This window comes from Mucilaginibacter lappiensis (assembly GCF_900155965.1).
In the GTDB taxonomy this organism is placed as follows: domain Bacteria; phylum Bacteroidota; class Bacteroidia; order Sphingobacteriales; family Sphingobacteriaceae; genus Mucilaginibacter; species Mucilaginibacter lappiensis.
Window position 1 is genome coordinate 632,813 of sequence record NZ_FTMG01000002.1, and the last position, 57,671, is coordinate 690,483.

At 41.3% G+C, this 57,671-nt stretch carries 44 protein-coding genes (2 of these 44 running past the window's edge); 33 read left to right on the top strand and 11 right to left on the bottom strand.

The features are described 5' to 3' along the window. The 3 genes from BW976_RS06860 to BW976_RS06870 all read left to right on the top strand — a co-directional run. A protein-coding gene (locus tag BW976_RS06860; protein WP_076371712.1) for a sensor histidine kinase crosses the window boundary here: on the top strand, positions 1–1,754 show its 3' portion. Its footprint begins 55 nt before the window's first position; only the last 1,754 of its 1,809 coding nucleotides appear in the window; its start codon lies beyond the left edge, outside the window; it ends in the stop codon at positions 1,752–1,754. Between the two features lie 155 nt (positions 1,755–1,909). Further along, positions 1,910–2,602: a response regulator transcription factor gene (locus BW976_RS06865; RefSeq protein WP_076371714.1), complete on the top strand. Its 693-nt coding sequence runs from the start codon at positions 1,910–1,912 to the stop codon at positions 2,600–2,602. Between the two features lie 614 nt (positions 2,603–3,216). After that, positions 3,217–4,779 (top strand): M20/M25/M40 family metallo-hydrolase, encoded by a 1,563-nt coding sequence (locus BW976_RS06870; protein WP_076371716.1) that lies wholly within the window; start codon positions 3,217–3,219, stop codon positions 4,777–4,779. A gap of 79 nt (positions 4,780–4,858) precedes the next feature. Here the strand turns inward: BW976_RS06870 and BW976_RS06875 are convergent, their stop codons facing one another. Further along, entirely contained in the window at positions 4,859–6,262 is a 1,404-nt protein-coding gene (locus BW976_RS06875) for an MBL fold metallo-hydrolase RNA specificity domain-containing protein (RefSeq protein WP_076371718.1), read from the bottom strand. A 166-nt stretch (positions 6,263–6,428) separates the two neighbouring features. Between BW976_RS06875 and BW976_RS06880 the strand changes: the two genes are divergently transcribed. Both BW976_RS06880 and BW976_RS06885 read left to right on the top strand, forming a co-directional pair. Further along, the gene (locus BW976_RS06880; protein ID WP_076371720.1) at positions 6,429–6,800 is read left to right on the top strand and encodes a BlaI/MecI/CopY family transcriptional regulator; all 372 of its coding nucleotides are present in this window, start codon (positions 6,429–6,431) and stop codon (positions 6,798–6,800) included. Between the two features lie 2 nt (positions 6,801–6,802). Further along, positions 6,803–8,809 carry a M56 family metallopeptidase gene (locus BW976_RS06885; protein WP_076371722.1) on the top strand — a complete coding sequence of 669 codons (2,007 nt, stop codon included), beginning with the start codon at positions 6,803–6,805 and terminating at the stop codon, positions 8,807–8,809. Between the two features lie 66 nt (positions 8,810–8,875). Here the strand turns inward: BW976_RS06885 and BW976_RS29265 are convergent, their stop codons facing one another. After that, on the bottom strand, positions 8,876–9,013 hold the full coding sequence (locus BW976_RS29265) for a hypothetical protein (RefSeq protein ID WP_175614058.1): 138 nt from the start codon (positions 9,011–9,013) through the stop codon (positions 8,876–8,878). A gap of 312 nt (positions 9,014–9,325) precedes the next feature. On the opposite strand from BW976_RS29265, the gene BW976_RS06890 reads away from it, so the two are divergent. Further along, positions 9,326–9,736 (top strand): SPW repeat domain-containing protein, encoded by a 411-nt coding sequence (locus BW976_RS06890; protein ID WP_076371724.1) that lies wholly within the window; start codon positions 9,326–9,328, stop codon positions 9,734–9,736. Between the two features lie 334 nt (positions 9,737–10,070). Here the strand turns inward: BW976_RS06890 and BW976_RS06895 are convergent, their stop codons facing one another. Then, positions 10,071–11,357: a BamA/TamA family outer membrane protein gene (locus BW976_RS06895; RefSeq protein ID WP_139332222.1), complete on the bottom strand. Its 1,287-nt coding sequence runs from the start codon at positions 11,355–11,357 to the stop codon at positions 10,071–10,073. 622 nt (positions 11,358–11,979) lie between these two features. Between BW976_RS06895 and BW976_RS06900 the strand changes: the two genes are divergently transcribed. The 10 genes from BW976_RS06900 to BW976_RS06945 all read left to right on the top strand — a co-directional run bounded on the left by BW976_RS06900 (position 11,980) and on the right by BW976_RS06945 (position 20,985). Next, entirely contained in the window at positions 11,980–12,918 is a 939-nt protein-coding gene (locus BW976_RS06900; RefSeq protein ID WP_076371728.1) for a pentapeptide repeat-containing protein, read from the top strand. 11 nt (positions 12,919–12,929) lie between these two features. Beyond that, positions 12,930–13,688, top strand: a complete 759-nt coding sequence (locus tag BW976_RS06905; protein ID WP_076371730.1) for an ABC transporter ATP-binding protein — start codon at positions 12,930–12,932, stop codon at positions 13,686–13,688. A gap of 1 nt (position 13,689) precedes the next feature. Further along, positions 13,690–14,463 carry an ABC transporter permease gene (locus BW976_RS06910; RefSeq protein WP_076371732.1) on the top strand — a complete coding sequence of 258 codons (774 nt, stop codon included), beginning with the start codon at positions 13,690–13,692 and terminating at the stop codon, positions 14,461–14,463. 845 nt (positions 14,464–15,308) lie between these two features. Continuing rightward, positions 15,309–15,746 carry a 50S ribosomal protein L13 gene (rplM, locus tag BW976_RS06915; protein WP_076371735.1) on the top strand — a complete coding sequence of 146 codons (438 nt, stop codon included), beginning with the start codon at positions 15,309–15,311 and terminating at the stop codon, positions 15,744–15,746. 26 nt (positions 15,747–15,772) lie between these two features. After that, a complete protein-coding gene (gene rpsI, locus BW976_RS06920) occupies positions 15,773–16,159 on the top strand; it encodes a 30S ribosomal protein S9 (RefSeq protein ID WP_076371737.1) in 387 nt (128 codons plus the stop codon). A gap of 18 nt (positions 16,160–16,177) precedes the next feature. Continuing rightward, positions 16,178–17,038 carry a 30S ribosomal protein S2 gene (gene rpsB, locus BW976_RS06925; protein ID WP_076371739.1) on the top strand — a complete coding sequence of 287 codons (861 nt, stop codon included), beginning with the start codon at positions 16,178–16,180 and terminating at the stop codon, positions 17,036–17,038. Positions 17,039–17,262: 224 nt separating this feature from the next. Beyond that, positions 17,263–18,114, top strand: a complete 852-nt coding sequence (tsf, locus tag BW976_RS06930; protein WP_076371741.1) for a translation elongation factor Ts — start codon at positions 17,263–17,265, stop codon at positions 18,112–18,114. A 189-nt stretch (positions 18,115–18,303) separates the two neighbouring features. Further along, positions 18,304–19,413 carry an N-acetylglucosamine-6-phosphate deacetylase gene (gene nagA, locus BW976_RS06935; protein ID WP_076371923.1) on the top strand — a complete coding sequence of 370 codons (1,110 nt, stop codon included), beginning with the start codon at positions 18,304–18,306 and terminating at the stop codon, positions 19,411–19,413. Positions 19,414–19,665: 252 nt separating this feature from the next. Continuing rightward, positions 19,666–20,370: a UMP kinase gene (pyrH, locus tag BW976_RS06940; RefSeq protein ID WP_076371743.1), complete on the top strand. Its 705-nt coding sequence runs from the start codon at positions 19,666–19,668 to the stop codon at positions 20,368–20,370. Positions 20,371–20,475: 105 nt separating this feature from the next. Next, entirely contained in the window at positions 20,476–20,985 is a 510-nt protein-coding gene (locus tag BW976_RS06945) for a lipocalin family protein (protein ID WP_076371745.1), read from the top strand. A 65-nt stretch (positions 20,986–21,050) separates the two neighbouring features. On the opposite strand, the gene BW976_RS06950 is transcribed toward BW976_RS06945, so the two are convergent. Then, on the bottom strand, positions 21,051–23,552 hold the full coding sequence (locus BW976_RS06950; protein ID WP_084192090.1) for a M1 family metallopeptidase: 2,502 nt from the start codon (positions 23,550–23,552) through the stop codon (positions 21,051–21,053). Positions 23,553–23,853: 301 nt separating this feature from the next. Between BW976_RS06950 and BW976_RS06955 the strand changes: the two genes are divergently transcribed. The 8 genes from BW976_RS06955 (at position 23,854) to BW976_RS06990 (ending at position 42,583) form a co-directional block, all read left to right on the top strand. Next, positions 23,854–26,226, top strand: coding sequence for an ABC transporter permease (locus BW976_RS06955; protein WP_076371747.1), 2,373 nt, complete (start codon positions 23,854–23,856; stop codon positions 26,224–26,226). 174 nt (positions 26,227–26,400) lie between these two features. Continuing rightward, entirely contained in the window at positions 26,401–28,704 is a 2,304-nt protein-coding gene (locus BW976_RS06960; RefSeq protein WP_217696211.1) for an ABC transporter permease, read from the top strand. 90 nt (positions 28,705–28,794) lie between these two features. Then, positions 28,795–31,191 (top strand): ABC transporter permease, encoded by a 2,397-nt coding sequence (locus BW976_RS06965; RefSeq protein ID WP_076371751.1) that lies wholly within the window; start codon positions 28,795–28,797, stop codon positions 31,189–31,191. An 88-nt stretch (positions 31,192–31,279) separates the two neighbouring features. Next, entirely contained in the window at positions 31,280–33,661 is a 2,382-nt protein-coding gene (locus BW976_RS06970) for an ABC transporter permease (RefSeq protein WP_076371753.1), read from the top strand. Positions 33,662–33,783: 122 nt separating this feature from the next. Then, positions 33,784–36,156 (top strand): ABC transporter permease, encoded by a 2,373-nt coding sequence (locus BW976_RS06975; protein ID WP_076371755.1) that lies wholly within the window; start codon positions 33,784–33,786, stop codon positions 36,154–36,156. An 81-nt stretch (positions 36,157–36,237) separates the two neighbouring features. After that, on the top strand, positions 36,238–38,613 hold the full coding sequence (locus BW976_RS06980) for an ABC transporter permease (RefSeq protein WP_076371757.1): 2,376 nt from the start codon (positions 36,238–36,240) through the stop codon (positions 38,611–38,613). Positions 38,614–38,660: 47 nt separating this feature from the next. Continuing rightward, complete coding sequence (locus BW976_RS06985) at positions 38,661–41,042, top strand: ABC transporter permease (protein ID WP_076371759.1); 2,382 nt, start codon at positions 38,661–38,663, stop codon at positions 41,040–41,042. Between the two features lie 8 nt (positions 41,043–41,050). Then, a complete protein-coding gene (locus BW976_RS06990) occupies positions 41,051–42,583 on the top strand; it encodes an alpha/beta hydrolase-fold protein (RefSeq protein WP_076371761.1) in 1,533 nt (510 codons plus the stop codon). Positions 42,584–42,640: 57 nt separating this feature from the next. Here BW976_RS06990 and BW976_RS06995 read toward each other — a convergent pair whose 3' ends face one another. Continuing rightward, positions 42,641–43,051: a BrxA/BrxB family bacilliredoxin gene (locus tag BW976_RS06995; protein WP_076371763.1), complete on the bottom strand. Its 411-nt coding sequence runs from the start codon at positions 43,049–43,051 to the stop codon at positions 42,641–42,643. A 213-nt stretch (positions 43,052–43,264) separates the two neighbouring features. Between BW976_RS06995 and BW976_RS07000 the strand changes: the two genes are divergently transcribed. The 3 genes from BW976_RS07000 to ahcY all read left to right on the top strand — a co-directional run bounded on the left by BW976_RS07000 (position 43,265) and on the right by ahcY (position 46,142). Continuing rightward, entirely contained in the window at positions 43,265–44,128 is an 864-nt protein-coding gene (locus BW976_RS07000) for a M23 family metallopeptidase (protein ID WP_175614059.1), read from the top strand. 121 nt (positions 44,129–44,249) lie between these two features. Further along, positions 44,250–44,630: a bactofilin family protein gene (locus tag BW976_RS07005; RefSeq protein ID WP_076371767.1), complete on the top strand. Its 381-nt coding sequence runs from the start codon at positions 44,250–44,252 to the stop codon at positions 44,628–44,630. A gap of 195 nt (positions 44,631–44,825) precedes the next feature. Further along, positions 44,826–46,142: an adenosylhomocysteinase gene (gene ahcY, locus BW976_RS07010; protein ID WP_076371769.1), complete on the top strand. Its 1,317-nt coding sequence runs from the start codon at positions 44,826–44,828 to the stop codon at positions 46,140–46,142. Between the two features lie 138 nt (positions 46,143–46,280). Here the strand turns inward: ahcY and BW976_RS07015 are convergent, their stop codons facing one another. Continuing rightward, on the bottom strand, positions 46,281–46,886 hold the full coding sequence (locus BW976_RS07015) for a hypothetical protein (protein WP_076371771.1): 606 nt from the start codon (positions 46,884–46,886) through the stop codon (positions 46,281–46,283). A 125-nt stretch (positions 46,887–47,011) separates the two neighbouring features. Here BW976_RS07015 and BW976_RS07020 point away from each other — a divergent pair, with 125 nt between their 5' ends. Next, positions 47,012–47,569, top strand: coding sequence for an REP-associated tyrosine transposase (locus BW976_RS07020; protein ID WP_076371773.1), 558 nt, complete (start codon positions 47,012–47,014; stop codon positions 47,567–47,569). A gap of 200 nt (positions 47,570–47,769) precedes the next feature. Further along, positions 47,770–48,765: a serine hydrolase domain-containing protein gene (locus BW976_RS07025; RefSeq protein WP_076371775.1), complete on the top strand. Its 996-nt coding sequence runs from the start codon at positions 47,770–47,772 to the stop codon at positions 48,763–48,765. Between the two features lie 12 nt (positions 48,766–48,777). On the opposite strand, the gene BW976_RS07030 is transcribed toward BW976_RS07025, so the two are convergent. Further along, positions 48,778–50,505, bottom strand: coding sequence for an amidohydrolase family protein (locus BW976_RS07030; protein ID WP_076371777.1), 1,728 nt, complete (start codon positions 50,503–50,505; stop codon positions 48,778–48,780). Positions 50,506–50,952: 447 nt separating this feature from the next. Continuing rightward, positions 50,953–51,816, bottom strand: a complete 864-nt coding sequence (locus tag BW976_RS07035; protein ID WP_084192092.1) for a DUF5694 domain-containing protein — start codon at positions 51,814–51,816, stop codon at positions 50,953–50,955. 171 nt (positions 51,817–51,987) lie between these two features. Here BW976_RS07035 and BW976_RS07040 point away from each other — a divergent pair, with 171 nt between their 5' ends. Beyond that, positions 51,988–52,587 carry a hypothetical protein gene (locus BW976_RS07040; RefSeq protein WP_076371779.1) on the top strand — a complete coding sequence of 200 codons (600 nt, stop codon included), beginning with the start codon at positions 51,988–51,990 and terminating at the stop codon, positions 52,585–52,587. 108 nt (positions 52,588–52,695) lie between these two features. Next, the gene (locus BW976_RS07045; protein ID WP_076371781.1) at positions 52,696–53,241 is read left to right on the top strand and encodes a hypothetical protein; all 546 of its coding nucleotides are present in this window, start codon (positions 52,696–52,698) and stop codon (positions 53,239–53,241) included. 47 nt (positions 53,242–53,288) lie between these two features. On the opposite strand, the gene BW976_RS07050 is transcribed toward BW976_RS07045, so the two are convergent. After that, positions 53,289–54,287, bottom strand: a complete 999-nt coding sequence (locus BW976_RS07050; protein WP_076371783.1) for a polysaccharide deacetylase family protein — start codon at positions 54,285–54,287, stop codon at positions 53,289–53,291. Further along, a complete protein-coding gene (locus tag BW976_RS07055) occupies positions 54,268–54,789 on the bottom strand; it encodes a hypothetical protein (protein ID WP_076371785.1) in 522 nt (173 codons plus the stop codon). The genes BW976_RS07050 and BW976_RS07055 overlap by 20 nt, the downstream gene beginning before the upstream one ends. Before the next feature lie 70 nt (positions 54,790–54,859). Here BW976_RS07055 and BW976_RS07060 point away from each other — a divergent pair, with 70 nt between their 5' ends. Beyond that, complete coding sequence (locus tag BW976_RS07060; RefSeq protein WP_076371787.1) at positions 54,860–55,594, top strand: pyridoxine 5'-phosphate synthase; 735 nt, start codon at positions 54,860–54,862, stop codon at positions 55,592–55,594. 159 nt (positions 55,595–55,753) lie between these two features. Here the strand turns inward: BW976_RS07060 and BW976_RS07065 are convergent, their stop codons facing one another. Further along, positions 55,754–56,167: a hypothetical protein gene (locus BW976_RS07065; RefSeq protein WP_139332223.1), complete on the bottom strand. Its 414-nt coding sequence runs from the start codon at positions 56,165–56,167 to the stop codon at positions 55,754–55,756. Positions 56,168–57,005: 838 nt separating this feature from the next. Between BW976_RS07065 and gcvP the strand changes: the two genes are divergently transcribed. After that, positions 57,006–57,671, top strand: partial view of an aminomethyl-transferring glycine dehydrogenase gene (gene gcvP / locus BW976_RS07070; protein WP_139332224.1) — the beginning only. Its footprint extends 2,226 nt past the window's final position; the window shows 666 of its 2,892 coding nt (coding positions 1–666); it begins with the start codon at positions 57,006–57,008; its stop codon lies off the right edge, out of view.

The window sequence follows — 57,671 nt, forward strand, 5'->3', positions numbered from 1 at the left end:
GTGTAATGGCCATGCAATTATACTTTTTACGGCAATCGTACCAGATGCAGTCGGAGTTGTTTGATCGCTCTGTAAACGAGGCGCTTAATAACGTGGTATCCAAAGTGAGTAAGCAGGATGCCATGAACTTTTTAAGTAACAAGGCGCAGCGAAAGGTGAGCAACCTGGATGACGCCAATGCCGGAATAAAGGTGGTAAAAAACGATGCCAATAAATTGTACCTGCCCAAAAGAAAAAAACAAACCCTGCGGGAAAAGAAAATAGCCGTTTTACGCGATAGTTTGGAACGGATGATCATGCATAAAAAAATGGATGATGAACTGGCCAATCTGCTGCAGCAGGAAGGTACGGTAGATTTTCAGGTTAAGGTAGAGGAGTATACTGATGAGCTGGGTGTGGTACATGGCCGGTTTACGCCACAAATAGTGCGTACCCGTATCAGTGGTGCTATACGCACCAAAAAACTGCATAAATACGATACTTTGAGGTATGTGTATATCGACCCTCAGTTTGGGAAACAACTCATTTCTGTACCGCAAATAAATCCGTTATGGCAACGTGAGCAGCTCCGGAAACAAAAGGAACGTCAAGTAGCGCAAATCAAGAAAATGCTGGAAACGGATTCGCTGCAGAACATAAACGTTGGTAAAACTACCGTAATAGAGAATCTTGCTGAGGAATATCGTAAAACAGGTGAGCCGCTAAATAAACGTATAAATCCGTTTTGGATTGATTCTTTATTGCGTTTTGAACTGCATAATAAAGGTATTTCCCTGCCTTTTAGCTATGAAGTAACAACCGCCAATAGCGATTCACTCATATTTTCGAGTGCTATTGATAACGATGGAAACAAACCCGTATTTATAGCCGCAAATACCTATCAAACCCCCATATTTGGTAAAGATGTGATCAATGACCCGGGTAAGATCAGGTTATCATTCCCACAGAAAAATTCACTCATATTACGTAATATGACAGCCACCATGGGTACTACTGGTGGCTTATTGATGGTATTGATATTTTGTTTTGGTTATACCATCTTCTCGATCCTCAAACAAAAAAAGGTATCGGAAATGAAGATCGACTTTATCAATAATATGACCCACGAATTTAAAACTCCGGTATCAACCATCATGATTGCCAGCGAAGCTTTAAAAGATGCCGAGATCACCGAGGATAAAAGCAGGGTATCCCGTTTGGCTAATATTATTTTTGAAGAAAACGCCCGTTTAGGTAGTCATATTGAACGGGTACTTAACATAGCCCGCATTGAAAAGAATGATTTTAAGCTGGATAAAAAGCCGCTGGATGTGAACGATATGGTAACCGTGGTAATTGATAGTATGGCGCTCAAACTACATAAATTTAACGCCAAAACCACGCTTGATCTCACTGATGAAAATACAACCATCATAGCTGATGAACTGCACTTTTCGAACGTGTTGTACAACCTGGTTGATAATGCTATAAAATACAGCGCAGATACACCAGATATCACCATAACAACGTTGGTTAAAAACGGGCAGGTGCTTATTCAGGTTGCCGATAAAGGTATAGGTATGAGCCGTGATCAGCAAACACGAATATTTGAACAATTTTATCGAATACCTACCGGCAACTTACATGATGTTAAAGGATTTGGATTGGGCTTAAGCTATGTGAATACCATTGTAAAAAGGCTTAACGGAACGATAAGTGTAAGATCTGAAAAAGACAAAGGTTCGGAATTTGAGCTTAAGTTTCCGCAAGTATAAAAGAGGTGTTGTCCGGAAGTCCGATAAATCGGGAAGTCTGGAAAGCAAAAAGATAACAATATAGATTTTGGATTCCTTGTGATCATCAGGCTTTCAAATAAAGGATAATCTTCCGGACTTTCCGATTTATCGGACTTCCGGACTAAAAAAAACAAATGAAAAAAATACTACTGGTTGAAGATGATGCCAATCTGGGCGCGCTACTACAGGATTACCTGCAGTTAAAAGGTAAATTTGATGTTGTTTTATGTAAAGACGGCGAAGAAGGCTTGCGTGCCTTTACCAAACAGGTATATGACTTGTTGATATTGGATGTGATGATGCCTAAAAAAGATGGCTTTACGCTGGGTAAAGAGATCAGGAAAATAAACCCTCATGTACCTATTATTTTTGCAACAGCAAAAAGTATGATCGAAGACAAGATGCAGGCGTTTAACCTAGGTGGTGACGATTACATCACCAAACCTTTCCGTATCGAGGAGTTATTGCTGCGTATTAATGCCATGCTTAAAAGAACCGAGAATACGGAAAAGAAGGAGGAAGAAAAGCAAACCTCATTTAAAATTGGCAAATACGCATTTGATTTTACCCTGCAAACAATCTCTATTGGCGATAATCACCAAAAATTATCAACGAAAGAGGCCGAGCTGCTTCGCTTGCTGTGTATGCGTAAAAATGAAGTACTTACCCGCGAAGAAGCGTTACTGAACATCTGGCACGATGATAATTACTTTAACGGGCGCAGTATGGATGTGTTTTTAAGCAAGATCCGCAAGTATTTAAAAGACGATCCTAGTGTAGAGATCATCAACGTACATGGCAGGGGATATAAGCTGTTGATCAATTAATTAGCAGAATCTGTTTAAGTTTGATTCAGCTTGTTTATGTATCATGTAAAAATCATTGCCGTTGACTTTAGTCAACGGCAATGATGACTGAAAATAACGGGCTTTAGCCAAAATGCCGCTTGAATAATTGGGCTGAAGCCCACCTTAATAGTTTCTTTTACCGTCGACTAAAGTCAACGGCAATGAATAATCTTCATTTATATCCCCTCGGGGGCTCTCACAGGGGGGCTGCGTTTTGTATTGACGACGTTAACCTTAGTCTCCTTAGGGTCTCTCGCAGAGGACCCTGAGGTAGAGGGTTGGTTCAGCCCACTCAGGACTCTTTCAGGTGACCTAAAAGTGGGTTTACATCTAAACCCATTAAATGAGGGTAAATTAAAGTTAATTATTTGATTATAAGATAATTAAATTAATGTTAACCGTAAAAAGTGTAAACCATGTAAACCCACTTTTTAATAAAATGGCCTGCCTGTTTGGGAATTATGCTTACCCTCATCTTTTGAATACAATGCCTAAAGCGCTTACTTGTAACAAATTTGTTAAGAGCGGATTGCTGCTGTTTCTGATGATTAATAAATAGATTTGTTATCGACTGATCACATAATTTATTACTCATGAAATTAAAACTACTTTTTTCATGCCTCATTTCCGCAGGCATTACCCTGCCTTTATTTGCGCAGGAAACCGTTGACCCAGCCATTGTTCAAAAAATCCGGGAGGAGGGCTTAAACCACTCCAAAGTAATGGAAACCGCTTTTTACCTTACTGATGTTTCCGGACCCCGTTTAGCTGGTTCACCCGGGTTAAAGCGTGCGCAGAATTGGGCTGTTAATCAACTCAAAACTTGGGGCTTAGCCAATGCCAAACTGGAAGCCTGGGGTAAATTTGGCAAAGGTTGGGAAGTTCAAAAAGATTATGCCGCAATCACGGTGCCTTACTATCATGCTATAATCGCTATCCCCAAAGCCTGGACACCTGGTACCGGTGGTTTGATCAAAGGGGATGTTGTAGTGGTGAAAGCTGATTCGGCCGCCGAATTAGATCAATACAAAGGTAAGCTGCAAGGTAAAGTGGTGATATTTGATACCAAGCCGCTGGTTGAACGTAGTTTTAAAGTAGACGCTGCCCGTTACACAGATGAAGAACTTGCCGAAATGGCCAATGCCACTATGCAACCCGCAACTGGGCGCAGGCAACCTGATGCAAACTCTCCGCAATTTGCGGCTATGCGTAAACTGCGTGCTTTTCAAACTACTTTAAGAGCATTTATACATGATGAAAAAGCGGCACTGATATTAAGCCAGGCTCGCGGAACCGATGGTACCGTATTTACCACCAATGGTGCCTCCTATGCGGATACTGCCAAAGCAGTAGCACCCGAATTGGAAACCAGCAGTGAAGACTATCAACGAATTTTGCGTTTGGCAAAGGCAGGCCAAAAGGTGGAGCTGGAGGCTGATATCAAAACTCAGTTTTTAACTGACGATCTGCAGGGTTATGATGTAGTGGCCGAAATTCCGGGTACGGATAAAAAATTAAAAGAACAGGTAATTATGATAGGTGGCCACCTGGATTCATGGCACGCCGCTACGGGTGCTACTGATAACGCGGCAGGTAGCGCGGTAATGATGGAGGCCATGCGTATTTTAAAAGCCATCAACTTTAAGCCAAAGCGCACTATACGTATAGCTTTATGGAGTTCGGAAGAGCAAGGCTTGTTCGGCTCTCGCGGATATGTATTGAACCATTTTGGCGACCCTAAAACCATGCAGCTGAAACCAGAGCAAGCTAAATTATCAGCCTATTATAACCTTGATAATGGTACCGGCAAAATACGCGGCATTTATTTACAAGGCGATTCGGCTGCTGGCCCTATATTCAAAGCCTGGCTGGAGCCTTTTAAAGATTTGGGCGCTACAACGGTTACTATCCGCAACACCGGTGGCACCGACCACCAGTCGTTTGATGCGGTTGGTATCCCGGGCTTTCAATTTATACAAGATGCTATTGATTACGGTTCGCGTACACACCACAGCAACCAGGATACTTATGACCGATTAGTAGAAGATGATCTGAAACAGGCAGCCACTATCGTCGCCTCTTTTGTGTACAATACATCAGAACGTGCCGAAATGATACCAAGAAAAGCATTACCTAAAGTGCAGCCTGCTAATTAAAAAGAAAAATTTTGTCATTCTGAGCGTAGCGAATAGATTCTTCACTACGCTCAGAATGACAAAATTTAAAATATTAATACTATTCTAATTCTACCTTGAGGTGTTGGTAAGGTATTTCTACCTGCTTAAACCCAGCCTCTTTGAGTTTAACGCTAAAGTGCTGCTGAACCTCATACTCACCATGAACCAGGAATATTTTTTTAACTTTTTCGGCATCCTGGCAGGCCAGAAAATGTAATAGGTCTTCATAATCGCCATGGGCACTCATGGATTTGATTGATTTCACTTCGGCTTTCACTTCGTAAAGCTCGCCATAAATATGTACCTCATGATCGCCGTTCAGTAAATGGCCGCCTAATGAATTCGGTTCGCAGTAACCTACCATTAAAATAGTATTTTTATCACTGTTGATATTGTTTTTAATATGATGCTTTACCCGGCCTGCTTCGGCCATTCCTGATGAGGAGATAATAACACAAGGCCGCTGATCGTTGTTTAACGCTTTTGATTCTTCTGTCGATTGTATGAACCGCAAGCCTTTAAACCCAAAAGGATTAGCATCTGTTTTTAGAACCTCTTTTACCTCTTTATTATATACTTCCGGGTGATTCATTAATACCTCGGTAGCCTTTTGCGATAGCGGGCTATCTACATAATAGTTTATATCCGGCAATACACCTCTTAATTCCAATGCATTTAAGGCATACAATAACTCCTGCGTGCGGCCAACGCTGAACGCCGGGATGATCACTTTTCCTTTTTTAATCTCACAAGTTTGTTTGATAATATCCAGCAATGCATCTTCAATAGGCCCCTGCTCTTTATGGAGCGAGTCGCCATAAGTCGATTCCAGCAAAATGTAATCAGCCTGTTCAAATGTTTCAGGGTCATTCAACAGCAGATCGTCATACCGGCCTACATCGCCGCTAAACGTAATATGGGTAGTTTTACCGTCTTCCAGTATGGATAAATGTACCGTGGCGCTACCTAAAATATGCCCGGCATCTGTAAAAATTAATTTTACCCGGGGCGTTATTTGATATTCTTCGTGATATTCAACAATTTTAAATAGGCGGAGTGCCGCCATCGCTTGCTCGTCTGTATACAACGGTTCCAATAATGGCTGCCCCTTACGAGCGCGCTGTTTGTTACTATAAGCAACATCCTGCATCTGTATATGTGCTGAATCGAGTAACAGAATTCTTGCGAGATCCATGGTGGCTGATGTGCAAAAGATAGGGCCGCTAAAACCCTCGGCTACCAGGCGTGGTATCAATCCGCAATGATCAATATGCGCATGTGATAATATCAGATAATCCACTTTCTTGGGGTTGAAGCCAAAATGTTCATTAAGGTCCTCAGAGTGTTCGCCCATGCCCTGGAACATGCCGCAATCCAATAAAATACTTGTTTCGTCCTTAAGCCGGATCAAATGCTTGCTGCCGGTAACGGTACGGGCGGCGCCATGAAAAGTTATATTCATTTATAATAGGTATGAAAGTAATAACGAAGATGCACAATAAAGCCGATAAAAAATAAAAACTAAAACTTTAGTTGTTATTTTCATTTATAGTATCTAACTTAGATTAACCAATTGGATAATTTGATGCAGTGTTGGTTAATGCATCAAGAAAATTTACTCACGTACTATGGAAATTAAAGAATTAACGCGCGCCGAAGAACAAATTATGCAGGTATTATGGCAATTGGAAAAAGGTTATGTAAAAGATGTGATCGATCAGCTACCTGAACCAAAACCCGCTTATAATACGGTATCAACCATTATCAGGATATTGGAAACAAAAGGCTTTGTAGGGCATGAGGCATTTGGTAAAAGCCATCAATATCACCCTATAGTAAGCAAAGATCAATACCAGAACTTTGCAGCCGATAAGTTATTGAGTGGTTACTTCGATAACTCGGTGAACCGGATGTTGTCCTTTTTTGTAAAGAAGGAAAAAATAGACCTGAAAGAGGCTGATGCCATTATGAAACTGATTGAAAAACTTAAAGACCAATAGTTATGAGCTGGTGGCAATACTTATTACTGGTAAATATTTACCTGGTACTGTTTTATGTATTTTATGTTTTATTGCTGCGGAAAGAGACATTTTTTCAGCTTAACCGCATCTACCTGGTAACGGCCGCGTTATTATCGTTCTTTATACCTATGATCCAGGCCGATTGGGTGCAAAACTTGTTTATTACACAGCAGGTAAAATATACTATTTATAGCAGCCCGGTAATGATTTATAGTCTTAAGCCCGTTGTTGCCAGCCACATCAGTATTGGTCAGGTACTGGCCTTTTTGTATGGCGCTGGTATGTTGTTTTTATCGGTAAGGCTCATCTGGCAGCTTATCAAATTAAAAAGGGTAATCAACCAACCGCAGGCAACTGCCGCTTACTCTTTTTTTGGTACAGTACGACTGGATGAAGCCAATGCTAATAATACCATAATTGAGGCTCATGAGCAGGTTCATGCGAAGCAATGGCACTCGGCTGATGTAATGCTGGTTGAGCTGGTTATGATCATTAACTGGTTTAATCCGGTGGTATATATGTACCGTTTTGCTATCAAACATATTCATGAATACATTGCCGACAGGCAGGCTGTACAAGCTGGCACCAACAAAGCCGAATACGCCCTATTACTGCTGAGTCAAACATTTGAATCACCAGCGCATCAGCTGGTTAATCCATTTTTTAATCACAGTTTATTAAAACAGCGTATCATCATGTTACAAAAAAATAAATCACAGCGTATATCACTCATCAAATACGGTCTCTCCGCCCCTCTGTTCATATTGATGCTTATTTTATCATCAGCAACTATTAACAATAGCAAGCCGGTTACCGTGATCAATAAAAGCGCTCATCAATTATTTACCACACCTGCCACATCAGCACTTTTAGGTGATGTCCTTCGTGAAGACAAATCTTTGGAAAAAAAGCAAGACTCCAGGATAATTCATGAAAATAAAATAGATACCGTCAGGAAAAAAGGTGATGTGTATACAGCTGTAGAAAAAGTACCGGAATTTCCGGGAGGACTTGAGAAATTTGGTCTGTTTTTAGGTAAAGGGATCAAGTACCCCAAAGTCGATCGCGATAATGGCACACAGGGAAGGGTTATTGTGACCTTCGTGGTAGAAAAAGACGGAGCTTTATCCGGCTTAAAAGTGACAAGAGGTGTTAGTAAAACGATAGATGCTGAAGCTATCAGGGTGTTGAAAGCCTCGCCTAAATGGACTCCTGGTATTGAAGGGGGTAAAAAGGTAAGGGTACAATATTCCGTTCCCATTAGTTTTACCTTAGCCCCGGATGATAATAAACCAAAAACCGACGAAACAGGGCAGGTTTTTACCTCTGTTGAACATGTGCCTGAATTTCCGGGTGGCCTGGAAGCCTTTGGTCAATTTTTAGGCAGTAACGTAAAATATCCCAAAGCCGACAGGGAAAAAGGTGTGCAAGGGCGGGTTATAGCCACTTTTATTGTAGAAGCGGATGGCTCATTATCAAACATTGTAGTAACGCGGGGAATAAGTAAAGCCATCGACGAAGAAGCAATTCGGGTACTTGACCTTTCTCCTAAATGGAAACCTGGTATACAAAACGGCAGGCCCGTGAGGGTTCAGTATTCGGTACCTATCAGCTTTACCTTGGCTAATGATGATAAATCAGGTAAGCCAGAGCCACGTAAAATGGGCATGGTTGGAGCAAGGAATGAGAAATTTAGCATTAGTATGGGAACTGGTGATGTTGATACCGTTAAATCAACAACTAATGATGTTAAGAAAATAATGTTTGGTATTGATCGCAGATTAAGCCCTCAGCCATTGTATGTGTTAGATGGCAAAGTGATCGATAAATCAGATATGGAGTACATCATGCCCAACTCTATCGAAAGCTTAGCGGTGTTGAAAGGAGCTACGGCTATGACGCTTTACGGCAGTAAGGGAGCTAATGGGGTTATTTTAATTACTTCCAAAGGAAAGAGAATTAAAATACTTGAGCCTAAAAACAATTAATAAAACCTTAATCTTATCCTTAAAAACCTTTCATGTATACTATGAAAGGTTTTTTGTTTACTGACGTTATTTTTTCTTTTTCGCGGCTTCTCCAATAGGTTTTACCACATCTTTTTTACCCGATTGATAATCTGAAGGGGCTTTTTTGCTGCCTTCGGCCGCGGGTTTCTTTTTTTCCTTAACGGCTTGCCTGTCCTTGCTCATAGTTTTATGTTTTAAATGTTAATGATAACAGGATGATGATATTTGCACCTGTTACTAAGTATATATTGCCTGCAATATTTTCCGGGCCAATTCAGTTGATGCCCGGTTTAGAGAAGAAAAAGGTTGCTTTAATTTAAAAACGCTATATCTTTGACCGTTTTTATAGCAACCGATTAAAGGTAGCGTATTTAATTTAATAGTAGCTTTTATATTATGCACATTTTAATACCAAATGCCTGTATAATTGTTTAGCTTTGAAACAATTTTTGATACACATATATTTATACAGATAAATTATACAATTCGCTTAAAATGAAAAGTTTTATTTCACCAACACTTTATGCTGCTTTTAACTACGTGATCGCTATAGTACTGATTGCTTCACCATGGTTATTTGGTTTTCAAGGTCATAAAATAGGCGCGGCTTTATTTTTGCCTATGATCATTGGATGGTTTCAGCTGATAATGGCGATTTTTAGCAACCATCAGTTTGGTTTCCTTAAACAGTTTCCTTTACAAATGCATTTCTTTTTGGATGTGCTTTCAGGTTCATTCCTGTTTTGTTCACCATGGATATATGATTACGCTCACGTAACATTTTGGCCACAGGTTATTATGGGCGGCTTATTGGTTATCTTTGGTGCTTTTACCAAAGGCTCAAGGTTTTCAACTCCACCGGTTCACCATCATGATGGTGGCTTGGCTACACTACGCGAGGAGTAAGCAAAATTTAAAATATAAAACAAAAGAGGCTGTATCATAAATAATGATCAGCCTCTTTTTTTATTTGATCAATATAGTCTTGGGTTGGATTGACCTCATTAACAAAAGTGGGTTTACATGGTTTACACAATTTACGGTTAATATTGGTTTATACATTTGATAATCAAATAGTTGTGTATTTTTATTCAAAAAAAGTGTAAACCCACTTTTGTATAAATATTATCGGCTAAATTTCAATACATAGGTGACATAACCAAGGGTGGTCAATTTGATTGATGATACAATCTCTTTTGTTTTACCTGATTCGGGTGCCAAAAACGAGCGTCTTTAATTGTTAAAATACCTCATTAAGCCCCAGGAAAAAACCGCTTGACCCATAGCTGCCCCTGCCATAATCGATACAAAGATTGGATCGGGTATATTTGTTAAACAATAATCGCAAGCCCACACCAGCACCGGGTTCCCAATGGCTCAACAGTTTAATGTCCCGATGATTATCGGCCGATTCGATGTTGACAAAAGTAACGCCACTAAGCAGTTTATTATCAGTGATGGGAAAGCGATACTCCGCCTCATTATATACAAATGAGTAACCTTTAAAACGCCCTGTGATAAAAGCTCGACCGATACGGCCATAAGCATCGCTGCCTGTACCTGGCAGATCAAGATAGGGTAAGGAGCCGCTAAGCAGGTAACTGGCCCAATGCCAAAAGGCCAAAACCTTTTCCGGGTTGCTGTCAGACAGGCTCCAGTATTTCCGGAATTCAACTTTTAGTTGCAAGGCTTTGCGGTCGCTTCCCAGCCAGGTTTCATTCTCCTTTAAAATAACATCGGCATAAATGCCTTTAAACGGGCGGTTAGGCTGGTCGCGGTTATTAAACTGAAAATTTATTAGCACGCCATTGGCCGCGTATGCATTCGGCGAATAGCCATTTTTTATGCTATACCTGAAATTATGGGTAGCTGTTATTGGTATGTTTTTACGGTCATCATCAATATGGCTGTAAAAGTTAAAACTAAGACCGGCGCCAGCATAAATATGATTGGCCAGTTTACGATATATACGCTCATTAATTTTAATATATACATACCTAACCGGATACTCGTCTGGATTGTTCTCATAATGCTGGCCGCCCACATGAAAATCGCCTTCACCAAAGCTGCGGCGCCCGGTACCCAGGCCGTTATCTTTAGCTATAGTTTTGCCAATTTGCACACCACCCTGAAGGTTCCATATGTTTTCGGACGAAAACGCGTTGTGCTTAAACTCAAACGTAGAGAGCTTATTGGTAGAGATATACGCTCCCGCGTTAATTACCGACATGGTGGTATTTTCGGGATTGCCAAAATACTTACCCCCTGAAGTGATAGCCCCTATGGCAAAACCAACGCTGGGATTATAGGCTGCCGATGGCAATACCGACCAGGTAGAGGGCTTCTTTTTTTTGCCGGTATCTACATTGGAGCTTTTGCCGCTGAAAAATGAACTCAAGAAACCATTGGCATCCCTTTGCTTTTCCAGGGAATCGGCGGTGATGGTACCTGTTTGTGCCAACAGGATGTTCGCGCTCAGGATCATCAGGCATAAGGCAAACGCGTAGCGACAAATCAACGGGGTCAATTAGATTTAATTATTTAGAGTTCAGCTAATATAGAATTATATAAGTAGGATTAAAATACTACCCCGGATAATTGATTGTTAAATTTTTAATGACAACCGGAGCGCCAAAACTTTTTAAACCTTTGATTTTAACATTTTTCGGCGCAAAAACAACGTAAAAACAGTTCAAAAACGTTCGAAAAACATCGATTTTAACACTTTTTAACAAATTTTAACGCAGTTTTAAGTGGTTTTTAAAACTTTAAAAAGTATTAATTTTCTGATTGTCAAATAACTATATTGAAATTGGGCGGTTTGGGGCCTTGGTTTGGTTTTAACAAAACAGCCCGGTTAGCTTGTAGGACGCTAACCGGGCTGGTAATGATATAAATGTACGAAAATTTTGGGAGAATAGCCAACCTTATACCAAACTTGTTTCGGCATCTCATAAAGTAAGGTGTTTGGTGTGATTTTGTTCAATTTGTAAGCCGAAACATTTGAATGCGTTATATACTACCGTTGGTTGTTGAAAAGCAACCATAAGTAGCGGGTTTACAACTAATATGATCGGGCTTTGTGCAAAATCTGGCTAAGATGCTGATTACCTTTGCTATGTCGAAAGACTAAAACAAAAGATTAGTATATGGACACAAAAATGATCGGTAACAAAATTGCCGGGGCACGGAAAAAAATCAACATGTCGCAAGCCGGACTTGCCGCGCATGTATTTGTAAGTCCGCAAGCGGTTGGTAAATGGGAACGGGGAGAGTCGCTGCCAGACATTATAACTTTAAATCAACTGGCAAAAATCCTGGGCGTTGATCTTAACTATTTTTCAGAAAATCAGCAGCCCCCAGAAGATGTAACGCTTTATAAGGTAACGGCTAACGGTGAAGTGGATCAAACAAGACAAGAGTTAACTGACCCATCCGCCCCTGGAGAACTACAATTGCTGACGAATTTTAGTGGGAGCGATTTGGTAAAGAGTGACTTTGCGGGTGTTAAAGCGCATAACAGCAAATTTAACGGGAGCGCGCTACGTGGTTCTGACTTTGCAAGAGCTGATTTGACCGGCAGCTCATTTAGCGGCAGTGATATTCGTGAGGCCAATTTTGAAGAGGCGAATCTGACGGATTGCACACTATCTGTAAACGACCTTACAGAGGCACACTTTAATAAAACTATCCTGGTGCGGACAGAATTCAGCAGGTCGGCATTAACCGGTGCAAAATTTAGCAATGCTAAACTGATTGATGTAAAGCTAACCAAAACAGACCTCAGGCAAACGCTATTTGAAAATTGTGTTTTTGACGGTGTAGATTTTAATTACTCGGATTTAAGCGGGCTGTGCCTTGATAAACAGGTTTTTACCGGCGTTAAATTCCACAATTCCGCGTTGACCGACGTTAGTTTTAATGGCGCGACACTAAAAAGCGTGTCGTTTCGGTCGCCATATGCGCTCACCAACAGATATTACCGTGCCATAAAAACCATCCGTTTCGACGATGCAATGATGGATAAGTTAACCTATGCGACACTCAAAGGGCTGGGGGCTGATCTGTCGAAAGTTACATTTATTTAAAAGAGAATTATATGCAGAATGCAATTCAAGTGAAAGGGCTGCAAAAGTCCTATAGGCAGCTCTATGTCCTAAAAAATGTAGATTTTGAGGTGGAAAAGGGCAATATTTTTGCCCTGCTGGGTACCAACGGTGCAGGGAAAACCACCATTGTTAAGATCCTTACCACGCTGCTGAAGAAAGACGGGGGACAGGTTACCGTAAATGGATTTGATGTAGCTTCAAAGCCCAGCAACGTGCGGCAATCGATCAGTCTGACCGGGCAATTTGCTGCCGTGGATGAAGTTTTGACCGGCCGGGAAAACCTGGTCATGATTGCCCGGTTACGACATCTAAGCCATCCGCGCGAGGTGACTGACGATTTGCTGCAACGTTTCGGGTTAAGCGATGCGGCTGATCGTAGAGCTTCCACCTATTCTGGAGGTATGCGCCGCAGGCTCGATATCGCCATGAGTCTTATAGGAAAGCCGCAGATTATTTTCCTGGATGAGCCAACCACCGGTCTTGACCCTGAGGGACGTATTGAAGTCTGGAAAATTATTAAGGAACTGGCCGGCAGTGGTACAACGGTATTCCTGACAACGCAGTATTTGGAGGAGGCCGAACAACTGGCCGACCGGATTGCCATTCTTCACGAGGGTGAGATTATTGTAAGTGGCACCCTTGCCGAACTGAAAAAGCTTTTCCCACCGGCAAAGGTTGAATACGTTGAAAAACAACCGACGCTGGAGGATATATTTCTTAAAATCATTAATAAAAAGGAGGATAAATAAAATGGAAACGATTAAGATGAGGAACTACTTTTTCATGGACATGGGTGTTATGCTCATCCGTTCCATGCGTCATGTTTTCCGCAGCCTGGACACCATCATCACGGTTACCATTATGCCTATCGCCATGATGCTTTTGTTTGTTTACGTATTAGGTGGCGCTATTAAAACCGGTACGGATAAATATGTGAATTACCTGTTGCCCGGCATATTGCTGGTTGCCATTGCAAACAGTGCAGGCTATGTGTCTTACCGCTTGTTTTTAGATAAACAACGGGGCATATTCGAGCGCTTCCACTCCATGCCGATCGCGCGGTCGGCCCCACTGTGGGGGCACATGCTCACCTCGCTTGTATCCAATGCGATCTCGCTTGTGGTGATCATTTTCGTGGCGTTTTTAATGGGATTTCGCTCATCAGCAGGTATGCTGTCATGGCTTGCTATAGCCGGAATACTGGCACTGTTTACACTAACGCTCACCTGGATCGCGGCGATTGCCGGGTTAGCGGCAAAATCGGTGGATGGTGCGGGAGTAATAGCCTACCCCATTCATTTCCTGCCATTAATCAGTTCGGCATTTGTACCTACCAAATCGATGCCAGCAGGTGTTAAAGCCTTTGCCGAGCATCAGCCGGTGACACCAATAGTTGAAACTATCCGTGCACTGCTTTATAATAAGCCGGTAGGCAACCAGATATGGGTGGCCCTGGCATGGTGCATTACAATTATGTTTTGCGCTTATCTCTGTGCTATGCGTGTGTATAGAAAACGGTTGTAAAGATTGTTTTTACTGATAGGGCCACAGGGAATATCCTTAGAAAGAATTTTTTAACATGTGATCCTAAATACGGCGACGTAGTCAGGACTTCATCTGCGCGCCTCCTTTTCACGCGTCATCGCGAGGAACGAAGCAATCTCTTTAAATTTGTCATCCTGAGGAACGAAGGATCTATTCTTCGATTTGCGAGGCGTATACCCGCTCTTGGCCGCGGGAGGGCCTTTACGTTTTTCGTTGTTGTTTATTTTTTAAGGTACTCAAGAAGGCTTCGCCGCATGTGGCGACAAAAGTACCCAAAAAGGCTTTTAGCAAATGCCCTGCAAATCAGCCCGAATCACGGGCTGCTAAACCTCACCCCCACTTTGTTCGCTCAATTCCAACGCTTCGGCAAGGTTTGCTAATGCCCCCCTGCCACAACACAGGTCACCAAATTCTGTCTTCTTTGGCCCGAAGCTGCTGCTGACGGGGAAAAAGAATTCTTGTGTTTGGTCAATAATTCACTAAATCACTAATTCAATAATTATAGCCCGGGCCGCAGGCAACGCCATTAATTCTGATTTTGGAGTTCGGATGTTCGATTTCGGATTCTTTTTGCGGATTAGGATTTTTTGAAAAAAAATGCTCTCTGGTACCCATATAGTCTTCAAAAAAAGATTAATCATGCTAATCTTTAAATCCTAAAAACGGCGTAGCCCTCAACGGAGTTAATCAAGGTTCAGACAGTGCTTCATTTTTCATAGCAATATTTTCCTCAAAACCATTTGTAAATAACATAAATAGCTGTATCTTTGCAGTCCCGAAAATGCGGGGTATAATAAACGTTTAAACAATTTAATTTAAAGCAAGTGAATACGTTAAGTTACAAAACTGTCTCAGCCAACAAAAAAACCGTTAACAAACAATGGGTTGTTGTTGACGCACAAGGCGAGATTTTGGGGCGCTTGTCTACGAAGATCGCCATGATCATCCGTGGAAAAACCAAGCCAGATTTCACCCCGAACGTAGACTGCGGTGATAATGTAATAGTTATCAATGCAGACAAGGTAAAGTTGACCGGAAACAAATTCAGCGCAAAGCAATATGTTTCTTACACTGGTTATCCAGGTGGTCAGCGTTTCATTTCTCCTAAGGAGTTAATGGCAAAACATCCAACACGCGTAATTGAAAAAGCGGTGCGTGGTATGTTACCTAAAAGTCGTTTGGGTAAAGCATTATTTGGTAATCTGTATGTATATGCAGGTTCTGAGCATCCTCATGCAGCACAAAACCCAACAACCATTTAACTTTTTATTTTTAAAGGAGAAAAAAAATGCCAACAACTAACACTTCAGGCAGAAGAAAAACAGCCGTTGCCCGCATCTACCTTTCAGAAGGAAATGGTGCGATCATCGTAAACGGTAAAGATTACAAAGAGTACTTCCCAACATTGCCATTACAATACATCGTTACTCAGAGCACTGAGGTTTCTGGTTCAACCGGAAAATTTGATGTTAAAGTAAATGTTGCAGGTGGTGGTATTAAAGGACAGGCAGAAGCCGTTCGTTTAGCTATTGCGAAAGCCATTGTTGAACTTGATCCTGAAAAGAAACCTTCACTACGCGCTAAAGGTATTATGACACGTGATGACCGTATGGTTGAGCGTAAAAAACCAGGTCGTAAGAAAGCACGTAAGAGATTCCAATTCAGTAAACGTTAATCAAAGGAGGACAACAAAATGGCAAGAACAACATATCAGGATTTACTGGATGCAGGTGTACACTTTGGTCACCTTACCCGTAAATGGGATCCGAAAATGTCACAGTACATTTTCATGGAGCGCAACGGTATCCACATTATCGATTTAAATAAAACCTTAACTAAGGTTGAAGAAGCTGCTGCAGCTATAAAACAAATTGTAAAATCAGGCCGTAAGGTATTATTCGTAGCTACAAAGAAACAAGCGAAAGATATTGTTGCCGATTATGCAAAAAGCGTAAACATGCCATACATCACCGAGCGTTGGTTAGGTGGTATGTTAACTAACTTTGCAACCGTACGTAAGTCGATCAAAAAGATGTCAAACATCGATAAATTGACTAAAGACGGTACTTACAGCAACCTTTCTAAAAAAGAACGTCTGATGATTCAGCGTGAGCGTATCAAATTAGAAACCCTTTTAGGTGGTATCTCTGATTTGAACCGTTTACCTGCAGCATTATTCCTGATCGACGTTAAGAAAGAGCACATTGCGGTTTCTGAAGCATTAAAGTTGAACATCCCTACATTTGCTATGGTTGATACCAACTCTGATCCTTCAAACATCGATTTCCCGATCCCTGCGAATGACGATGCTACCAAATCAATTTCATTGATCACCAGCATTATCATCAAAGCTATCGAAGAAGGTTTAGATGAGCGCAAACGCGAAAAAGAAGACGAAGCAGAAAAAGAAGCAGCTGTTGCTAAAGCAAAAGCTGATGCTCCTGAAGTAGCTGACAGAGCTGAAGGTGGTAAAAGGACCCGCAAAACTGCTGAAGTAGCAGACGTTGTGGCCGATACTGAAGCCGAAGCTCCTGCTGCCGAAACAGAAGAGTAATATTTAAGTCGTAAGTACGGAGTCGCGAGTCTGAAGTATTTAGACTTTGGACTTCATACTTACGACTTTTTAACTTTTATGGGCCGCGGGATTATAAGTTCATTCTTTTAATTACAACATACGGCCCATAGTTTTAATATTAAAAATAGTTGCAGGTTATACAGGCCAACTAATTTTGAGCCTAAACTCACAACCGATAACATAAAACTTAAAATTCAAAAAACATGTCTACAGTACAAATATCTGCAGCCGACGTAAATAAACTGCGCCAGCAAACTGGTGCCGGTATGATGGATTGCAAAAAAGCATTAACCGAAACTAACGGTGATTTTGAAGCAGCTATCGATTTTTTAAGAAAAAAGGGTGCTAAAGTTGCAGCAAGCCGTCAGGACAGAGAATCAAACGAAGGTGTTGTTATTTCACGCACTTCTGCTGATGGTAAAACTGGTGTGATCATTGAACTTAACTGCGAAACTGATTTCGTGGCTAAAAATGCTGAGTTTATTGCTTTTGCAAATGAAATTGCAAATAAAGCAGTTGAAAACCAGCCAAAAACTATCGAAGAGCTTTATGCACTTTCTATCGATGTTGATGCTGCTACCACTACTATCGGTGAAGCTGTTATCGACAAAACCGGTAAAATCGGTGAAAAGATTGGTGTATCTAAATATGAAGTGATCACCGGCGAAAAAATTATCGCTTACATCCACGGCAACTACCGTTTAGGTGTATTGGTTGCTTTAAATGCTAACCCGGCTGGTGCTGACGAAGCAGGTAGAGACGTAGCGATGCAAATTGCTGCCATGAACCCAATTGCAGTTGATAAAGACGGTGTAGATGCTACTACTGTTGAGCGCGAATTAGAGATCGCTAAAGATCAGATCCGTGCAGAAGGCAAACCAGAAGAAATGGTTGAAAAAATCTCTTTAGGTAAGCTGAACAAATTCTACAAAGACTCAACCCTGTTAAACCAGGAGTTTGTAAAAGATTCTTCGAAAAGCGTTGCTCAATTCCTGAGCACTGTTGAAAAGGGGCTTACAGTAACCGCCTTTAAGCGAGTAGCTTTAGGAGCTTAAATATTTTATCCCCCTCGTTTTAACGAGGGGGATTTTTTTTGTCAGCCCCACCCAACCATCCCCGGTAGGGAGGGCTTTATTGTAAAAGGGGATTAACAAACAACAGAAGTCTCCCCTTCCGGGGGAGATTATTCACGGTGTCTGTTTTCATGGGTATTCATGAAGGCTGCGCCATTTAAAGGGGGCTTTATGATAACAGCGCTTCACAATCTTAAATTGATTTCTGACGGTCAGATCACCGAAAGCAAAGCCGTTTTAATTTCCGGTGATCAGATCATTGATGTAATTGCCGATACGGCTATCCCGCAGGATGCTGTAAAAAAGGATCTGCAGGGTTACTACCTTGCGCCCGGTTTTATTGATCTACAGATATACGGCAGCGGTGGACAACTATTTGCCGGTAAACCAACCGTTGAAGCGCTTGCCCAATTGGAAAATGACCTACTAAACCAGGGAACCGTTGGCGTGTTTGCAACCATAGGCACCAATACCAATGCTATTGTGGAAGCCGGAATTGATGCCGCCAAAATATACCGGGCACAAAGTAAGGGTGCTTTTTGGGGCCTGCACCTGGAAGGGCCATACCTAAACCCAGCCAAACGCGGGGCGCATCCCGAAAAATTTATCAAAAAAGCTACCCTGGCGGAAGTAAAGAGTTGGATGGAGCGTGCGGATGGTGTGATAAAAATGATCACCATAGCACCCGAGCTGCAAGATCAGGAAGTGATTGATTACCTGTTTAACCAGGGTGTTATTATTTCATCAGGGCACAGCAATGCTACTTATACCGAAGGGAAATCGTTTTTAAACAAGCCAGTACAGGCGGTAACCCACCTGTTTAACGCTATGCCGCAAATGCACCACCGCGAACCGGGTTATATCCCCGCTATTTTTGAAGAGCGGCCATATACCAGCGTGGTAGCCGATGGCATCCACGTTGATTTTGCCATGATCCGTTTGGCCAAACGCGAACTGGGCGATAAGCTTTATTTAATTACCGATGCTGTTACCTCTACCAAAGAAGGGGCCTATCAGCATGAATTAAGAGGCGATAGGTATACGATGCCCGATGGTACCTTGTCTGGCTCTACTTTAACTATGCTTAAAGCAGTTGAAAACTGCGTAAAAAAGGTAGGTATTGATTTGGCCGAAGCAGTAAACATGGCGTCTTTGTATCCGGCGCAATTAGCCAAACAGACCAAAAAAGGTAGAATTGAGAAAAACTTTGATGCTGATCTGGTTGTTTTTAATGCTGATTTTGAGGTAAAGAGCACCATATTGAAGGGGGAATTTTTATAACACTAATTAGTTCTAATTTTTGCGAATTTCACAAATTAGGAAAGCAATTCGTGGAATTCGTTTTAATTGGCGTGAATTAGTGCCCATTTTTTTAACAAAGACAACATAAAATTTTAACACTGGCTTTTATTCGTTATTTTTGCCGAACTACCCATTATATGAACAGAGCTTTATCAATTCACATGATATCAACGCAAGCAAGTTCTGTCTATTTCTATTACATCTATTTCTATTCATAACAAACCACACCAGATGAAGTACAAAAGAATCTTACTCAAACTTTCGGGCGAATCGCTGATGGGCGCAAGGCAATACGGTATTGATAACACCCAGGTATTGCAATATGCTCATGACATTAAAAACGTATATGATGCAGGTATTGAAATTGCGATTGTTGTTGGTGGCGGTAATATTTTCAGGGGATTAAGTGCCGAGAAATCGGGTATGGAACGTGCCCAGGCCGATTATATGGGGATGTTGGCCACAGTAATTAACTGTATGGCGCTGCAAAATGCACTGGAAAGCATTGGCGTGGAAACACGTCTGCAATCGGCCATTAAAATGGAGCAGATCTGCGAGCCTTATATCCGCCGCCGTGCCATGCACCATTTAGAGGTGGGCAAAATTGTGATATTTGGTGCTGGTACCGGTAACCCATATTTTACTACTGATACAGCAGCTTCACTACGTGCTATTGAAATTAAAGCCGATGTGGTACTGAAAGGTACGCGCGTTGACGGTATTTATACTGCCGATCCGGAGAAGGATCCCGAGGCTGTACGTTACGACGAAATATCGTTCCAGGAGGTTTATGACAAAGGTCTGAACGTGATGGATATGACCGCGATAACTCTTTGCCGTGAGAATAAACTACCGATTATTGTATTTGATATGAACCAATCCGGTAACTTCATGAAAATAGCCCAGGGAGAAGCCGTAGGTACCCTGGTACACTAATTATTCCTGCAGGTTTTAATTTAACGCGCAGTTTATATTGTTCGTAAAAAACTCAGAACCCTGTTATTCCGTAATTGGTGAATAACAGGGTTTTATTTTTTTAGCATGAAAGCAGTATACTCGGTAGTTGTTTTATTATTTACCTTATTGTGGAGTACAGCCAATAAGCCGGTAAATAAGGTTGATCTGGACCGGTTTTCGGGCAAATGGTATTCTTTATACTCGATACCTACGATGTTTGATAAAGGCACGCGGGAAACCACCACTACCTATACCCTCAATAAAGATGGTTACTATAATGTGGTAACCATTGCCAAAAAAGGTGATGATAATGATTTGCACACCTATAAATCAAAACTTTTTCCGGACAAAAACAGGAACAACGCAGAAATGAAGGCCCAGTTCATATGGCCTATCAAGGTGGATTATTGGGTAATTGAGCTGGCGGATGATTACTCGTGGACCGTGGTTGGTCACCCTGATCATAAGTTTCTTTTTATCATGAGCCGCAAACCCACTATTCCCCAAACTGAATATAATGAGATCGTAGCCCGTTGTAAAGCCATGGGTTACCCGGTCGAAAAATTGGTTTCGCAACAACACAAAGCCAATTAACTATTGATGCCCAAATGAAAAAGGCCGCCATAAAATAGCGGCCTTTGCTGTAAATTGCAGTAAAATTATTTAACGTCGGCACCAAATTCCTTAGCTACATTCTCTGCGGCGGTGGCTGAGGCAGTATCATTTAACTGGGTACGTTGTGTTTTGATGGTTTGCATTAAAGTACCTACAAATTTGTCGGCTCCATACATTTTGTATTTGATACCAAAATCTTTAAGCTCGGCTATACCCTGTTGGGCATATTCTGGTTTTTCGATCCTTCCGGTCATATCGGCAAATGCCCTGACGCCATTGAACTTATTTTGTGCACCACCATTTTTAAAGGTATCATATATGTACGGCCACTCGGCTGTTCCGCCTTTTGTGGCATACAAATTAAATATAGAGGTTGTTAAAGCGCCTTTATTGTCCTTTTCGAAGGCTTTGGCTTGCTTTAATGCCTCGGGAGCATCTATCTGTCCAATCGCTTCCAAAGCCGCTCCCTGCACCGCGTATGATTCACTGTTGAGGGCTTGTTTAAACAATGTTAAATTGCCCGAAGCCTTAAATTTACCTAAAGCAGTAATGGCCGCAGCTTTGGCTAATGTATTATCATCGGTTTGAGCCAGTGAGGCCAATATAGGCTGTGCCGCGGTGCGGATATCCTCATTGGTAAGGTTTAACGCCTTGATGGCTTTGATACGCAGGCCATAGTATTTATCTTTTAAAGCAGCAATGATGATTTTTTGATTGGCTTTTTCTTTTTGATTGGCAGCAGCAGCTTCAATAGCCTCGTACCTGTCCATATACAATGGTGCATTAAAGTACTGGAACGAGAACTCCTCTATGCTTTTATTATCGGTTTTTTTAGCCAGTAAAATTTTATCACCGTCCACATTTACCAGATCGGGTTTGGTAGCTACGTGGAAAGTTAAAGTATCGGCCTTATCATTCATCCAAACTTTATGGCGCTCTTTTTTACCACCTGCATATATATCAATAGCAAAAGGCAATTTAAAGGTTTGGCCATCCTGGTTTTGCTGCAGGTAAATAGTTTGGGTTTTGGTAGCATCATCCCATTTATAGCTGATGTTTAAAATGGGGTGACCTGCACCATAATACCATTGGTTAAAGTACCAGTTCAGATCTAAACCACTGGCTTCTTCCAGCGCCAGGCGTAATTGCTGGGCTTCGCCATTTTTGAAAGCATTTGTTTTCAGATAGATACCCAGTCCTTTAAAAAACGCGGCATCGCCTAAATAGTTACGCAGCATATTTAAAATACGACCGCCTTTTTGATAGGTAACTACGTCAAAAACATCTTCCTTATCGTCATAATAAAAACGTACCAGGTTTTTAACTTTGGCATCAGGCGTTCTTAAGTAGTTAAGCAAAGCGTCATGATTATGCTCGTCGCCCACATCCTTGCCGTATTTATGCTCGGCCCAAAGAGTTTCGCTAAAGTCGGCAAATGACTCATTTACGGTAAGGTTGCTCCAGCTCTCGGCGGTTACATAATCGCCAAACCACTGGTGAAACAGCTCATGCACAATAGTGCTGCGGCCATTGTTGTAATAGGCATCAATCAGCTCGCGGTGAGTGCCTTGTACATATTCACCGTGTAAAGTGGCGGTAGTATTTTCCATAGCGCCGCTTACATAATCGCGCACTACAATCTGCGCGTATTTGTTCCATGGATAATCAACACCCAAAGTTTTAGAATAAAACTCGATCACCTCTGGTGTAAATCCGAATATCTCTTTAGCGTAAGGAGCGTATTTAGGTTCCAGGTAATAGTTTACCTCTTTATCGCGCCATTTGTCTTTGTAAATCTTGAAATCGCCAACGGCCATCATGAACAGATATGGCGAGTGCGGCAGGTCCATTTTCCAGTAATCGGTACGGGTACCATCGGCATTGGTTTTTTGCGATACCAGTTTTCCGTTGGATAGCGTAACGTACTTAGAAGGAACCGTCATGGTGATCTCTTCGGTAGTTTTTTGGCTTGGCTTGTCAATGGTTGGGAACCAGGCCGATGAGCTTTCGGTTTCGCCTTGTGTCCAAACCTGTGTTGGTTTATCCTTTTCGGTACCATCAGGGTTGATAAAATATAGACCCTTAGCATCATTTATAGCGGCACTGCCTTTTGATTTTAGTTCATTTGGCTTAGCGGTGTAGTCAATATAGATGGTATAGCTTTCGTTGTTATGGTAAACTTTATCCAGTTGTATAGCTACCGACAGGCTATCCTTGTAGGTGAATTTCAAAGGTATGTTCTTACCGTTTTTTACCACCGATATATTTTTAAGATCCATGCCTTTGGCATCAAGCCGTAAGGTGTCGGTTGGGTAAAAATGGGGTTTTAAAGTAACCCACTCTTTGCCGTACAGGTAACGTTTCTTATAATCAAAACGCACATCGAGTTTGGTGTGTATCAGATCGTTAATCTTGGTGGGTACAGCACGGTAAATTTTCATTTCCGGATCGTCCGGTTTCGGCGCTTGTTGCGCGTACGATGAGGTAAGGGCTGCCGTTAACGCACACGATAACAACAGCGTTGAAATTGGTTTCAGATCAGTCATATAACAATATTAGTATTTTGTCTTCAAATAAAGTATAAAATAAGGGAGTAATTATCAATTGACGGGCCCTTGGTTTAAGCAGATTAACTTTAAGTAGCTATGACGTTTTAGGTATACTATATGTTACGATAGATAAAATTTATTTTAATATGTACCGTATAAAAGCGAACACCGCCTGTACGGATTCGAACAGTATGTGGTGATTTTATTATGTAATTTATTGATTTTAAGCTGTTTAAATAAGTGGCACAATATTTTAGCCTATATCTTCTGCGACTTTAATGTCTAATAAATTTTTAGTATGATCAAAAACTATTTAAAAATAGCATGGCGTAATTTAATAAAGAACAAGGCGCATACTTTTATAAATATGGCAGGCCTGTCGGTTGGTTTGGCTTGCAGCCTGCTTATTATGCTATGGGTTCAAAATGAGTTGAGCGTTGATGCGTTTCACAAAAATGGTGATCGTTTGTACTCGATATATGAACGGCAGTATTTTGATAATAAAATACAAGGGCAATATAATACGCCGGGTTTATTAGCCGAGGAGTTAAAAAAACAAATTCCTGAAATTGAATATGCTACAGGTAACTCCTACGGAGGCGAAAGTACCTTCCAGGCTGGAGATAAAATATTGAAAATGACCGGTACCGATGTAGGAGATGACTACCTTAAAATGTTCAGCTTCTCATTATTACAGGGTACTGCGCAAACCGCTTTAAATTCGCCGGTAAGTATGGCCATTTCCCGTAAAATGGCACAGAGTTTTTTTGGTAGTCCGCAGGCAGCTATTGGTAAAACCATCCGTTTTGAAAATAAAAAGGATTTTAAAGTTACCGCAGTATTTGAGGATATGCCTAAAAATTCATCGCAAAAGTATGATTATCTGATGAACTGGTATCACTTTGTGGATGCTAATGGTCAGGTTAAAGACTGGGGAAATAACTGGCCGGCTACTGTTATTATGCTGCGCGCTGATGCCAACCCCGCATCGGTTGAAAAAAAGTTAACTCATTTTTTAGATAACTTAAACAAAGATCAAAAGAAAGGCACCTTTACCATAGAGATAGGCATACAACGCTTTGGCGATTTGTACCTTCACAACAACTTTGTTAATGGTAAAATTGAAGGTGGCCGCATTGAATATGTACACCTGTTTACCATTGTGGCTATTTTTATTTTGCTGATAGCTTGTATCAATTTTATGAATTTGACCACTGCACGTTCAGTTAAACGCGCCCGTGAAATAGGTGTGCGTAAGGTAGTAGGAGCGGTACGTTCTGTTTTAATAAAGCAATTTATCGGCGAGTCGTTACTGATCACTTCGCTGGCGGTAGTAGTATCGCTGGTCTTGTTGGTATTGCTGCTGCCGGTGTTTAACCAGATTACCCGAAAAGAGATCGAACTGCCCTTTAACCAGGTTGGTTTTTGGGTAAAACTGGCGGGTATTACCCTTATTACCGGTTTAATATCCGGCAGTTACCCTGCTTTATTTTTATCATCCTTTAATCCGGTTAAGGTTTTAAAAGGAACTATGAAATTAGATACAGGGACTACCCTGTTCCGTAAGGGTTTGGTTATATTTCAGTTTGCCTTGTCGGTTATCCTGATAACAGCTACCATTATTATATCCCGGCAAATGGCTTATGTGCAGTCAACAAACCTGGGTTACGACCGCGAAAACCTGATCTACCTGCCAATAAATGGCGAGTTAATACCCAAATACAGCACTTTTAAGGATGAGGTAGTAGGCATGCCCGGCATAGAATCAGTTACCCGCGTAAGTAATACGCCAACAATTATCGAGAACAGTACCGGAGGGGTTCAATGGATTGGTAAAAATCCTAATGTCAATATTCAGTTTACACAGATTTCTGTAGGATACGATTTTGTAAAAACTATGAAATTAAAGGTATTGGCCGGACGCGATTTTTCAAAAGCTTTCGTAACAGACTCGGTAGGGTATATGGTAAATGAAGCGGCTTTAAAAAGAATAGGGTATAAGGCTCCTATCGGGCAACCGCTCACACAGTGGGGCAAGAAAGGCAAGATCATCGGTCTGATAAAAGATTTTCATTTTAACTCCATGCATGAGCAGATTATGCCACTGATCATCAGGTTGGGTGAACAGGAAGGGTATGGAAGTTTATTGATCAGAACAGAGCCGGGCAAGACCAAACAGGCACTTGCCAGTTTAGAAACGCTGTGTAAGCAAATTAATCCGGCATTTCCATTTACTTACACTTTCTCTGATCAGGAGTACTTAAAACTATATCAAAACGAGCAGATCGTAACCAAATTATCAAACGCGTTTGCTTTCCTGGCCATATTTATTTCGTGCCTTGGTTTGTTAGGCTTGGCCATGTTTACGGCCGAACAGCGGATCAAAGAAATAGGTATCCGTAAAGTATTAGGGGCAAGTTTGGGCTCATTATTCTCCTTGTTATCATCAGAATTTTTAGTGTTGGTGATCATCGCTTTAATGATTGCCCTGCCGGTATCGTGGTATGCTATGAACCGCTGGTTGCAGGGCTTTGCCTACCGCACCTCCCTGCAATGGTGGATGTTTGCCTTGTCGGGAATGATCATTATTTTAATAGCTACGGTAACGGTAAGTTTCCAGGCAGTTAAAGCCGCTTTAATTAAACCGATTAAAAGTTTAAGAAGCGAATAACCTCACCCCGGCCTACTCCAAAGGAGAGGGAGGGGTAGTTTGAGGCAAATAAATTATAAACAAATAAATATAATTCCTCCCCAAAGGGGAGGTTAGGAGGGGTTTATGTTAAAGAACTATTTCAAAACCGCATGGCGTAACTTAATAAAGAACAAGGCGCATACTTTTATAAATATGGCAGGCCTATCGGTTGGTTTGGCTTGCAGCCTGCTTATTATGCTATGGGTGCAAAATGAGTTAAGCGTTGATGGCTTTCATAAAAATAAGTCGCGCTTGTATAATGTGTATGAGCGCCGGTATTTTGACCATAAAATTTCTGGGCAATATAACACACCCGGGGTACTGGCAGCTGAGATGAAAAAGGTATTCCCCGAGGTAGAGTATGCTGTAAATGGGGTATATAATGAGAATAATACCTTCATGGCTCAGAATAAGATATTAAAATATAGAGGCGGAGCCGCCGATGCCGACTTTTTTAAAATGTTCAGCTATCCGCTTTTGCAGGGCGATGCACAAACCGCATTAAGTTCGCTACAAAACTTAGTCGTATCGCGCAAAATGGCTATAGCCTTTTTTGGCAGTCCGGAGGCGGCTATTGGTAAAACCATCCGTTTTGAAAATAAAAAGGATTTTACCATCAGTGGCGTGTTTGAAGATCTCCCTGATAATACCCTCGAAAAATTCGAATATCTTATTAACTGGAATGCTTTCCTGATCGAAAATCCAGGAGCAAAGCAATGGGACAACAACTGGCCGCGCACCGCCATAATGCTACGCGCAGACGCAAACCCGGTGCAGTTTGAAAAAAAGATAACCCACTTTTTAGATAATTACAGTACCGGTCAGAAAAAAGGCGTTTTTACCATGGAGCTTGATATGCAGCCATTTGCTCAAAAATATCTGCATGGTAACTTTGCGGGGACTAAGTTTATGGATGGACGTATTGAATATGTGCGCCTGTTTAGCATAATAGCTGTTTTTATTTTATTGATAGCCTGTATAAACTTCATGAACCTCACCACCGCGCGGTCTGTTAAACGGGCTCGGGAAATAGGCGTGCGTAAAGTTGTTGGTGCGGTACGTTCGGTGTTGATTAAACAGTTTATCGGTGAATCGTTAATGGTAACGTCATTAGCTGTTATTGTTTCCTTAGCGTTATTAGTGTTGCTGTTGCCTTTGTTTAACCAGATTACCCAGAAGCAGATTGAACTACCATTTGACCAGGTTGATTTTTGGCTGAAGCTGGTAGCCATCACGCTGGTAACCGGTTTGGTAGCGGGTAGCTACCCCGCCTTGTTTCTTTCCTCATTTAACCCGGTTAAAGTTTTAAAAGGTACCCTGAAGTTAGATTCGGGTACAACGTTGTTTCGTAAAGGGCTGGTAGTATTTCAGTTTGTACTATCCATAGTCATGATCATCGGAACTATTATTGTTGCCCGGCAAATGAATTTTATCCAATCCAGAAACCTGGGTTATGACCGCGAAAACCTAATCTATGTACCGGTAGAAGGGGAGCTTCAATCAAAGTATGAAGTTTTTAAGGCCGAAGCTTTAAAAATGCCGGGGATACAATCGGTATCTGTATCAGGTTCAAGCCCCACCATTATTGATAATGGTACAACTGATGTGGAGTGGACCGGCAAAGACCCCAACAACAGCATTAGATTTGTACAAACTGCAATAGGGTATGATTTAATAAAAACGCTGAAATTAAGCCTGCTGGCCGGGCGCGATTTTTCCAAAGATTTCCCTACAGATTCGGCAGGTTATGTTATCAATGAAACCGCACTGAAAAGAATGGGATACACAAACCCCATCGGGCAACCTTTATCTCTTTGGGATCGAAAAGGCAAAATCATAGGCGTGGTAAAAGATTTTCATCTTAATTCTATGCGTGAGCCTATTTTACCATTAATTTTTTGGCATCAGGAAAAGCAAGCCTATGGTAGTATACTGATTCGCACCGAGCCTGGTAAAACCAAAGAGGCATTAGCCAGCCTGGAAACCTTGAGCAAGCAAATTAACCCGGCATTTCCATTTAACTATTCTTTTTCTGATGCAGAATATCTGAGCCTTTATCAAAGCGAACAGATTGTAGGAAAGTTGGCTAACGTATTCGCGCTTTTGGCCATTTTTATTTCGTGCCTGGGCCTACTTGGTTTGGCCATGTTTACTGCCGAGCAGCGTATCAAGGAAATAGGTATCCGTAAAATATTAGGCGCCAGTGTAAGCTCACTTTTTAAACTGCTGTCTTCAGAGTTTTTGGTATTGGTTATTGTGGCCTTGCTCATTGCGTCGCCTATAGCCTGGTACGCTATGAATAAATGGCTGCAAGGCTTTGCTTTTCATACAGAGATACAATGGTGGATTTTTGCCCTTTCGGGAAGTTTAATTGTATTGATAGCGCTGGCAACTGTAAGCTTTCAGGCTGCCAGGGCCGCGTTGATTAATCCCGTGAAGAGTTTAAGGAGCGAATGATATACTAAAGCGGAAGGCATAAAGCTGAAAGCAATAAATTGGATATGCAAAAAGCTTTAGGCCTTTAGCTTTAAGCTAAATTGACAAATCATGATCAAAAACTATTTAAAGATCGCCTGGAGAAACCTGATTAAAAATAAGGTTCACAGTTTTATTAATATAGCGGGCTTGTCGGTTGGCATGGCAGTAGTAATGCTCATCAGTTTATGGATCTGGGATGAGCTCTCCTATAATAAATACTTTACTAATTATGACAGGCTTGTACAGGTTTGGCAGCACCAAACCTTTAACGGTAATGTGGGCAGCCAAACGGCTATGCCTATTCCTTTGGGCCTAAAGCTGCGTGAATCATATAAAAGTGATTTTAAATATGTAACCCTGTCCACATGGACAATGGAACATATTATCACTTATGGGGATAAAAAAATTACACGGCTGGGTAATTATGTGCAAGCTGAATTGCCTGGTATGCTCACGCTCAAAATGGTTAAGGGAACGCGAGACGGATTAAAGGATCCTTCATCTATCATGATCAATGCCTCACTAGCCAAAACACTTTTCGGAGCTGCCGATCCTATCGATAAAACCCTCAAGATAGATAACCAGTGGGTGGTTAAAGTAACCGGTGTTTATGAGGATATGCCTAACAATACGCAGTTTAAGGATGTTACTTTTTTTGCTCCGTGGGATCTGTATATGGCCTCCATGCCTTGGCTTAAAAACGCGGCTACCCGCTGGGGTAGTAATTCATGGCAGATATTTGCACAACTGGCTCCAAATGCCGATTGGCAAAAAGTATCAGCTAAGATCAAAGATATTAAACTGATCAACATAGCCGCCCAGGGCGATAAACTGGGGGCGGATTTTAAACCCGTTGTTTTTTTACACCCCATGTACAAATGGCATTTATATTCAGAGTTTAAAAACGGGATCAACACTGGAGGTAGTATACAATTTGTTTGGATGTTTGGCATTATTGGCGTGTTTGTATTGCTATTGGCCTGTATCAATTTTATGAACTTGAGCACGGCCCGTTCCGAAAAACGGGCTAAGGAAGTAGGCATCCGTAAGGCTATAGGCTCGCAGCGCGTACAACTCATCTGGCAGTTTTTTATGGAGTCGATGCTGATCGTTGCTTTTGCATTTATTCTTTCCATTGTACTGGTAATGCTGGCCCTGCCCTGGTTTAATAGCGTGGCTGATAAAAAGATGGGCATATTATGGAGCAACCCCTGGTTTTGGCTACTGGGCCTTTTGTTCAGCCTCGTATCAGGTATTATCGCCGGCAGTTATCCGGCACTTTACCTCTCATCATTTAAACCTATCAAAGTACTAAAGGGTACATTTAAAGTTGGCCGGCTAGCGGCTATACCCCGCAAAGTATTGGTGGTACTACAGTTTACGGTTTCGGTTACGCTTATTATAGGTACTATTATCGTTTTCAGGCAAATACAGTTTGCCAAAAACAGGCCAATAGGTTATAACCGCGATGGACTGATATATGTATTTGAAAAAACAACGGATATACATAATCATTACGCCGCATTTAGGGATGAGATCATCAAATCAGGAGCGGCGCTGCAAACTTCGGAATCTGACAGCCCGGTTACCGGTGTGTGGAATAATACCAGCGGGTTTGACTGGCGAGGGAAACCCCCGGGTATGCTGGATGATTTTGCCGTTGTTGGCATAACCGATGATTTTGGCAAAACCGTGGGTTGGCAGTTTAAGGAGGGACGCGATTTTTCAAAAGCGCTTTTAACAGATTCATCGGGGATCATTATCAATGAGGCCGCGGCAAAATTCATGAACTTTAAAAGCCCCATTGGTGAAATTATAACATCAAACGGCAGACAATACCGGGTAATCGGTATTATTAAAGATATGCTGATGAGTTCACCTTATGAGCCGGTTAAACAAACATTTTTTTATTTGGATAAAAATCCTGTAGGCGTGATATCAATAAAGATGGGGCCAAAATCCAGTCCGCATGAATCCCTTGAAAAGATTGCAGCCATCTACCAAAAATACGCGCCTGCAGTGCCGTTTGATTATAAGTTTGCCGATGAAGAATATTCCAAAAAATTTGATGAAGAAACACGGATAGGCAAGCTATCCAGCTTTTTTGCCTTCCTGGCTATATTCATTAGCTGTTTAGGTCTGTTTGGCATGGCTACATTTATGGCCGAGCAGCGGGTTAAAGAAATAGGTGTCCGTAAAGTTTTAGGAGCATCGGTATTTAACCTTTGGCGCTTGTTATCAACAGATTTTGTAATACTGGTTATTATATCCTTCGTGATCGCATCGCCGGTAGCCTATTATTTTATGAATGGCTGGCTGCAGGGCTATACCTACCGGTCGGAAATTTCATGGTGGATATTTGGCGTATCGGCAGCGGGCGCTATCGTAATAACATTGGCTACGGTAAGTTTTCAGGCCATTAAAGCGGCGTTGGCCAACCCGGTTAAGAGTTTAAGAAGCGAGTAAGGGGATTTCGGAGTTCGGATGTTCGAATTCGGATTTAGAAATTAGTTTTTAGAGTTTAAGTGTTTAGATTTTAGAATTTTAAAGAATCATGATCAAAAACTATTTAAAAATCGCCTGGAGAAACCTCATCAAAAATAAGGCTTCTTCTTTTATCAATGTGGGTGGCCTGGCCGTTGGTATGACCGTAGCTATGCTGATTGGCTTGTGGATATGGGATGAACTATCATTTGATAAATATCACCAAAATTATGACCGAGTAGCCATGGTGATGCAGAACGAAGTGTTTAATGGCAATATCAATACGGGTACACCGATTCCTCTGCCGTTGGATGCCGAGCTTCGCAAAAGCTATGGAAGCAATTTTAAACATTTGGCCCTATCATCATGGACAAACAGTCATATTTTAAATGTTGATGATAAAAAGGTTTCTTATAAAGGAAATTTTATGGGAGCGGAAGCACCCGAAATATTTTCGCTCAGGATGTTGCGGGGTTCACGAGGCGCTTTAAAAGATCGGTCTTCTATACTTATTTCACAGTCGGTGGCCAAAGCATTATTTGGTAATGCCGACCCCATGAACAAGGTGATCAGGCTGGATAATAAAGATGGCTTTAAGGTTTCAGGGGTTTATGAAGATTTGCCTGATAACACCACTTTGCACGATATGGCGTTTATTGGTCCCTGGGAATATTATATCACATCGCCGGGTAATGAAAGATCACCTACGGATTGGGGTGATAATTCCCTGTTCATGTATGTGCAATTAGCAGATCATGCAGATATAGCCAAAGTATCCGCCCAAATAAAAAACATGAAGCTTGACAAGCTGGAAAGAGAGGATAAAAAGTTTAATCCCCAGCTATTTCTTCAGTCCATGAGCAAATGGCATTTGTATGCCGAATTTAAGGACGGGGTTAATACGGGCGGCGCTATCCAGTATGTATGGCTTTTCGGCATCATTGGTATATTCGTATTATTGTTGGCCTGTATCAATTTTATGAACCTGAGTACGGCCCGCAGCGAAAAAAGGGCCAAAGAAGTAGGCATACGTAAAGCCGTAGGTTCATTGCGCGGACAATTGATCAAGCAATTTTTCAGCGAGTCGTTCCTGATAGCCGGTTTGGCTTTTATATTGTCACTGCTGCTGCTCTGGCTGGCACTGCCCTGGTTTAATGATGTAGCCGGTAAACAGATAGCTATTTTATGGAACTCTCTGTTTTTTTGGATAGCCGGTATGGGTTTTACTTTATTTACCGGGATAATTGCCGGGCTTTACCCAGCCTTATATCTCTCTTCATTTAACCCGGTTAAAGTATTGAAAGGCACTTTTAAAGCAGGGCGTTTTGCCGCCATTCCGCGCAAAGTATTGGTGGTAACCCAGTTTACGGTATCTGTTATTCTCATTATAGGCACTATTATCGTTTTTAAACAGATACAATTTGCCAAAAACAGACCGGTTGGATACAGCCGGGATGGGCTGCTGGCTATTGAAGTAACCAATGAAGACCTGCATAAACATTTTGATGCTTTGCGGACCGATCTGCTCCAATCCGGAGCTGTAACCGAAATAGCAGAATCATCCAGTTCAACCACCGGGGTAAACAATCACCGGGGTGATGTTAGCTGGAAAGGGAAAGACCCATCAATGACCTCTTTTTTTGGAAACATCAATGTTACTACCAACTATGGTAAAACAGTAGGCTGGCAATTTACAGATGGGAGGGATTTTTCGAGCCAATCGGTAGCAGACTCTACGGCCATTATATTGAATCAAGCTGCTGTAAAGTATATGGGACTGAAAAATCCTGTTGGCGAAATGGTGCAGGTAGGAAAATGGAATATGACCGTAATTGGTGTGGTAAAAGATATGGTGATGGAATCGCCCTATGAGCCGGTTAAACAAACCATTTTCCGTATTGGCCGTGGTACCTTGGATGATATCCTGATCAAAATAAATCCGAAGATAAGCACGCATGAAGCACTTGGTAAAATAGAAGCTGTTTGTAAAATGTATTCGCCCTCGGTTCCATTTTCATACCGGTTTGCTGATGATGAATACGCCAGAAAATTTGCTACCGAAGAGCGTATTGGCAAGCTGGCGAGTTCATTTGCTATGCTGGCCATTTTTATCAGTTGCCTGGGCTTGTTTGGGATGACATCTTTTGTTGCTGAGCAGCGGGTAAAGGAAATTGGTGTACGCAAGGTATTGGGTGCAAGTGTTTTTGGCCTGTGGCGCTTAATGTCGCGCGATTTTGTATTGTTGGTAATTATTGCCTTGTTTATAGCCACACCGGTTGCTTACTATTTTATGCATAGCTGGCTGCAGCACTACACTTACCGGGCCGAACTATCCTGGTGGGTATTTGCATTAACCGGCGCCGGAGCAATTACGATAACATTGCTAACTATAAGCTATCAAAGTATTAAAGCGGCGCTGGCTAACCCGGTAAAAAGTTTAAGGAGCGAGTAAGTATGATTTCGGAATTGGGATATCAGATTTCGGATTTTTCACCATTGCCTGTTTTTTTACAGTATTCAAGAGGTCTTTGACGTTTAGAGATTAGTATTTAGATTTTAGAATTTTAAAGAATTATGATCAAGAATTATTTAAAAATCGCGTGGCGCAACCTGATCAAAAATAAAGCGCATAGCTTTATTAATATAGCAGGTTTGTCGGTTGGGCTGGCTTGCAGCCTGCTTATTTTATTATGGGTGCAAAATGAGCTGAGTATGGATCAGTATCATGTTAATGGCAAGCGCCTGTATTCTGTATATGAAACGCAATATGTTGATAATAAGGTGGAGGGGCAGTACAGCACGCCGGGGCTGCTGCCAGAAGAATTAAAAAAACAGATACCCGAAATTGAAGCCAGTACAGGGATCACCTATGGGGAAGAAAATACTTTCCAGGTTGGTGATAAAATATTAAAAATGAATGGTACCGATGCCGGCGCCGATTGTTTTAAAATGTTCAGTATTCCGTTACTACAGGGTGATGTACAAACGGCCTTAAACTCGCCGGTAAGCATGGCTATATCCCGTAAAATGGCCAGAGCTTTTTTCGGTAGCCCGGAGGCAGCTATCGGTAAAACCATCCGCTATGATAACCGGAAAAACTTTACCGTTACTGGCGTGTACGAAGATCTGCCAAGTACTGCCTCACAGAAATATGATTACCTGTTGAACTGGTACAATTATATAGAGGAGAACCAATGGGCCAAAAGCTGGGGCAATAATGGGCCGGCCACAGTTATCATGCTACGTGCAGATGCCAATCCAGACGCGGTTGAAAAAAAGATCCGCCACTTTTTAGATCATTATAATACAGGTCAAAAGAAAGGAACTTTTACCGAAGAGTTAGGACTGCAACGCTTTGGTGACGGGTACCTGCATGGCAATTTTGAAAACGGAAAACCGCAGGGCGGCCGTATCGAATATGTGCGTTTGTTTACTATTGTTGCCATTTTTATTTTATTGATAGCCTGTATCAATTTCATGAACCTTACTACCGCCCGGTCTGTTAAGCGTGCCCGCGAAATTGGAGTACGGAAAGTGGTAGGCGCTGTTCGCTCGGTTTTGATCAAACAGTTCATAGGCGAATCATTACTGGTCACTTCACTGGCAGTTATAGTCGCATTAGTACTGTTAACACTTTCATTGCCGGTATTTAATCAAATTACCCATAAAGAAATAGAGTTGCCGTTTTATCAGCCCTTATTTTGGCTAAAACTGGTAGGTATCACTTTAATTACAGGTTTAATATCGGGCAGCTATCCTGCTTTATTCCTGTCGTCATTTAATCCGGTTAAAGTGCTAAAAGGAACTTTGAAATTAGATTCAGGTGCCACAATGTTTCGCAAAGGACTGGTTATATTTCAATTCGCGCTGTCAGTGATCCTGATAACGGCTACTATTATTGTTTCCAGGCAAATGGCTTACATCCAATCAAAAAACCTGGGGTACGACCGGGAGAACCTGATATATATACCCATGAGCGGCGAACTTTTAAACAAATATACCACCTTTAAAGATGAAGCCTCCCGTTTGCCCGGGATACAGTCGGTTACCCGTATAAGTAATACCCCGACCAATATTCAAAACTGGACAGGCGATGTTAAATGGGAGGGTAAAGATCCAAATGTAGTTGTTCAGTTTACGCAGGTTTCTGTTGGATATGATTTTGTGAAAACTATGAAATTGAAAATGCTGGAAGGACGTGATTTTTCAAAGGCTTTTCCAACTGACTCGGTGGGATACCTGATTAATGAGGCTGCTTTAAAAAGAATAAAATACAACGACCCTATTGGTAAGCCACTCACTTTTTGGGAGAAGAAAGGGGCGATTGTGGGAGTGATGAAGGATTTTCATTTTACTTCCATGCATGAACAGATCAAACCATTGGTGATTCGGCTTCGGGAGAACGAAAAGTATGGTAATGTGCTGGTAAAAACCCAACCAGGTAAAACCCGTGAGGCATTGGCCGGATTAGAAACTCTGTGTAAGGAAATTAACCCCGCGTTCCCGTTTACTTATAACTTCTCAGATCAGGAGTATGAAAAATTGTATCAAAATGAACAGATTGTAACCAGGCTGTCAAACGCGTTTGCATTCCTTGCTGTATTTATTTCATGCCTGGGATTATTAGGCTTGGCTATGTTCACCGCAGAGCAAAGGATAAAGGAGATCGGCATACGCAAGGTGCTGGGTGCCAGTGTAAGTTCGCTGCTTACTTTACTGTCGCTAGAGTTTTTGGTGCTGGTTGTTATTGCTTTAATGATTGCTTTACCCGTATCGTGGTATAGTATGAGTAAATGGCTGCAAGGGTTTGCTTATCGTACATCCATGCAGTGGTGGATGTTTGGTATGGCAGGAGGAATTATTGTCATAGTAGCCATGCTAACGGTTAGTTTCCAGGCTATTAAAGCAGCCCTGGTTAATCCGATAAAAAGTTTACGAAGCGAGTAAGGGAATTTCGGAATTAGGATGTTCGAATTCGGATTTAGAAATTAGTTTTTAGAGTTTAAGTGTTTAGAGTTTTAAAGAATCATGATCAAAAACTATTTAAAAATTGCGTGGCGAAACATCGTCAGGAACAAGGCACACACTTTTATTAATGTGGCCGGTTTATCGGTGGGCCTGGTATGCAGCCTGCTTATTTTGCTATGGGTGCAAAATGAATTGAGCGTAGATGGTTTTTTTAAAAATAGCTCCCGCTTGTATTGTGTATATGAGCACCAGAACTATGACCATACGATGCACGGTTCATATAATACCCCCGGCCCAACTGCGGAGCAGATGAAAAAAGTGCTACCCGAGGTGGAATACGCAACCAGTGCCGGGTTCGATCAAACAAACACCTTTCAGGTAGGCGATAAGATTCTGAAACAGAGTGGTTCAGCAGGCAGTGCCGATTATTTTTCCGTATTCAGCTATAAGCTTTTACAGGGCGATGCCAAAAGTGCTTTGAATACGCCGGCGAGCTTGGCTATTTCCCGAAAAATGGCTGTCGCGTTTTTTGGAAGCCCACAGGCGGCAATAGGTAAAACTATCCGTTACGAAAACAGTAAAAACTTTACGGTAACTGCCATATTTGAAGATCTGCCTAAAAACTCGTCACAAAAATTTGATTACCTGATTAACTGGTATGCCTTTCTGAATGAGAACGGCTGGGCCCGGGAATGGGGTAACCAGGGGCCCGCCACATTTGTGATGTTAAAACCGAATACCAATCCAGCAGCATTCGAAAAAAAAATAGCCCATTTCTTAGATGCCTATAACGGCACTATTCGCAAAACATCAACCTTTATTATTGACCTGGGTATTCAACGTTATGATGAAGGATATCTGCATGGCAAGTTTGAGGGAGATCAGTTTGTAGGAGGGCGCATAGAATATGTACGTATTTTTAGCATCGTAGCTATTTTTATACTGCTGATAGCCTGTATCAATTTTATGAATTTAACTACAGCCCGTTCTGTTAAGCGGGCGAAGGAAATTGGTGTGCGTAAAGTAGTTGGTGCCGAGCGCTGGGTCTTAATACAGCAGTTTATCATCGAATCATTATTGATCACTATCATCTCGGTGGGTATATCCTTATTATTGCTGGTTCTGTTGCTACCGGTATTCAATCAGATAACGCAAAAACAAATAGAACTGCCGTTTAACCAAACCTCCTTTTGGATTAAGCTTGGATTAATCACCTTAATAACCGGGCTGGTATCCGGCAGCTATCCGGCTTTGTTCTTATCATCATTTAACCCGGTAAAGGTTTTAAAGGGTACATTGAGATTAGATGTAGGAACCACACTGTTCCGGAAAGGCTTGGTTGTATTCCAGTTTGTGCTATCGGTTATACTCATCTCCGGAACCATTGTTATTTCGCGCCAGATGAATTACATCCAGTCAAAAAACCTGGGTTATGATCGCGAGAACATGATCTACATACCGCTTGAAGGAGATCTGCTGCCTAAATACAACTTATTTAAAGAAGAAGCTTTACGAATGCCCGGCATACAATCGGTAACCCGTGTCAGCGACGAACCTACCAATATCCAAAATGGTACAGGTGGTGTAAACTGGATAGGGAAAGATACTACCGTCAATATCCAATTCAGCCAGGCTTCAGTAGGGTATGATTTTGTGAAAACCATGAAGCTGAAAGTGCTTTCCGGTCGCGATTTTTCAAAGGAGTATCCAACAGACTCAGTAGGTTATATACTGAACGAGGCGGCCCTGAAAAGAATAGGTTATAAAGACCCCATCGGTCAGCCCCTCACCTTTTGGGGAAAGCGGGGAAAGATAGTAGGACTGATCAAAGACTTTCATTTTAACTCGATGCATGACGCTATACGACCTTTAATATTACGATTGAGGGAACATGAAACATACGGAAGTATCCTGGTAAGAACCGAGCCCGGTAAAACCCGCGAGGCACTGGCCACGATGGAAAAAATATGCCATCAGCTGAATCCATCATTTCCGTTCACCTATAATTTTTCTGATCAGGAATATCAGAAGTTATACAAAAATGAGCAGATTGTTGGTAAATTATCAAATGGATTTGCTTTCCTGGCTGTTTTTATTTCTTGTTTGGGTTTATTGGGCTTGGCCATGTTTACAGCAGAGCAGCGGGTTAAAGAGATAGGGATCCGCAAGGTGCTGGGGGCCAGTGTGGGTTCGTTATTCGCTTTACTATCATCTGAGTTTTTGGTATTGGTAGTTATTGCCCTGTTTATCGCATCGCCTATTGCGTGGTACGCTACGGGTAAGTGGCTGCAGGATTTTGCTTACCGTACGCCGGTACATTGGTGGATGTTTGCCCTATCAGGAGTGATCATCATTTTCATTGCTTTGGTTACCGTAAGCTTCCAGTCGGTTAAGGCGGCATTGATCAACCCGATAAAGAGTTTAAGGAGCGAGTAGGTGGGATTTCGATAAAAAGTTTAGATTTTAAAGTTTTTAAGAACCATATGTTAAAAAACTATTTTAAAACTACGGTAAGGTACCTGTTGGTTAACAAAGCATTCAGCATGATCAATATTGTGGGCCTGTCAACAGGTATTTGTGTTTGTTTTTTTGCTTTATTGTATGTACAGTTTGAACTTAGCCGGGATAGCTATAACAAGCAGGCTGATCATATTTATCGCCTGGTAACGGATATTAAAACCCCTTTGGGTGTTAATTATGAAAGTGCATCGACGCCAATGGGGCCGGCAATAGCCGCCACTTATCCCGAAGTAAAAGCCGCTGCCCGGGTATTTATGGACGACATGATCATCCAAAGTAATCCTAATAATGCCACTAAAGAAGAGATAGCCTATGCCGACGCTTCGGTATTTTCCATTTTTACCTGGCCCCTGTTGCGTGGTGATTCCCGGCATTTGTTTGATGCGCCATATAATGTAGTACTCTCTGAATCGGCTGCAAAAAAATATTTTGGCAATGCAGATCCGATTGGTAAAACATTATTAATAAACGGACAGCAAAGTGCCGCGGTAACGGGTATAATGAAGGATATTCCCTACAATTCGCATCTGCGGGTTGATATGCTTTTTTCCATGTCATCACTGGTAAATGCAAATTGGGAACATAATTGGAAGAGTTTTGGCTTTTATACCTATTTGCTTTTACAACCAGCTGCTGATGCGACACGGCTAACCGCAAAATTGCCCGCTTTTGTGAATGCCAATATGGATCAGAGCCTGATGAAATATAAGTTATCAATTGAACCGTTAAAAAAAGTATATCTGTACGGCTATCCCAGGGGGCACCGTACCGGTAGTTCAGAAAGCGGGAGTATTAATAACATATATATCTTTTCAATCGTTGCGGCATTTGTACTTTTTATTGCCTGTTTTAATTTTATTAATCTTACTACTGCTTTCTCCCTAAAAAGAGCAAGGGAAGTTGGTGTACGTAAAGTGCTGGGCGCATCAAAAAAACAATTAGTATTCCAGTTTTTTATGGATGCGGTTTTTCTTTGCTTAATAGCTTTTTTTATTGCTTTGCTGCTGGCAGCTTTTTTATTGCCCCTGTTTAATCGGCTTTCAGGTACAACGGTCAGTACAAATGTATTTGAGCATTTAAATTATGTTGTTTGTTTGTTGCTGATAGCCATAGTAGTTGGTTTATTGTCGGGCATTTATCCCGCTTTGTTTTTATCGGGATTTAGACCTGTAAATAGTCTTAAGAAACAGTTTATGCCAGGAACTAACAGTTTGTTGTTTCGCAAATCATTAGTTGTTGCGCAGTTTACCATTTCAATTGTGCTTATTGTTGCCACTCTTGTAGTTTATACACAGCTTGACTTTATGCAAAATCAAACATTAGGGTTTAAAAAAGAGCATAAGCTGGTAATTGATTATCAATTTGACAGGCGTATTAACGAACATGCCGCCACCGTAAAACAACAGCTTTTAAACATTACCGGAATAAAGGAGTCCTGTTTATCGTCAAGCATACCTGGTACACCCAATAACAGCTATAGCGTGTTTTTGGATGATAGCCATAACCTGCAACAGGAAATACCGGCAGATTCTTATTATACCGATGATGGTTTTTTAAAGCAGTATGGTATAAAGATCATTGCTGGGCGTGGTTTTACAGCACAATACGATAATGAGCGAGACAAAGTTTTGCTGATCAACCAGGCCATGGTGAAAAAACTGGGTTATAAGAACGCGGATGAAGCAATAGGGAAGCGATTTAGACAATTTGCCGGTGAAGGTACAGTTGTTGGTGTGGTGAAAAACTTTCATGTCCATTCTTCACAAGAGGTGATAAAACCTTTGTTTATAAGGCCGGCTAATGGCTTTTTTACCTGCCTTACTTTAGATATTAATTCTGATCATGTGCAACAGACCGTGAACCTGGTTGAAAAGCAATGGAAAAAAATAGCCCCGGGTCTTCCTTTTGTTTACTTTTTTGCTGATGAAGCTTATAATAAACAGTTTGTGGCTCAATTACACTTTGGCCGGTTATTCATTTGTTTTTCAGCATTGGCTATATTAATATCTTGTTTGGGATTAATTGGTCTTTCGGCCTTTAGCGCAGCGCAGCGTAAAAAGGAAATCGGGGTACGGAAAGTTTTAGGAGCCTCTGTAATGAGTATCACGGCCTTACTATCCAAAGAGTTTGTAAAGCTTGTTTTGGTGGCGTTTATTATAGCGTCGCCATTAGCCTGGTGGGCCATGCACAATTGGCTACAGGACTTTGCTTATCGCATCCAAATATCATGGTGGTTATTTATGTACTCAGGTGCTGCAGCATTGCTGATCGCCTTATTCGCGGTAAGTTTTCAAACCATCAAAGCGGCGATAGTAAACCCTGTAAAAAGTTTAAAAACAGAGTAACAACTCAGATGAAAAGCAAAATATACCTTTTTTTAACGCTGTCAATAATAGTTGGCGGCCTGGCCAACTTAGCCAAAGCCCAGGATACCGTCATTAGAAAAATTGATCATGGCAAATTAGATTCCATAAACTCAGACATATTAAAGCAAAAAAGATTAATAGAGGTATTTACCCCAGCCAATTATAAGCCAGGCAGTACCGATAAATACGATGTGTTGTATGTACTTGATGGTGGCAACTGGAATACGGGCTTGATCCTGCAGGTTCAGCATTTTTTAGAAAATGAAAACTATATGCCGCCGACGATAATTGTCAGCATCATGGGTATCGACAGAAACAAAGATCTTACGCCAACGCATATGGATGATTGGAAAACATCAGGGGGAGCTGATAAATTCCTGAGTTTTATTAAAAACGAACTGATCCCTCATATTGATAAAACATATCCATCCAATGGCGATAATACACTTTGGGGGCATTCATTGGGCGGTTTGTTTGTGATGTATGCGCTGCTAAATGAACCGAAGACTTTTAAATCATATATCGCGGTCGATCCAAGTCTTTGGTGGGATAAATTATACCTGCCTAAAATGGCTGCTGGTAAATTACCTGCTTTAGCTGGTTTAAATACCATACTTTTTATGGGCGGGCGCGAAGGAAACGACGGTAAAGGCATGAAGATTGATACTATGAGCACTATTCTTAAAAAAGCGGCTCCTGCAGATTTAACCTGGAAATTTGTCACTTACCCTGAAGAAACGCATGCCTCTGTACGATTAAAAACCACGTATGATGCGCTGAAATTTTCCTATGCTGGGTTTAACAACCAAATTGAATTTCATCCGATGAATGGTATTGTTTTAAAAGACAAACCCATTAAAATATGGTATTTTAATGATACCACCAAAGTACACTATACGCTTGATGGAACCGTACCTACCGTATCGTCAAAACAAATGCAATCAGAAATTACTTTAACGGGTGCAGCTAAGGTTACTAATAAACATTTTACTATCCGAAGCCGCTATGACCGTGTTACAACCGGTGATTTTATGATCGGAAAGACCTTTCCTGCTATTTCAAAACCTGGAAATATAAAGCCGGGCGGTTTTAATTATACCTACTATGAGGGTAAATGGGAAGAGTGGCCCGATTTTAAAAATTTAAAAAATCCGGTTAAAATTGGGTTAACAAATAACGATTTTGATGTAGATAAAATTCAAAGGAAAAATAACAACCTGGCCCTCCTTATTGATGGGCTGCTGGAAGCAAAAGAGGACGGATATTATATATTTATACTAGACTCTGACAAGGGATCAAAACTATATCTTGATAATAAATTATTGATGAAATGGGATGGCTCTTACAACCAGCCGTGTACATATATATTACCCTTGGCCAAGGGATTTCACGCTCTCCGGTTGGAGTACTTTCACAAATATGAAGGCTTTAAATTAAAGCTGAGTTACCTTACCCCCAGTATTTTGAATACTAAAAAACCTATTGAGATCCCGCTTGATCTGCAATATCACCATCAATAGAAACAAAAAAGCCGAAAGGAATTTGATTTTCCTTTCAGCTTTTTGCTTTCAGCTTAATTAGCAATATTGTTCAAACGCGCCGATCAGATTATCGGCGATCATTTGTGCCGGGCGACCTTCAATTTGATGACGTTCGATGATATGTACCAGTTTACCGTCTTTAAACAAAGCCATAGCTGGTGATGATGGTGGATATGGCAGCATGTAGTTACGGGCGGCATCAACAGCCTCTTTTTCCATACCTGCAAAAACGGTTACCAGTTTAGTGGGATGTTTTTCGTTGGCTGCGGCAATTCTTGCTGCAGGGCGCGCGTTAGCCGCGGCACAGCCACAAACCGAATTTACCATTACAAATACGGTGCCTTCGCTTTCAATAGCATGCTTTACAGCATCGGCATCCTTAAGCTCCTCAAAGCCAACTTTTGTCAAATCTTCCCGCATTGGGGCAACTAAATATTCCGGATACATAATGTTTTTTGTTTACGCTAAAATTTACTTCAAACAAAAATAAGAAATGATTAGCAGCTTGTATCTAAAAAACACAATAATAACACTTTGCTGACGATGAACTTGTATAAAAGACAAACCCATTAATTGCTTATTAGTTATTATTTTATTTGCAACAGGGGTTGATTTATAAATAGTAATAAGTATATTGCATACCCCTAATTAATGAATTTGATGAACAAAAAGCCTTCTGAAATTAGCACGGTTGTTATTATTAGCAAGAACCATCAGCATACCCAATCGGTACAAATAAAAACAAAACATCTTAATAGAATACGTCATTATGTGTACAGCGCACTGTCTGTTTTGGTGGTGTTGATAGGCCTGGTAATCTATTTAAGAGCGGAGAATTTCAGGCAGGAGCAGGAGAAACAACAGTTACTGGCTCAGATAGTAAAACTGAAAGGTGCTATTCCGGTGGCATCGGTTCAGGGTAAAGAGGGCAGCGCCCAATCATACATTCAGGCTATTGAGGGAAAGTTAAAAACCATTAACAATTATTTAAAACGCCGGGGCCTGAAAGGCTTTTCAAACAAAGGTATCGGCGGTGATGATAATGCTGAGGGTAAAAAATTAACCGATAAAGAAGTATATTCCTTATACAACGATTATCTGAGTCGTTTGGTAGGAACCATCGCGTTTACGCCAATGGGCTATCCGCGTATAAGTTCCTTTACTTCATTTTTTGGCTACCGTAACGATCCATTTGCAGACGGCCATGCCGAATTTCACCCGGGTATCGATTTTAAAGGCCACAAAGGCGACGAGGTAAAATGTACCGCCAGTGGCAAAGTAGTTTTTGCAGGATGGAGCGGTGGTTATGGCAACTGTATTCGCATTGCGCATATCAATAACCTGGAAACCGTGTATGGGCACCTGTCAAAAATCAAAGTAAAAGTAGGCCAGGAAGTAAACGTTGGAGATGAGATAGGTTTGGTAGGTTCAACCGGTCATTCTACCGGGGCGCACTTACATTATGAAGTACGAAAAAATGGCAAGCCCATCAACCCGGTTAATTTTTTAACACTCAACAAGTAGAAGAAGGTTTTACGTGGGACGTTGTACGTGATACGTTTTTATATGAAATTTCATTGTATAACGTATAACATAGCAGCGCCAAAAAACGTAAAACGTCCAACGTAAAACATATAACATTCCAATGGCTATTTTCGGAAAAAAAGATAAAGTTGCGCTTGATCTTCAGGCTATCTCCACCCTGATTGGTGATGGCGGCGTTTTAGATGGTAACCTTAAAGCACCGGCCTTTGCCCGTATTGATGGCCAGGTAAATGGAAATGTAACTATTGACGAAGGACTGATACTGGGCGAAAAAGGTATAATTACCGGGAACATCCACACCAAAGAAATTGTTGTTTACGGGACGGTTAAGGGTGATATTCAAACCGACTCGCTCGAAATAAAAGCCACAGGTAAAATTACCGGCGAAATAAAAACCCAAACCCTTTTGGTAGAAACCGGAGGTATTTACAACGGGAAGCTTACTATGCAAGCGACGGATAAAAAGCTTTTGGGAGCGTAATAGGTTTTAGGTTAGACGTGATACGTTTTACGTTATCATGCTTAATTCAAAACGTATCACGTCTAACCTACAACATCGCACCTACAACTTCCTGCGTAGGATTATCCTATGGCAACTAATTGCACAGGCCCGCTGCTTCATTTCATTTTGATGTTTTTATGACTTATTTTTGTGTCTCATAAAAATTGAAATGTTATGTCATCAGTAGAAACTGCATTCGTTAAATACAAAGTAAAAGACCTTTCATTGGCCGAGTGGGGCCGCAAGGAAATTGAGCTGGCCGAGGCTGAAATGCCAGGTCTGATGGCTCTGCGTAAAGAATACGGCCCATCGCAACCATTAGAAGGTGCGCGTATTGCAGGCTGTTTGCACATGACCATCCAAACCGCTGTTTTAATTGAAACTTTAATTGCGCTTGGCGCCGAAGTTACCTGGTCGTCATGCAACATATTCTCCACCCAGGATCATGCCGCTGCCGCTATTGCTGCTGCTGGTATCTCTGTTTATGCCTGGAAAGGTATGAACGCCGAAGAGTTTGACTGGTGTATTGAGCAAACCTTATATTTTGGCGAAGACCGCAAGCCGTTAAACATGATACTGGATGATGGCGGCGATTTAACCAACATGGTGTTGGATAAGTTTCCTGAACTGATCGGCGATATCAAAGGTCTGTCAGAAGAAACTACTACCGGTGTTCACCGTTTATATGAGCGTGTTAAAGCCGGTACATTGCCAATGCCTGCTATCAACGTAAATGACTCGGTTACCAAATCAAAATTTGATAATAAATACGGTTGTCGCGAATCATTGGTTGACGCCATCCGTCGTGCTACCGATGTAATGATGGCCGGTAAAGTGGCTGTTGTTTGCGGTTATGGCGATGTAGGTAAAGGTTCTGCCGATTCATTACGTAACTCAGGTGTACGCGTTATTGTAACCGAAATTGACCCTATCTGCGCATTACAGGCAGCTATGGAAGGTTTCGAAGTGAAAAAATTAGGCACTGCTATTGCCGAGGCCGATATTGTAGTTACTGCAACCGGTAACAAAAATATTGTGCGTGAGCAGCACTTCCGTGCCTTGAAGGATAAAGCCATTGTTTGTAACATCGGTCACTTTGATAACGAGATCGATATGGCCTGGTTAAACGGTGCTTACGGCAATACCAAAATAGAAATTAAACCACAGGTTGATAAATATACCATTAACGGTAAAGACGTAATTGTATTGGCCGAAGGCAGGTTAGTGAACCTGGGTTGTGCAACCGGTCACCCAAGCTTTGTAATGAGTAACTCCTTCACCAACCAAACTTTGGCCCAGTTAGAGCTTTGGACAAACGGTGCTGCATACGAAAACAAAGTATACACCCTGCCAAAACACCTGGACGAAAAAGTTGCCCGCTTACACCTGGCCAAAATTGGCGTAGAGCTGGAAGTACTTGACCAGGATCAGGCCGAGTATATCGGTGTAACTGTTGAAGGTCCGTTTAAACCGGAGTACTACCGTTACTAATTCAAAATTCAAAAATAAAAAGTCAAAAGGCATGGTTTTCGGATCATGCCTTTTTTGTTGACTTTGTTTTTTTAATTTCAAGTTTAGCGCAAGTCTTGTGCGGTTGCTTGTGGGTTGATGACTTGTGCTTCTTCCGCCTTAAAATTTTGAGATTGTACTGTTCTTTTTAGACAAGATGTTTTTACCTGATGACACCTGATAACCAGATTTGGCATGCTGATTCTCATTCGGACTATATAAAATTATATCCATTAGTTTTATATCACTTTTCTTTTTTTGTCCATTAAATAAAATACTATGGATTATTAAGTGAATGACGTACCTAGGTTGCCCATCTTTAATTTCATAAACCAAATCATTCTCATTAAAAAGATTTAATTCACTTGATATTTCAATGCTACTAATGTCTTTTGGCTTAAGCAAAATAGGAAAGGCTGGTTTATTGTCTTTAATGATAATACTACTTTTAGTATCATTTTTCGCTTTGTCTATAAAGGAAAGCTCCATTCCGATTATCAACACCTCTGTATTTCCTGAATTTGAGAGGACTATAGTGTTTCGCAGTGGATTTACACCAAAACCCTGTGAAATCAAATTGAAAATTACAGAAGATTTTTTTCTTATGTGCTGGAAATAAAAGTTTAAAAAAGCAATTAAAACCGCAATTATCGAGATTACAAAAGCTGCTAATGCCAACCAATTTGTGTTTGTATTAGCTGGACTTAAATAATTGACAATTTTCATGATTACGTTTAGATTGTGATAGGGTTTTAAATTACAAATAAAATACTAAGTTTAGCGCAAGTCTTGTGCGGTTGTTTGCGGGTTGATGACTTGTGCTTCTTCGTCATTTTATTTAATTTTAATAAGTGAGCATTAAATACAAATTCGCAAATCTTGAAGCTGTTTATTTTGTAACTTTTGCTGTGGTCGGCTGGATAGATGTATTTACGAGGACCGTGTATAAAGACCTATTGCTTGATAGTTTTCGATACTGTATTAAAGAAAAAGGGTTAGCTGTTCATGGCTATGTGATTATGAGCAATCACGTCCACATGATAATAAGTAGTAAAGGGAAACAGGATTTATCGGCAATTATGCGTGACATGAAAAAGTTTTCATCTGTACGGTTAATTCGTGAAATTATAGAGAACCCAACTGAAAGTAGAAAACAATGGATGCTTCGTCTTTTATCTGATGCAGGCAAGGCAAACGGAAATAATACCCATTATCAGTTTTGGCGGCAAGACAATCATCCTATCGAGCTTCATCCTCATCTAAATATTTTTGCTCAGAAGTTGAATTATATCCATCAAAATCCAGTTAAGGCTGGTTGGGTTACTGATGCTTCCGCTTATATTTATAGTAGCGCGAGTAACTATATGGAGAAAGGCGGAGTATTGATGGAAGTCGAACTTTTGTATTGAACTAGCTGCTGATAGTCACAAGTCATCCTTACACGGGCCGCCGCACAAGACTTGCGCCAGAGAAAGATTATCTGCTGATAGTCACAAGTCATCTCTGCACAAGCAGCCGCACAAGACTTGCGCTAGAAAAAGAACGACACTATTTTGCCCACTCATCAAAAAGAAAAACAGATTAAGATCTCCCTGCTTATCTTTAAGCTATGAAAAGAATAGCCCTCCTCCTGATCCTGAGTTTTATCTGGAATCTCAGCAGCTTTGCCCAGATCCAGATTGATACTATAAGCTACATCAAAAACAATCCTTTAATCTATTCGCTGGTTATTTCAAAGAACAATAAGATCATCCATCAGCAGTATTTTAATAGGCAGGATAGCACTACCTTGTTTAATGATCAGTCGCTTACCAAAAGCGTAACTGCTTTACTTATTGGTATCGCTATTGATAAAGGCTATATCAAATCGGTAGATGAAAAGGTTGCCGACTTTTTCCCGGAGTTAAAAATGGATACCGATAAACGGAAACAGGATATCACCATCCGCCAGGTCATGAATCAGGCCTCTGGCTTTTATCATGAAGGCGTAAATGTGGGCGCCTTGCTCAGCATTCCGGATCCATCGGGGTATGTGATCAAAGCACCGATGGTGTCGGATCCCGGGAAGGTATTCCGTTACAATAACGCAGCCACGCATTTGTTATCCGTCATCATTACCAAAAGCACGCATATGGATACCCGATCCTTCGCCAAAAAGTTCCTGTTCGATCCGCTGGGTATTACCACGTTCGACTGGAAAAAAATGAACGACGGTTACTACGATGGGTGTGGATTACTAAGTATTCGCCTGCGTTCGGTTGATATGCTTAAACTCGGCAATCTCGTATTAAATAAAGGGGTATATCGTAAGCAGCAAATCGTCCCGGCAAAATGGATCAATTCCATCATCAATCCCGAAGTTACTTACAAAACACCATGGGGGCTGGATAATTCCTTATACGGGCTGTGCTGGTACCACGCCGATTACCAGGGGACAAAAATAATCTATGCTCTGGGCTGGGGTGGGCAGTTTATGTTTGTAATCCCCTCCCTAAAAGCCGTGATTATGACCAACTCCGGCGTCGCCGATGCCACAGCTATTAAAGAAGCCGCCTTGATCACCGGCAGGCTTTTTCCTGAACTGTTGAAACAGCTGCAAAACTAACCGAATGCCAAATTACTGTATAAAATAAACTTTCTTTATTTTATTATTTTCAATATGATAAATGGCGACAGCATCTACTTTTTTATTGGGGCCAACAGATATGCTTTCGTGATCAACGATGGCATTGCCCTTTACAATCCTGTCCAGTATTTCACAATGCAGGGAGGGTACCCGCTCAAAAAATGCCGCATAGTGTTTGCGCATATCATCCTTTCCTTTGCTTACGAGCTTATCCGGAAAAGTATATAGTTCTACGTCCTCCGCATAGGGCTCCAAAAACGCGTCTATACTTCGCTGGTTGTAGGCATTTAACTGGCGTTGCACCAGAGCCAGCGGAGTTTCTTTAATCAAAGTATCGGGAGCAATAACATGACCTTTATTGATTACCAGGCTTATTTCCTGCAGGTTTTCCAGTTGTTCGGCAGGGTTGGCATTTAATAATACCAGGTCGGCTTTTTTGCCTTTTTCTATGCTGCCAAACTCCTTTTCTTTACCCATAGCTTTGGCACCGTTGATGGTTGCCGATTGAATGATCTGCCAGTTGCTCATGCCCGCCTGCTGCATCGCTTTTAACTCGGTAAAAAGCGAAGAGGCATGTTGAGTGCCGATATTACCCGCATCGGTACCGGCTGCTATAATAACGCCTGCATCGGTCATTTTTTTGAGATTTATCATCCGGATAGAATCGGTTGTTGCGATATAACGCATCCTCGCGGCTCTTGCTGTTTTGTAATGATTGGTTAAAGCGGTATCGGCGAAGTGTTTTAAATCGCTTATAGATCCAAGCTGCTCGGGGTTTGCTTGTATAAGCTCTTCGTAGGAAAAATTCTTTTTTTGCGTAAAAGTGTCGAAGTAGTCATCTACCACAATTAAGGTGGGGCAAAGCACTACTTTGTTTTTCTTGAGCAGGTTAATAAAATCGGTAGATACAACCTCGTCGTCCACTTCATGAACCAGGTAGTCGCAGCCGCTTTCAACCGCCAGTTGAGCGGTTAACCTTTCGGTAGCGTGTATAGCAACCCTCAGGTGATTTTTATGCGCCTCGTCAATAATGGCTTTTATTGCCGGCTGATATTTTTTGGCTTCTTCTTCTTTATTTTTCCCCAGCACAATGTACCAGATTTTGATAAAATCGGGCCGATGCGGTAATTGCTTTGCTAACAGGTCGGTAGCTTCGGTGGTATTGCTGAAGAGATTAAATGGTTCGTCGTTTTTTAAATTTTTATATACTTCTGGTTCATAGGTGGTTAATAATGGTCCGGCCATATAAATAGTAGGGGCGTAACTTTTATTGGCGAAGCTATCACGCTGAGCCAAATAATTAAAGGTAGCACCAGGATCAATAACCGTGGTGATGCCTGCTTTGGTATAGCGCCGCAAAAAATCTTCCATATGCTGATGGGTCCAGGCCATTTCGCTTTCATAGGACTTATATTTTTGCAGTACCGCAACATCCGGCCGGGCATAGAGGCCGCCACTCTGGAAGAAATGTACATGTGAATCGGTAAGCCCAGGTATCAGGAATTTTCCCTCTCCATTGATCACCGTGGCATTCCCGGGTATTTTTACGGTTGCCGGATAGATTCCCGATATGATATCGCCCGTAATAGCTACCGTACGCCCGGGTAACAGTTTATTTTGAGTAACATCAACCAGGGTTACATTTTTAATATAGGTTTGGCAAAACCCCGGCAGTGTATACATCATTGCGATGCAGAACAGACTGAACTTTGTTTTCATAGGTTTTTATTTAGGTATTATGGAGATAGACGGCCAAGGCTAATTTAAATATTTATAAAAACATATTTTGGGATGAATGGAAAAATCACGGAAAACAGGTAGCGCTTAAAAACTTTTTAAACCTTTTATTTTAACACTTTTTTGCTCAAAAAAGGGGTGAAAATGGATCAAAAACACTCGAAAATTCATTCAAAACCATCGATTTTAACACTTTTTAACAAATTTTTGGAGGATTTTGAAAGGTTTAAAAAGTATTAAATATTTGGTAATCAAATATATAAATACAAAATGGTCGATTTTGGGGCTGTATTTCCTTTAACCAAACAGCCCGGTTTTTCTTTTTGATCAGAAAAACCGGGCTGCTTTATATACAAAAATACGGAATATAGTCTGGAGTCTAAAGTCTTTAGTTCTGAGTAGAAAAAAATCGCTTCATGTAGCTGGTTATTATTTCAGATCGTTAAATTTAATGTACTCGTATTCTGGCAAGCTGGTAAATAAATTGTCTAAAATGGCCACGTGTGCCATACCAAATATAATCAGGATGCGGTCTTTTGGCGAAGTGGTTAGCTTTTGGATGTTTCTGAGTATCCGGAGGTTGCGGTCGTACCATTTGGTAGCCATGGCATCGGCACCGCGGAAATCACCTAGTTTAAAATCGCCCAGCAGGTAGGCGTCATAATACCGCTGCAATACCTTGGGCGAATTCATGTTTTTGAATACTTGCAGCAAGGGGAATTTTAACGCGACGGTGGTTTGATAGTCATAATAAGCCCTATACCTGTCGTTAGCTGCGTAGTCATAATCCTTGGTTAAGCTGTCTAAATACGGTTTGTATTTGGTGGAGTCGGTCGATTTATATAGATCAACAACAATATTACCTGCATCCGCTGTATACACGGTATCGAGTTTAAACTTATCCATCAGCCAAAAAGCAATTTGGTAAGTTTCGTCGGGTTGTGGCTTGCTTTTGCCAGCTTTGTATTCCCGGTATTTGGCCATAGCATTCCATTTGCTGGAGCCTTCTATAGCGATTTTAGTGGGACGAAACTTCGCGATGTAATTTAATAGCTCCTTCAGCTCTTTTTGCTTTTGGGGCGATAAAATATCTACCTGTTTGCTTTTATCAATCTTGTAGGTATCATGATTGGGGTACGAAAAGTGAAAAGGCATACCTACCATAAATACTTTGGGTAAGGAGTCGTGCCCGATCAAAAAATCATCAGGCGATTTTATTTGCTGCGCTCCGACATGCAGACAGGTAAAGGCTAACACAAACAGAATTAAGAATTTGGTATGGAATATTTTCATAGACAAAATTATATGATCATGTAAATTAGAATTTTATTTTTAATTACTCCTACGCTGTCCGAAGTCGGAGAATCGGACAATGCGCCGAAACATATCTTAACGTTATTTAACAAATCAACATTTCGTCCTATCCATTGGTTAGCATAGCTTTACTAATAAATCTAAATCGTCATGCGCATAAAACTGCTATCAATCTGTTTCTTAATGCTATTGTTAACGGGTAAATGTTTTAGCCAGGAAAACTTATCCGTTTATGAGTTACCAAAACCTGCAAACTGGCATACAGAAAAGTTTGCATTGCCACCTTCATTTGCTACTACACTTCCTTTCAGCGGAACAGAAGATATTAGGTTTTCGCCGGAATGGTCAAAAAAACATACTGATGGTTACTGGACCTATTGTTTTTTATGGAGGATAAAAGATGCAGTTTCTTTTACCAAAGTCAATATGGAACAATACCTGCATGATTATTATACCGGGCTTATAAAAGTTAATTTAAAAGAGGCTAAAATGGATACCGCCTTGGCTATACCCGTAAAAGTACAGTTGCATAACAGCAGGAAAAGCAAAACTGATTTGCAGGCTTTTGAAGGACGTGTTGAAATGCTGGATTATATGACACAGGACCCTATCAAACTAAACTTTCGCATTCATATAAAGAAACACAAACCGGGTAGTAATGATAGTGCGGTGTTATTTGAAGTATCTCCACAGCCCTATGAGCATAAGGTTTGGGTTGAGTTGGATGGGTTTGATAAAAGTATTAAGTAACGCGCTCTTTTCTTTAGGGTTGGGGCTTCGAATAGCACAGTTATATATACACCAAGAAATTACTAATTTAATATTAGGTTTATCAATCGGTTTTATGTTAATAATTATATGGAAAAGCCAAGACAGGAAGAAATTCCAAGATCAATCATAAAAGGCAGTAGTGGGCGTATTTCGGGTTTAAATGGTAAGGGTGAAATGCTATTCGCCGATCCAAAATGCTTTGTTGTGGGGTTGGAAAAATTGCCTTATATATTATTTACAACTCATGAATTTAATGAAGAGGAATTGCCCTTAAACATTGGAAAACAGATATACGAAATAAAAAAGCTTGCTCTTCAATCTACTTTTTCAGCTGACATTTCTAAAGAAGTAAAATATTGTGCAATACCCAGATGGCTGTCTGACTTTAAAATGGTTGAAGAGTTGCGCTTTGGATACGTGGAAATAGATGATTTACATAGTTTAAAAGATTTGCCAATTCAACATTTAATCCTAAAAAACATTAGATACAATGATAGTCAAAGGGTAGTCTCTGCTATCAAACAGTTTAAGCACCTAAAAGAAGTTTCGTACGATCAATCACTTGATGCAGATTTAAAACAGGCTATCGAAGAATTAAACTTAAAATTAACTCTTCTTGCTGATTCTGATTAATCTTGTCGGTAATGGGTTGCTTTTTGTTCGAGGAGTTTTAGTCGCATTCAATTACTCCCCTCAAACTCCTCCTCTACACTTTCCCTTAAATCATACAACAACCATTGTTTTTTGGCAATGGAACCAGCTTCGGATTGCAGTAATTTTATAAAATCGTTTACGCCGGTGGGCTCGTTGCCATTGCCGTGGATCAGCACAATACTGCCTGCTTGAGGCTGCTGCCCTTTGGCCAGCCAGGCATCGGTACCAATGGGGATCAAACCATAGTCGGTGAGTTTATATACCAGTTGCTGATCGGATACCAAACCTGGGAACCTGAAGAACACCGATGGCAGCAAACCATTCTTGAGCATGGCCTTTTCGGTTTCCAGTATCTCGTAATTCATATCGGTACCCGGCTCCAGTAAAAAGTTTTCTTTGAGCGGCGCTTTGAGGCTTACCCGGTGATTAAAGGAATGGTTTATCCAGGTGATATAGATCTCGTGTTTGGCCTGCATTTGTTTGAGCCATTCCAGGTCCTGCGGGTGCTGGCGCATCCATACGCCGGTAACCGAAAGGGCGATGGGCGCCGGTCGTTCTACTTTCTGAAACTCCGTGAAAATATCGGTAAATATGCGCCTGTCGAGCGGGCGGTGTGATGGACAAAGATCGGCTGTTAAACTAATGCCGGTTTCTTTGGGGATACCGCTTTCAATGCCTGCGTCTTGCAGGGCTAGGGATTGTTTTTCGGCTTTGCGAAGCGCTTTTTGGTAAGGTGTGCTTTTGAAAAAGTCGCGCGCTTCGGTGATGCTCATGGGTTTTACCTGGTAAAAATTGGGTTCATCAATTTTGGTTACCAGGGTTTGCGGGTTTACCAGCAGGTAGTATGTTTTGCCTTCGTTTTCAAACTGGCGCAGTATCATCCAATCCTGCGGGGCATGATGCGCCCAGCCATAAAAAGTTTTATAATTTTTAATTTTAAGATAATTGGCTTGTGCGGCAGCTCTCTGTTGCAATCCACCTATGATTAATATAGCGAGCAGGTATTTAAGCAGGGATTTGTTCATTCTTATTCAAGTTCCAGTTTTTGCCTGTAAGTATAGCGGTTATAACTAATATCAGCATAAAAATAATAATCAGGGCCGGGGTTATTTGCATCGCAGTATACACCACATTGCTATCATGATGAGCCGGGGAAACTGTCTTTGGTAAGGCAGATAACGGAGGGTACAATGTTCCTCCCGCTTTTTGTATCATGTTAAACAATAGTGATAAGAGATAGATGACTGTAATAAATAAAAAATTGGCGACAATCAGTATCAGGTTTTGAACTTTTCTTTTATAACGATAAAACCCTTCTTTAATCAAATAGGTTACTGTTGTCAACATTAAAAATACCGGGACAGTAAATATCAGTATAACAATTGCAGACTGGTTTATAACCCAATAGGTGTCATTAAAATTGATATCCATTGAAGTATTGCCAATGAATAATGGTACGGACAACCGAGCTACTATATAAATAACAGCCAGGATAATAACTTCGGTGATAATGGGTTTAAGTTTCATAACTTAAAGATAAAACTTAGTAAATAAGATTAGGTTTATTATTGTATAAAGGATGTATTAACTTTGAACCATGACCCGTTTATCTGTCAATATCAATAAAATAGCTACCCTGCGCAACTCGCGCGGCGGCAATAACCCCGACCTGATACAGGTTGCTAAAGATTGCGAACGCTTTGGTGCCCAGGGCATCACCGTGCATCCCCGGCCCGACGAAAGACATATCCGTTACAATGATGTTTTTGAACTGAAAAAGATCGTGACCACCGAGTTCAACATCGAGGGCAATTGTCAGGAACAAAAATTTATTGACCTGGTGCTGGCCAACAAGCCGGAACAGGTGACGTTGGTACCAGATGTACTGGGACAGATCACCTCCAATCATGGTTGGGACACGATTACGAATTATCATTATCTAAAAGATATGACAGCGGTTTTTAAGGAGGCCGGGATCCGCGTATCGATATTTGTTGACCCGATTGCTAAAATGGTGGAGGGCGCCGCCAAAACCGGTACCGACCGGATTGAGCTATACACGGAGGGCTATGCCACGCATTACCACCAGGGCCGCGAGCTGGCCATCGCGCCCTATATTGAAGCCGCCGAAGCTGCGCAGGCCGCGGGCCTGGGCATCAACGCCGGGCACGATCTTGACCTGAACAACCTGAGATATTTTGCCGAATTGGTTCCTGGTTTGCAGGAAGTAAGCATAGGCCACGCACTCATCAGCGATGCGCTTTATTATGGTCTGGAGAATACCGTTCAGCAATACCTGCGGCAATTGGTCCCGGCAGAGACGGATCTTTGAGCTTGATTTGGGAATTGGGATTTCGGATTTGAAATTTTCTCTGAACCTTGATTTATAGGATTACAAGATTACCGTGATTGAAATCTGGAAAAAATCCTTTTCGTCCCCTTAAGGTCTCCTGAACGGAATCCTGAGTAGACAGAATGGACTATTACTTGTTTAAAACCGGCTTTTAAGTTCGCCTGTCATTTTATCCTGTTCAGGTGGTGATTCCGTTTTACCGCATATCAATTCATCAATTCCTGTAGCTATATCGGTAGCTACAGTTCCATGTCTTATAGAGCTTATAATCCAATTGACACCACATAGCCATAAAAATGCCACTATACCTACCCACCAGGGGCCGCCATTTACTAACATAAAAACACCCATAATAATCGACATTATTGATGTGGTGATAAATAACTGACGCATATTTATTTGATAATTAAGCAGCCAACTATTGTTTTCATAAACCAGATTAAAAACACCATTATCAACACTACCAAACAATGAGCCCCTCCAATTGGATGCTGAACCTTTGTAACTAACGGACAGGTCTTTAACAATAACGTGAGCTGCTTTGTCCTTCAATATACTTTCTCTAATATATTGTAATATCTGCCCTTTGTTGTCGGGTGTTATTACTGTTTTTAGTGATCTATTAAAGATAACAGAAAAAGGAAAAATCATTATTGTCAAACTTTGTATAAAGATAATAGAATATTTTTCAGCGTTAGAGAGAGGAAGTTTGGGAAAACTACGCTTTTGTGACCCTGGGTGGACAAAATATCCAAAACTGAATATCGAATGTTGAATAATGAAGTAAGGTTTGGCATTCGATATTCAAAATTCATTATTCGATATTTTGTCCCTTTAGGGTCTCCTGAAAGTTTAGGTTAACCCATAAAATCTAAATGCGCACCGAATAAGGCTTAATAAGTAAGTTTATGATTAGGAGACTCCGCTGGAGTCCACTATTTCTTCAGATTTTGCCTATAAACACGTGGCCCCGCTGGGGCCAATAATGTTTTATAGTGTAAACAGTATGCCTGACGTGCTATTCGGCCCCAGCGGGGCCACGTGTTTATAGTCCTAAAGTGCAGATCAATAGGCTCCGTAGGTGCCTCCTATTGGAATTTTAGGTTAGCGAATTTTGTGGGTTAACTTTAACCTGAAAGGGACTCTAGGGGGACAGAAGGGGCTGTCTCCCTGAGCATCGTCGAAGGGTCGAGCGCAGAGGCCTGCCCACCATGCTTCGACGGAGCTTAGCATGACACCCTTTGAAGAGGGCAAAAATCCGAAATCGAACATCCGAATTCCGAAATCCCTTCTTCCTCCCTGTAAACCCTTTGTCAATAATATATTAGACAATTGTTACTCAACGAGTAAAACTGTACCTTTGCGGTAAATTTAGAGGGACACTTGATTCATGATGTTGAACGCAGACTACCAGGAGAAGTTTCAGTCGAGACATATTGCTCCAAATGAGGCCGATACGGCAAAAATGTTAAAAGCTATCGGTGTTAATTCACTGGATGAATTAATAGCGCAAACCGTGCCTGACAGGATCAGGTTGAAAGCTCCGCTTAACTTACCACCTGCCAAAAGCGAATTTGATTACTTGAACACTTTGAAGCAAACCGCTTCTAAGAACAAAGTTTTCAAATCGTACATCGGTAAAGGTTATTACGATGTGATTGTGCCGGGTGTAATTCAACGCAACATTCTGGAAAATCCAGGTTGGTACACGCAATATACCCCATACCAGGCCGAGATTGCTCAGGGCCGCTTACAAGCGCTGCTTAATTTCCAGACCATGGTTGTTGACCTTACCGGGATGGAAATTGCCAATGCTTCGTTATTGGATGAAGGTACTGCCGCTGCCGAGGCGATGTTTATGCAATACAGTCTGCGTAAAAACAATAACGCGAATGTATTCTTCGTATCGGAAGAACTGTTCCCTCAAACTATTGATATTTTAAAAACCCGTTCAGAGCCTTATGGTATCGAACTGCAAATAGGCGACCACCGTACAGTAGAATTAACCGAAAAGATGTTTGGTGCTATTGTACAGTACCCGGCTGGTAATGGCGCG

What these genes read in the sequence shown, in the direction of transcription:
- BW976_RS07000 (WP_175614059.1), top strand. Translation starts at nt 43,265, where the DNA reads ATGAACAAAAAGCCTTCTGAAATTAGCACGGTTGTTATTATTAGCAAG.
- BW976_RS07055 (WP_076371785.1), bottom strand. Translation starts at nt 54,789, where the DNA reads ATGAAACTTAAACCCATTATCACCGAAGTTATTATCCTGGCTGTTATT.
- BW976_RS06970 (WP_076371753.1), top strand. Translation starts at nt 31,280, where the DNA reads ATGATCAAAAACTATTTAAAAATCGCCTGGAGAAACCTCATCAAAAAT.
- BW976_RS06965 (WP_076371751.1), top strand. Translation starts at nt 28,795, where the DNA reads ATGATCAAAAACTATTTAAAGATCGCCTGGAGAAACCTGATTAAAAAT.
- BW976_RS06980 (WP_076371757.1), top strand. Translation starts at nt 36,238, where the DNA reads ATGATCAAAAACTATTTAAAAATTGCGTGGCGAAACATCGTCAGGAAC.
- pyrH (WP_076371743.1), top strand. Translation starts at nt 19,666, where the DNA reads ATGAAGTACAAAAGAATCTTACTCAAACTTTCGGGCGAATCGCTGATG.
- BW976_RS06900 (WP_076371728.1), top strand. Translation starts at nt 11,980, where the DNA reads ATGGACACAAAAATGATCGGTAACAAAATTGCCGGGGCACGGAAAAAA.
- BW976_RS06875 (WP_076371718.1), bottom strand. Translation starts at nt 6,262, where the DNA reads ATGAATATAACTTTTCATGGCGCCGCCCGTACCGTTACCGGCAGCAAG.
- BW976_RS06950 (WP_084192090.1), bottom strand. Translation starts at nt 23,552, where the DNA reads ATGACTGATCTGAAACCAATTTCAACGCTGTTGTTATCGTGTGCGTTA.
- BW976_RS06890 (WP_076371724.1), top strand. Translation starts at nt 9,326, where the DNA reads ATGAAAAGTTTTATTTCACCAACACTTTATGCTGCTTTTAACTACGTG.
- BW976_RS07050 (WP_076371783.1), bottom strand. Translation starts at nt 54,287, where the DNA reads ATGAACAAATCCCTGCTTAAATACCTGCTCGCTATATTAATCATAGGT.
- BW976_RS07030 (WP_076371777.1), bottom strand. Translation starts at nt 50,505, where the DNA reads ATGAAAACAAAGTTCAGTCTGTTCTGCATCGCAATGATGTATACACTG.
- BW976_RS06905 (WP_076371730.1), top strand. Translation starts at nt 12,930, where the DNA reads ATGCAGAATGCAATTCAAGTGAAAGGGCTGCAAAAGTCCTATAGGCAG.
- BW976_RS06870 (WP_076371716.1), top strand. Translation starts at nt 3,217, where the DNA reads ATGAAATTAAAACTACTTTTTTCATGCCTCATTTCCGCAGGCATTACC.
- nagA (WP_076371923.1), top strand. Translation starts at nt 18,304, where the DNA reads ATGATAACAGCGCTTCACAATCTTAAATTGATTTCTGACGGTCAGATC.
- BW976_RS06955 (WP_076371747.1), top strand. Translation starts at nt 23,854, where the DNA reads ATGATCAAAAACTATTTAAAAATAGCATGGCGTAATTTAATAAAGAAC.
- BW976_RS06945 (WP_076371745.1), top strand. Translation starts at nt 20,476, where the DNA reads ATGAAAGCAGTATACTCGGTAGTTGTTTTATTATTTACCTTATTGTGG.
- BW976_RS06865 (WP_076371714.1), top strand. Translation starts at nt 1,910, where the DNA reads ATGAAAAAAATACTACTGGTTGAAGATGATGCCAATCTGGGCGCGCTA.
- rpsB (WP_076371739.1), top strand. Translation starts at nt 16,178, where the DNA reads ATGGCAAGAACAACATATCAGGATTTACTGGATGCAGGTGTACACTTT.
- BW976_RS07005 (WP_076371767.1), top strand. Translation starts at nt 44,250, where the DNA reads ATGGCTATTTTCGGAAAAAAAGATAAAGTTGCGCTTGATCTTCAGGCT.
- BW976_RS06985 (WP_076371759.1), top strand. Translation starts at nt 38,661, where the DNA reads ATGTTAAAAAACTATTTTAAAACTACGGTAAGGTACCTGTTGGTTAAC.
- BW976_RS06960 (WP_217696211.1), top strand. Translation starts at nt 26,401, where the DNA reads ATGGCAGGCCTATCGGTTGGTTTGGCTTGCAGCCTGCTTATTATGCTA.
- ahcY (WP_076371769.1), top strand. Translation starts at nt 44,826, where the DNA reads ATGTCATCAGTAGAAACTGCATTCGTTAAATACAAAGTAAAAGACCTT.
- tsf (WP_076371741.1), top strand. Translation starts at nt 17,263, where the DNA reads ATGTCTACAGTACAAATATCTGCAGCCGACGTAAATAAACTGCGCCAG.
- BW976_RS07035 (WP_084192092.1), bottom strand. Translation starts at nt 51,816, where the DNA reads ATGAAAATATTCCATACCAAATTCTTAATTCTGTTTGTGTTAGCCTTT.
- BW976_RS06995 (WP_076371763.1), bottom strand. Translation starts at nt 43,051, where the DNA reads ATGTATCCGGAATATTTAGTTGCCCCAATGCGGGAAGATTTGACAAAA.
- BW976_RS06880 (WP_076371720.1), top strand. Translation starts at nt 6,429, where the DNA reads ATGGAAATTAAAGAATTAACGCGCGCCGAAGAACAAATTATGCAGGTA.
- BW976_RS06975 (WP_076371755.1), top strand. Translation starts at nt 33,784, where the DNA reads ATGATCAAGAATTATTTAAAAATCGCGTGGCGCAACCTGATCAAAAAT.
- rpsI (WP_076371737.1), top strand. Translation starts at nt 15,773, where the DNA reads ATGCCAACAACTAACACTTCAGGCAGAAGAAAAACAGCCGTTGCCCGC.
- BW976_RS07060 (WP_076371787.1), top strand. Translation starts at nt 54,860, where the DNA reads ATGACCCGTTTATCTGTCAATATCAATAAAATAGCTACCCTGCGCAAC.
- BW976_RS07045 (WP_076371781.1), top strand. Translation starts at nt 52,696, where the DNA reads ATGGAAAAGCCAAGACAGGAAGAAATTCCAAGATCAATCATAAAAGGC.
- BW976_RS06910 (WP_076371732.1), top strand. Translation starts at nt 13,690, where the DNA reads ATGGAAACGATTAAGATGAGGAACTACTTTTTCATGGACATGGGTGTT.
- BW976_RS06990 (WP_076371761.1), top strand. Translation starts at nt 41,051, where the DNA reads ATGAAAAGCAAAATATACCTTTTTTTAACGCTGTCAATAATAGTTGGC.
- BW976_RS07025 (WP_076371775.1), top strand. Translation starts at nt 47,770, where the DNA reads ATGAAAAGAATAGCCCTCCTCCTGATCCTGAGTTTTATCTGGAATCTC.
- BW976_RS07015 (WP_076371771.1), bottom strand. Translation starts at nt 46,886, where the DNA reads ATGAAAATTGTCAATTATTTAAGTCCAGCTAATACAAACACAAATTGG.
- BW976_RS06885 (WP_076371722.1), top strand. Translation starts at nt 6,803, where the DNA reads ATGAGCTGGTGGCAATACTTATTACTGGTAAATATTTACCTGGTACTG.
- BW976_RS29265 (WP_175614058.1), bottom strand. Translation starts at nt 9,013, where the DNA reads ATGAGCAAGGACAGGCAAGCCGTTAAGGAAAAAAAGAAACCCGCGGCC.
- BW976_RS07040 (WP_076371779.1), top strand. Translation starts at nt 51,988, where the DNA reads ATGCGCATAAAACTGCTATCAATCTGTTTCTTAATGCTATTGTTAACG.